Raw genomic sequence first — 55,940 nt, forward strand, 5'->3', positions numbered from 1 at the left:
AGGCCAGGCCGCCGCGCCCCGCGGGCCTCACGGCATGCGCCGCGACGGGACCGGTGAGCAGCACCACATCCCATACTGCGCCGCAGGGCAGGCGGCTAGGCTCGCCAAACATGGACATAGCAGTCGACGACCTGGCCGGCCCCGCCATCGCCGCCTTCCTGGAGGCCCACGTCTCCCAGCTTCGCGCCCTCTCCCCGCCCGAGAGCACCCACGCGCTCGACCTCGACGGGCTGCGCGCACCAGAAGTGACCTTCTGGACCGCGCGCGAGAGCGGCGAGATCGTCGGCTGCTGCGCCGTCAAGCGGATCGCCCCGGGACACGGCGAACTCAAGTCCATGCGCACCGACTCCACGCGCACCCGCTCCGGCATCGCCTCCGCACTGCTGGGCCACGCCCTCGACGAGTCGCGCCGCGCCGGGATGAGCCGCGTCAGCCTGGAGACCGGAGCGGACGACTTCTTCCTCCCGGCCCGCACGCTCTACGCCAAATTCGGCTTCCGCCCCTGCCCGCCCTTCGGCACCTACCGCGAGGACCCACTCAGCGTCTTCCTCACCCGCACGCTCTGAGCGGCACGCTCTGAGCCGCAGGCCGCGGCTCTGCCCGTCGCGCGCCGTCCGTCCCGCGCCGCACCTGGCCCGTCCCGCGCCGCACCTGGCCCGTCCCGCGCCGCCCGTCGTGCGCGCCGCTCGTCCCGCCACTCGTGTCGTCCCGCCACCCGTGGCGCTGCAGGCTAACCGCTCTCCCCGCGACTCGCCGGGGAATCTCCCGAAGCCGCGCCGAAATGGTGAATCGGCCGGTGGCGCCGTGGCGGCACGCCCGGGCGGGGTGATGAACTCCTGCACAGCCTCGCCTCTGCGAGGAGCCTCCCGCTCCTGGGAGCCCCGCCGTCCGGCCGCCCCGCCACTCCGGGCGCCTGGACGGCGGGCAGGTGGGCAGCCACCAAGAGCGCGGCGGCGCGCGCCGCGCGGGGGCGGAGCAGTACGAGTGACGACGAACGGGAGCGTGGACGAATGACCGAGCAGGGCACGCGGGAACTGACCGGTATGTACGAGGCCCAGGACCACTTGGAGCGCCTCCGCGCCGCCCTCATCGCCGCCGGCATCAAGCTGCCGTCGCTCCGCCTCGACCTCCCCTCCTGCTCCGGAGAGGCGCAGACCCCTCTCCTCGACCTCGGTCGCGTCAATCTCGACACCGCACGTGCCCTCACCGCCCTCGCCGAACACGCCGCCCGCCCCGCGCCCGCCGACACGGACAGCCCCTGACGGGCGGTCCCCGACGCCTGTGCCCTACAGGGCAGCGTCCGCCGGTGCGAACGTCCACCGTTACCGAAGTCGTCAGGGGGCAGCCCGGCGCCCCGGCCCGCGGCCCGATCGCCCCGTAGCAGTGGCGCTCGCTCGGGCCGCGGGCCCCGTACCCGTGGACCTTCCTCCCCTCGGACCTCACCGACACCCGTGGCCCTCCTCCCCTTCGCCTCCTCGGACGTCGTAGCGTCAGTGCGTACGGCACGCAGCCGTCACCACGTCAGCAGCCCCGGCGCGGGCACGATCCGCGGCGGGGGAAGGAGTGTCCATGCCCGCGTCCGAACCGTCCCCTTCCGGTACCCCGGCCCCGCGCTCGGCCGGTGAGCCGCAGCAGAACGTCAGCTTCCCGAGCGCGGGTGGCACCGCCCACGGCTACCTCGCCCTGCCCCCGGCCGGGCGCGGCCCCGGGGTGCTCGTCATCCAGGAGTGGTGGGGGCTCACCGAGCACATCGCCGACGTGACGCGCCGCCTTGCCGCCGAGGGCTTCGTCGCCCTCGCCCCGGACCTTTACGGCGGCGCCGTCGCCCACGACGCCGCCGAAGCCGGCCGGATGATGGGTGCCCTGCCGGTGGACCGCGGCGTGGAACTGCTGTCCGGGGCAGTGGACTATCTGCTCGGCCTTCCCGAGGTCACCTCCTCGTCCGTGGGAGCGGTCGGCTTCTGCATGGGCGGCGGTTTCGTCCTGCAACTGTCCGCGACCGACCCCCGGATCAGCGCCGCCGTCCCCTTCTACGGCGTGATCCAGGGCGAACTCCCGGACTTCTCGGGGACGCGCGCCGAGGTCCTCGGGCACTACGGCGAACAGGACGGCTCCGTCCCGCCCGATTCCCTCGACGCGCTGCGCGCCGCACTGGAGAAGCAGGCCGGAATCACCCCCGACCTACGGCTCTACCCGGCCGGCCACGCCTTCTTCAACGACGGCCGCGAGACGTACCACCCCGAGGCCGCCGCCCAGGCCTGGGAGTCCACCCTCGGCTTCCTGCACAGCCGCCTTGAGGAGACGCCCGGGCAGTGAGCCACCGGCAGGCGCGGGGCCTCCGGCGGCCGTCCTCGCGAGGGGGCGTCAGTAGGCGCGCCGCGTGGCGTTGGCGAGGGCCTGTGGGCTGTACCCGGCGAAGAGATCCGTCTCGGCCTCCCGTACCTCCATGATCGCCTCGAAGAGTGGATCGCCGAGCGCCGCGCGCAGCACCTCCGACTGCCGGAACCGGGCCACTGCCTCGGGCAGCGAGCTTGGCAGTCGGGCCGGCCTCTCGTCCTCCGCCAGGTCCACCGGGTCCCCCGCCGTGGCCGCCGGAAGCCGCTCGCCGCGCTCCAGGCCGCCGAGCCCCGCGGCGAGCACCGCACCCGCGACGAGGTACGGGCTCGCCGCCGCGTCGAGGCACTTGACCTCGGCGTTCGCCGTCTCGGCCCGGCCGGGCGCACCTGGGATCAGGCGCAGCGCCGCTTCCCTGTTCTCCGGCCCCCAGCACTGGAAGGCGCCCGTCCAGCGCGAGGGGGCCAGGCGCAGATAGCTCGCCGGGCTGGGTGCGCCGATCGCGAGCAGGGCCGGAAGCTCGCCCAGGATGCCGGCGAGGAACGACTCGGCTTCCGGGCGCAGCCCGCTCGGGCCGTCGCCCCCACCGCACAGATTGACCCCGTCGCGCCACAGGCTCAGGTGCAGGTGCCGGCCGTTGCCCACGTGCCCGGCCAGGACGCTGGGCCCGAAGTTGGTCTCCCAGCCGTACCGGACGGTGACGGCGCGGATGGTCTCCTGGACGAGGACCACGAGGTCGGCCGCGCGGACGGGCGCGGCTGGAGCGACGGACAGCTCGAACTGCCCGGGCGAGTACTCCGGGTGGATCTGGAGGACTTCGACGCCCTGCCGTTCCAGTGCGACGAGGATGTCCCGAAGGTAGTCGCCGTGTGGTGCCAGGCGCGTCATCCCGTACGCGCCACCGGGCGCGGGTGGACGCGGTTCCGCCTCCGGGTGGGCGGAGCCGCCGGGACCGGCGCCGTCGGCGGGGAGGGTGACGATCCACTCGGTCTCGAAACCCATGAGCGGTGAGAGCCCTGCCGCCTCCGCGCGGGCGGTGACCCGTCGCAGGAAGGTGCGGTGGCAGGCCGCCGAGGGGGTGCCGGACTGCTCGTACCTGTCGCCGGGCGCCCACGCCCAGCCTGGTTGCCCGGCGAGGACCGTGAGCGCGCTCAGATCGGGGACGACGCGCAGGTCGCCCTCTGGGCCGCCGATGTACGTACTGCTCGTGAAGGAGTCGTCGACGAGGGCCACGTCGAAAACCGGCGAGAGCCCGACGCCGTCCTGCCCCGCCCGGGCCAGGCGAGCCGCGGGCACTGCTTTGACCCGGGTGATCCCGGCCGTGTCCACCGAGGTGATCGCGACCCCGGCCACTTCCGGTGGCAGCGTCGGCACCTGCCCGGTCCCCTGTGCCGCGGGGAAGGCATGGGTGGGGGCGCCGGGTGCGGGCGGTGCCGCGGGCGCGATCCGGGGATGGGGGGACTGGGTGTGCATGACGAGGCTTCTCCTCCTGTCACGGGGCGGTGCCGTCGTACCGGAACCACCGCCGTGACAGGAAGGTACCCCTCAACTACTCTGTGTGAAAACTTTCGCGGGAAAGTGTGACCATCTCACTGTGTAAAGGTGATGATCGGACCGGGCGTGACTGAGGGGTGTTCTCGGCTCCTCAGGCCCGAATCGGCCAGGTCGGGATCACCTCGCGCCGCCACGTGCTGTTCGCGACGTGGGCGAAGGACCCGTACCAGGCCACGACCGCCGTCACGAGCCCGAGCCAGCCGCCGACGTGGTCGACGCCGCTGGAGCCGGCGAAGGCGCCTGCCGAGAGGAAGGCGAACGTCAGCGTGAGGAAGACGAAGACGCCGATGACGACGCCGTTGGTGCGCAGCGCCGCGACCGTCATGTACGCGGTGAAGATCGCCCAGGCGAGGAGGAAGAGGCCCGTCGCCTTGTCCGCGTAGGCGGGGTCGAGGCCGGGCGCGATCTTGCCCACGTACAGCGCGAAGGCGAGCCAGAAGCCGCCGTAGGAGACGAACGCCGTCGCCGAGAAGGTGTTGTTCCTGCGGAACTCCCACAGCCCCGCGAGCAACTGGGCGAGGCCTCCGTAGAAGAGCGCGAGCGGCAGGACGACCTTCTCGACGGAGTCGTTGAGCAGGCCCGCGTTGAAGACGCTGAGGACGAAGGTCGTCAGGGCGAAGGCGCCGAGGCCGAGACCTCCGGGATCGGCCACCTGCGCGGGGGCGGCGGAGTTTTCGGGGGTGGCCGCGGGGCGGACGGTGGCCGCCGCGGGCGTGGGCTTGCTGGGGGACACGAGCTGCTCTCCTCTCCTTCGGGGACCGCACGGGGAGGGACGGGCGCGGGCCGCGCGAGACGGCCCCGGGGCACGTCCCGCAGGTGCGGAGAGTCGGAGCGCGGGCCGGCGAGCGAGGACGTGCGCGATCGCGTACGGGCAGCACGCGAGCACCCCCCTGCGCGGACTCATCCGCCCCTCAGCTGTGGCCCGTTGCTTCGGCGAAGCCATCCTCGGCCCGTGGCATGGCAGCGTCAAGATCCTCGGCCGATAATTCATGTACGCGGCAACTAGCCTTGTCGTGCCGGGGAATCGAACACACGGGCGGGGTTCGTGAGGTGACCGTGGGGGATTCGACGTATGTCTGTGCGGCGGCTGTGATCTTTCCGATGGGAAACGCTGCGAGGATACGAACCTGAGTCGGAGGCCTCCGGGCCCTCCCGGCTCAAGGCCCTGTCGCCACAGCGGTGCGGGCGCGCCCTCACGGGGCGGGCGTGCCGCACAGCGTGCAGGCGGCCACAACGGTTCAGGCTTCGTCGGTCGGGTGCGCCGACGTGTCAGAACCCGGTGGCTCAGGGCTCCGAGGGCTGGGCGGGGCTCGGCTCTGCGACTCCCGCGGCGGCAGGTGCGGCTGCCGGCGCGGAGGTGGACACGGGGAGGGCGTCCGCGTTCAGCTCGCTCAAGGTCGCGGAGTCGAAGCCGAAGAGGTACGTGGCGGCGAAGCCCACGCCGTATCCGGCCAGCAGGCCGAGACCGTAGACCGCGGCGGTGGCGCCGAGGCCGCGGTTCCCCGCGAGCAGCGGGAACAGGGCCCATCCGGAAGGCCCGATGGCGGTCGCCCCCACCTTCGTGCCGAGCATGGAGAAGAGCCCCACGAGTCCACCCCCCGCCGCACCCCCCACGCACGCCGTGATGAACGGCCGGCCCAACGGCAGCGAGACACCGTAGATCAGTGGCTCGCCGACACCCAGCACCCCGGCGGGCAACGCCGATCTGACGGTCTTACGAATGGAGGTGTTCCGCTTCAGGCGCAGCGCGACCGCGAGCGCGCAGCCCACCTGCCCCGCCCCAGCCATCGCCAGCACCGGAAGGAGAACGGTGTAACCCTGGGACTCGATGAGCGTCGTATGAATCGGGATGAGCGCCTGGTGCAGGCCCAGCATCACCAGAGGAAGGAAGAGACCCCCGAGCACGAAGCCCGCGAAGGCGCCCGTGTGCGTGAGGAGCCAGTCCGCCGCCGTACCGATCCCCTCGGCGACCTCGCCCGCCACGTACATCAGGCCGTAGAGCGTCACCAGACCCGAGACGAGCACCGTGAGGGTGGGAGTGACGAGCACGTCGACGGCCTCGGGCACCCGGCGCCGGCACCAGCGTTCCACGTACGCGGCGAGAGCGGCGGCGCCGAGCGCGCCGAGCACCCCGCCCTGACCGGGCACGAGCGGGGTGCCGAACACCTCCACCTTGGCCACACCGGGAAAGACGATGATCGCCGCGACCGCACCGCCGAGCACCGGCGTGCCACCGAACTCCTTGGCTGTGTTGTAGCCGACGAACACCGCGATGAGCGCCATGAAACCGGAGGAGACCGCGGTCAGCGCGGCCGTGAGTCCTCCCGCCCAGCCGAGGTTGACGAGCAGTCCGCCCAGACCGGCGATGATCCCGCAGCCGATCAGTGCGGGGATGAGGGGCACGAAGATGTCCGCGATGCGGCGGAGGAAGAGCTTGAGGGGGGTGCGGTTGCGCGAACGGCGCTCGGCGCGGATCTCGGCACCGCGTGTGGCGAGGGTGTCGGCGGTGGAGGAGGCGACGTCGGAGAGGGCGGCGCCGTCGGCGGGCACGGGGGTGGCGTCCGCGCTTTCGTGGACCAGCCGGGCGAATTCCGGGGTGACGCGGGCGACCTTCCCCGGGCCCAGCACGATCTGGTACGAGTCGCCGTCCTCGACCACGCCCAGAACGGCGGGCAGTGCGCGCAACGAGGCGTCGTCGACCCGCGAGCGGTCCGTGAGCCCCAGCCGCAGCCGGGTCATGCAGTGGGTGACTGAGGTGACGTTAGCGGGCCCACCCACCAGCGGCAGGATCGCCGCCGCCGTCGCACGGTGCTCGTTCCCGGCCATCGCCCAGCCGCCTTCCGCTGCCGCCACCGACACCCCTGGCGCGAGGCGCGCCGGGGCCGTGGTCCGAGGGTGCGGGAGCGGGTGGGGGAGGGGGCGGAGGCTCGCGGGGGCGGGGGAGTGAAAGGGGCGGGAGGGGGGAGGGGAGGGGGGAGAGGAGGGGGCCCCACCCCGGGTGTGGCCTTTTGCCGATCGACCTCCGGCCACCTCGGCCCCGGCCTGCCCAGCGCCTGCCCCCGGTCCTCGCGGGCGCCCGCCACTCGGGACACGTCCCCCTGCCCTGCCCTGCCCCGTCCTCCCCGCCCCTACCGTCCCTTCCGCTCAGCCCCTCACCGCCTCGCCCAGCGCCTCCCGCAGGTGGCCTGCGTGGGCCTGGAGGAGGCGGGCGGATTCTGGGCCGTCGACGTGTCCGAGGAGGACGAGGATCGCGTTCTTCACCTCGCCGCCGGTCGCCGCGAGCGCGGCTTCGATCTCGGTGTCGTCCGCGCCGGTGGCGAGAGCGACGATGTGCCGGGAGCGGGCGCGGAGCTTCTCGTTGGAGGCGCGGACGTCGACCATCAGGTTTCCGTAGGTCTTGCCGAGCCGGATCATGCTGATCGTGGAGAGCATGTTGAGGACGAGTTTCTGCGCCGTGCCGGCCTTGAGGCGGGTCGAGCCGGTGATCAGCTCCGGGCCGACGACGACCTCGATGCCGTGATCGGCCTCGGCGGCGAGGGGGCTGTCGGCGTTGCAGGATAGGCCGATGGTCAGCGCGCCGCGCACCGTGCGCGCGTGGTGTACGGCGCCGACGGCGTAGGGGGTGCGGCCCGAGGCGGAGATGCCGACGACGACGTCGTCGGGGCCGAGGCCGAGCGCGTCGAGGTCGGCGGCGGCCTGCTCGGTGTCGTCCTCGGCGCCCTCGACCGCGGTGATGATCGCGGAGGGGCCGCCGGCGATGAGGCCGATGACCTCGCCGGGCGCGGTGTTGAACGTCGGCGGGCACTCGCTCGCGTCGAGGATGCCGAGCCTCCCCGCGGTTCCGGCACCCACGTAGACGAGGCGGCCTCCTCGCGCCATGCGGGCGGCGGCGGCGTCGATCGCGGCGGCGATACGCGGGAGTGCGCGGGCGACGGCGGCGGGGACGGTCGCGTCCTCGCCGTTCATCGTCCGTGCGATCTCCTCGGTCGTCAGCCGGTCGATCTCGGCCAGTTCCGGACGGAACTGCTCAGTGGTGAGGTGGGCGAGTTCCGCCCGGAGCTCTTCGTACGGGGCGGCTCCCGGGGCGGGGGTGCGGCCCCCGGGAGGGATCGGGTTCCGGCCGTGCGGGGCGTCGGGGTGCGCGGCCCGGTCGGTGGGCCCGGTGGTCGTCATGTGCGGCTCTCCGCTGTGCTGAGGGACAGGTGGTGCGGGTGGTGGCGATGGTGCCGGCCGGCCCGGATGGCCGGAGGCGAGGAGGTCTGCGGGTGCGGCCGTACGGTCCGTACGGCGTACGGGGATCACGGGCGTAGGGGGCGGCGGGGCGGCCGTCGCGCGTAGGCCGGGGCAGCGGCGTGACAGCGTTGTCGCCGGGTGGGCGGGCGGTGGTGCGGGAGGGGACGGCGGACGAGGTCGGGTTGCGGCTCAGGTGTGGTCGCCGAGGCCCTGCCGGGGGCGATGGCGGTGCGCCAGGGCCTCGTAGGAGGCGGCGAGAGCGGGGGCGGCGTGCTCGTAGGTGCGCTGGGCGACGCCGACGAAGAGACAGTCCACCACGAGGTGCTGGCTGGCCCGCGACGACATGGCCGCCGGGCGCAGTTCGCTCTCGCGGGCCGCGACCGTGGTGAGGACGTGGTCGGCGTACTGCGCGGCCGAGCCGTCCGGGCGGCCGATGATGGCGATGGTCGTGGCGCCGCGTTCGAAGGCGGCGCGCAGCGGCTCGACGACGTCGCTCGTGGAACCCGAGTGCGTGATGGCGACGGCGACGTCCTTGCCGCGAAGCTGCACCGCGTTGGTGATGGCGAGGTGCGGGTCCGCGTGGGCCTGGGCGAAGAGCCCGATGCGCAGCAGCTTCTGCCCGAGATCCTGCGCGACGAGGTGTGAGGCGCCGACGCCGTAGATGTCGATGCGACGGGCCTGCGCGAGAGCGGTGACGGCGGCGCCGAGGGCGGCCGTGTCGAGGTTCGCCGCCGTGTCGGCGAGGGTCTGCCGCTCGTCGTGGGCGAGCTTCGTGACGACATCGGCTATCGGGTCGTCGAGCGCGATATCGGCGGTGACGGAGGGCGCGGCCCCTGATTCCTGGTGCGCCGCGAGTCCGGCGAGGGCGAGCCGCAGATCGCGGTAGCCCGGATAACCGAGGAGGCGCGCGGTGCGGACGACGGTGGCCTCGCTCGTACCGGTGCGCGTGGCGAGACCGGTCACGGTGAGTGCCGAGCAGCCCGCCGGGTCGGCGGCGACGGCCTCGGCGACGCGCTGCATGGACCGCGTCATGGAGGGCGCGAGGGTGCGCACCTTCGCGGCGAGCGCGGCGGGAGCGGGGGGCGCGGGCGAGGAGGTGCCGGGGTGCGGGCGGGCGGGGACGGGGGCGGCACGCCCCGGGGCGCGGTGCGAGGCGGCGGGGGCGGGGGTGGAGGCGGCGGCCGGGCGCGCGGCGCGGCCGGGCCCGGCGGCGGGGCGGCTCAGCGCGGAGGCGCCGTTGGCAAAATCCTTCACATCCTTGGTCACGGGTGAAATTTACTTTCAGCAGGGTGTGGGGGTCAAGAACGAGGGCCCGGTGTGATAGCCGCTCCAGGGGTCCGGGGCCCGCCGAGCGCCCCCGACCGGTCCGGACAGGGGTGCCGGCCGGGCCGGCAGAGGCGGCTCAGGGCTTTCTCAGGGGTCTGTTCGAGGGTGTCTACGGGTCGTCTCAGGGTTCGTCTACGGGGCGCCTACGGGTCATTTCCGGTCCCGGCGCGCCTGCCGCACAATGGCCTCATGGCCACTCCCGACTCCTCCGGCACATCCGGGGCCGCCCCCGAGCCCGGCTCCCTGGAGCAGACGCTGCACGCCGCGCGCGCCCGGGTGCTCGCGGACCTCGCCGCGAGCGAGGTGAGCGACGCGCGCGTGGTCTCCCTCGTCGAGGAGGCGGTGACGCAGCGCCGCTGGTGGGTGGAGCAGTGGCCGGACGGCGCCGAGTTCGTCGCGGGGCTCGTCGCGCAGGACGTGCAGGACGGCCTCCTGGAGCAGCACGGGCGCTGGCCGCTGTGCCCCGTGTGCACCGAGGAGGAGCCACACTCCCTCGCGGTCGAACCGGAACTCGGCCCCGACCCGCACTGGGTCTGTGCCGAGGCGGGCGTCCTCGTCGCGCCCGTCGGAGCCCTCGACTCCGTCCCGGGCATCCGGTGACCGTCTACATCGACCCGCCGAACTGGCCGGGCCACGGCCGCATGTGGTCGCACCTCGTCAGCGACGACTCGTACGAGGAACTGCACCGTTTCGCGCGGGCGCTCGGCCTGCCCCGCCGCGCCTTCGACCGCGATCACTACGACCTCCCGGCGCAGCGGTACGCGGATGCCCTCGCTGCGGGAGCCACCGGCATCGGCAGCAAGGAACTCGTGGCGCGCCTCACGGCGGCGGGGCTGCGCCGCCGCAAGGCGCGAGGCGAACGCGGGGAGGCGCGAGGCGGACGCGGGGAGGCGCGAGGCGGACGCGGGGAGGCGGGGCGGAACCCGTAGACCGCGCGGAAGCTCTGCCGGGAGCGCGAGCCGCGACTCGCACCCGCCGGACGACCGGGGCGGGCACCCGTCGCGCGTCCCGGCTCGCACCCGCCGGGCGTCCCGCTCCTACCCGCCCAGCAGCGCCAGCTCCGTCGCCAGGTTCTCGCGCGCCCGCTGCTCCCAATGGCGGCTGCCGTACGGGGTGCGGAAGAGGCGGGGGAGGGCGAGGAGGTGGCGCAGCACCTCGGCACGGCCGTGGCGGAACTGCTCCTCGGGGAGGAATCCGTACTCCTCGCTGACGGCGGCGGCGTAGGCCGCGTACTCCTCCGGCGCCCCCGCGAGCACCGCGAGGTCGGCGTCGCACAGCAGCTCGCCGTCCCCGTCGCCCTGCGCCGTCTCGTGGTCGGTGGTGAGCCGTACGAGGCGGGCCACCTCGGCGACGGGTCCGGGCGCGAGTCCCGCCTCGCGCAGGGCGCGTTCGGCGAGCGTCGCGCTGCGCTCCTCGTTCTCGGAGCGGTCGGGCCGGTAGACCGCGTCGTGGAACCAGGCCGCGAGCCGCACCGTGTCGGGGTCCCGCACCGTCCCGGCCCACGCGCGTTCGGCCGCCGTGCCGTGCGCGGCGGCGCGCGCGGTCTCGGCGGTGAGCGTGTCGAGGTGGCGCAGGACGGCCCGCAGGTGGTCGACCGTGTGGTACTTGCGCGGGGGCTCCGCCCAGCGGGAGAGGAGTTCATCGGCGTACGGCTCCGGGGCGGGCCCGGGTGCCCCACCCCGTACGCGCAGCAGCGTCACGGCGAAGGCGGCGCGCAGCTCCTCGTACGCCGCCGAGCGCCCGGATTCCGCGAGGTCCCGCTCACCGTCCATGCGCCCATTCTCACCCGCGCCGCCGCGTCCGCCGTTCTCGCGGTACGGGGGCGGCCCCGCCGGGAGGCCGGGCGCGCCCGTACGCGCGGCGCCCGCGCCCCGTTCCGCCGCCCGTACGCCCCGGGACGGTGCTGCCCCGGGCCCGGGGTGCCGCGTAGGCTGCCCTCCAGCGCGATTGGACTAGACCGCTTCTCCTCCCGGCGGGACGCCCGGGGGCCTCCGCGACGGGGCGAGGTTCCGGAGGAGTGGCCGTGCCTGCCCTGACGCGCGCGACGGCGGGTCCGCGACGCGGCGGGCCCCGGCAGACGGGGCCCCTGAAGGGTGCCCGGACACGGGACGGACGGGAAGAGGGGCCATGACCATGCCCGAAGGCACAGCCGCACTCCTGGAGGTGATCGCCCTCGACGCGGCGGACGCCAGAGCCGCGCGGGACGGCGGGGCCGACCGCCTGGAACTCGTCAGCGACATGGCAGCCGACGGGCTCACGCCCACCGTCGAGACCTTCCGTGAGATCCGCGCCGCCGTCCCCCTCCCGCTGCGCGTAATGCTGCGCCTGAGCGACGGCTTCGCGGCGGGCGGCGCAAGCGGCGTGGCCGCGCTCGTGGACCGCGCGACGCGGTTGCGCGCGGCGGGGGCGCGGGAGTTCGTGCTCGGTTTCCTCGACCCGGAGGGCGACCCCGACCTCGACACGCTGAAACGTCTCGCCGACGTCCTCGACGGCTGCGCCTGGACCTTCCACCGCGCCGTGGACCGCAGCCACGACCGCGAGGCACTGCGCGCCCAGCTCGACGGGCTCCCTGGCCTCGACACCTACCTGACGGCCGGTGCGGCGGGCGGCGTCGACGAAGGACTGCCCGTGCTGTGCGAGGAGGCCGCGCGCGAGGGAAGCCCGGGTTACACGCAGCGCCTCCTCGTGGGCGGCGGCCTGCGCCTCGACCACCTCCCCGCCTTGCGCGCCGCCGGCATCTCCGCCTTCCACATCGGCGGCGCTGCCCGCCCCGGCGGCTGGGACGGACCGGTCGACGCGGCGGCCGTGGAGCGCTGGCGCGAGGCGCTGGGCTGAGGGGGGACGCGACCTACGGGAGAGGGCGGCCCGGCCCCGCACGGGACCGGCCGCCCGTCACCTGTACCGGACCGGCCGCGGTCACCCCCCCCGTACCGGACTGTCCGCTACGCCGTGGCCAGGGCTTCCGGCAGTTCTTCCGCGTGGAGCACGGTGAGCCCTGAGACCGCGCGGGTGAGTGCCACGTACAGGCGGCGCAGTCCGGTCGGTTCGTCGGCCTCGCCCGCGACGACGGCGGCCGGTTCGTCGAGCACGACGTAGTCGTACTCCAGGCCCTTGGCGAGCGAGGCGGGGACGAGGGTGAGGCGGGATTCGCGCGTGGTCTCGGTGCCGGGTTCCAGGTGCGCGAGCCCGGCGTCGGCCAGGGCCGCCGCGAGCGCGGGAACGCGCGAGTCGGCGGCGATGAGCCCGATCGAGCCCTCGTGGCCGAGCGCCTCGCGGCAGGCGGCGAGGACGGCGGCGTCGCGCGCGTCCTCGCCGACGCGCCGGACGAGGAGCGAACCGGGCGACTCGCGCACCGAGCGCACCTCGGCGAGATCGGGCGCGATCGCCGGCAGCAGCTTCGACGCGTACGCGATGACCTCGCGCGGCACACGGAAACCGGCCGTCAGCTCCTCGATGTGCGCCTCCTCCTTGCCGAGATGGCGCAGCGCCTGAGCCCACGTCCGCGTCGCCCAGGGCGTCGTGCCCTGCGCGAGGTCGCCGAGGACCGTCGCCGAGCCCGTGCTGCACCTGCGGCCCACCGCCCGGTACTGCATGGGGGAGAGGTCCTGCGCCTCGTCGAGCACGACATGCCCGAGCGAGTGGGTGCGTTCGACGAGGTCGCGGGCCTCGTCGACGAGGACGACGTCGGCCGCCGACCACTTCGCGCTCTTGACGGAGCGAGCCGGTTTCGGCCACAGGATCGCCGCCTGCTCCTCGGCGTCGAGCAGCCCCTCGGCGTGCTCCGCGAGGAACCCCGGGTCGCTCAGGAGCCGCAGGACGAGCTTCGCGGGCTCGACTTTCGGCCACACGGCGTTGACCGTCGCCTTCACGGCGGCATTGCGCGCGACGGTGGCCTGCACCCGGTCGTCGGGCGCCTCCCCGGCCCGCTCCATCTGGACGAGGACGGCGTGTGCGAGCCGCTGCGGCAGCGCCTCGCGGGCCGCCCCGTACCGCATGTCGCGGTCGAGCAGCTCGCGCACCAGCTCCTCCACCTCGTACACCGCGAGGCGCCAGCGCCGCGAGCCGCGCACCACGACCACGCCTTCGGTGGGCATCGACACGTGCGCGCGCAGCGCCCGCCGCAGCACTTCGGCCATCCGCGCGTCGCCCTTGACGGTCGCGGCCCACGCGTCGTCCTCGCCGCGCACCTCGACGCCGGGCGCGGCGACGAGATCGGCGACGGTCGCCTGACGCACCTCCATCTCCCCGAGCGCCGGGAGCACCTGCTCGATGTAGCTCAGGAACGACCGGTTCGGACCGATCACGAGCGTTCCGGTGCGGGCGAGCCGGTCGCGGTGGGCGTAGAGGAGGTACGCGACACGGTGCAGGCCGACCGCGGTCTTCCCGGTCCCCGGGCCGCCCTGCACACAGACGGTGCCGCTGAGGTCGCCGCGGACGATGCCGTCCTGCTCGGGCTGGATCGTCGCGACGATGTCGCGCATCGGACCGACGCGCGGGCGCTCGATCTCGCGTTGCAGGAGCTTGCTCGTCCCCGGATCGCCCTGCTCGGAACCGGGACCGGAGAGCACCTCGTCCTCGTACGCGGTCAGCTCACCTCCGGTGTAACCGAAGCGCCGCCGTCGCCCGACGTCCATCGGCCGCTGCCGGGACGCCTGGTAGTACGCGGTCGACACGGGCGCGCGCCAGTCGATGACGAGCGGATCGCCGTCCGCGTCGTGCACGTGCCGACGCCCGATGTAGAAGCGCTCGCCCTCCGCGCCCTCGGCGTCCTTGAGCCCCGGTGGGCGGGTGAAGTCGAGCCGCCCGAAGAAGAGCGGCGTGTCGGCGAGGTCCGCGAGCGCTTTGACGCGCTCCTCGATCTGCGCCTGGAGCACGGCGGCGTTGACCCAGTTCGCGGTCACGTCGCGGATGTCGAGGTTCTCCGTCTCCTCGCGCATCACGCGCAGCGCGGAACGCGAGACGGAGAGGTGCGCGCGCTCGCGGGCGAGGGGATCGGTGCCGGTGGCGGGCGGGGGATCGGCGGGCGTGGCGCCGGGTGGTGGGTCGGCGGGTGTGGCGCCGGGTGGAGGCCCAGCGGGCGTGGCGCCGGGTGGGTCGGCGGGCGCGGTGGACGGTGACGACGCGGACGGGTGACTCACGGTACGGCCTCCTGCCGAAAGGGCGCGCGCGGCCGAGCACCGCCCCCGCGGCCCGGCGTGCGCGGGCACGACGCGTGCGGTACGACATGCGCGCAGGGCGGAGGGCGGTGGCGCCGCGCGAACGGCGAACGAATGAGACGAACGGCCCGGCCGCCGGGAACCGGCCAGAGGCCGGGGCGGTCGCGGTCGCCGAGATTGCCGCCGGTTTCCGTCCGGCAGGCGGCACTCCACGGGAGGGAGGCGGACAGACGCGCGATTGTAGGGGAGAGGGAGGTGGGAGCCCAAATGGGGGCGGGGAGGACTGTGACCCCTCTGTGTGAATCTTTCTCGCAGAGTGAGACGGGGGCATGCAAGGTGTAGTTGGATCAGTTTAATCGTCGTGTCTCGACGAAATATGGGACTGAGAAGCGCACTGCTATCGCTTGAGGAGCGTGACACCATGCTGCTTCGCTTCCGGGTGAGCAACCACGCATCGATCCGTGATGAACAGGAACTGTCGCTGGTCGCCGAGGACGACCGTCCGCGTCGCGCTCAGCGCTTGATCGCGGGTACAGACCTCAAGGTGGTGCCCGTTGCGGCCATATATGGGGCGAACGCCTCGGGCAAGTCGAATTTCGTGGATGCGATGAAGTGGATGCGGCACGCCGTGCTCTCCTCTTTCGCTGCATGGGATCCGCAGGGCGGTGTGCCGCGCCGCCCGTTCGCCTTCTCCTCCGACCCGGCGGGGGAGGCGAGCACGTACGGGGTCGACCTCGTTGTCGACGGGGTGCGGTACGAGTACGGCTTCACCGTGGATGATCGCGAGGTCCGGGCCGAATGGCTGGCGTCCTACCCGGAGGGCAGGCGGCGCAAGCTGTTCGAACGAACGGGGCCGGGCAAAGACACACTCTCCTTTGGCCGATTCCTCCTCGGCCGCCGCAAGGCCATCGCTGACCTCACTCGTGCCAACAGCCTCTACCTGTCCGTAGGAGCGGCGCACGACCATCCCCTGCTCCGGAGCATTCACGCCTGGTTCCAACACGGACTGCGTACGGCCAGTGACCACGACTACAACTCCCGACTGACGTACACGATCGACGTCATGCGCAGCGCGGAGAAGGCGGAAGAGCGTGGCAAGCAGGGGGCGGCGAACGGCCTCACACGGTTGCTCCGCTTCGCTGACCTGGGAGTCGACCGGCTCACTTTTGGTGACCCCGATCCGCGGATCGAGGAAGAACACCAGCGTTTGGTGGACGCCGTGGCGAAGGCGATGGGAGAGCAGGTGCGGGTGGAAGGGCCGCCACCCTATGAGGTACGTGTCCAGCACAGGACGGGGGACGGGATCTTCCCCCTTGCCCTTGAGCGTGAATCGAGTGGCACGAAGACCTGGATCGGGATGCTGGGACCTGTCCTCACTACCCTTGTTGACGGTGGGGTGCTGGTGGTGGACGAGCTGGACGCTCGGCTGCACCCGCAGTTGTCGGACGCGCTGGTCGGCATGTTTCAGCGCCCCGAGATCAATACGCGCGGAGCGCAGCTCGTCTTCACCACCCACGAGGCGTCACTCCTGGGAAACAATGTCCGGACGGAACTCGTCCGCGATCAGGTCTGGTTCACGGAGAAGGACCGAGTCACGCTCGCCACGCGGGTCTATCCGGTCACCGATTTCTACGTGCGGGATGGTGAAGGGCCGCGCGACAACTTGGAGAAGCGCTATCTGACCGGGAGGTATGGATCCCTGCCTCTTCTCGACGATAGCTTGCTGGAGGGATTCGCCGAGATGGCCGCGGGTGGGGGGACAAGTGGGCCGGGGGAAACCGCTGGGGCGCAGGAAGCCGAAGAGGCCGGAGCAGCGCAGAGTTCTCATCTACTGCGAAGGTAGGAACACTGAGGCGGACTATCTCAAGGGTCTCCGCGCTGAGCTGAGCGGGACTATTCGCATCGCGGTGGGGTCCGCGCACGGTACACCGCTGAAGCTCGTACGCGATGCGCTGAAGCACCGGGACCGGGCACCGAACGAACGGGACGACCAGTTCACGGCCTATGAAGATGTGTGGTGCGTCATGGACGTCGAGGCGCCGAAGCCGCACGGTGACCTGTCACAGGCGCTGAAGCTGGCCGACGCGGAAGGCATCAAGGTCGTCCTGAGCAACCCCTGTTTCGAGCTCTGGATTCTGTTGCACTTCAGTTTCCACGCCGGCTGGATGACGTCGGACCAGGCTCAGCGCACACTGGAGAAGCACGGGGGAACGGGCTACGACGGGCAGCGCAAGAAGGTCGACTACCTCGCGCTGCGTTCGGGAATCGAGCAGGCGATGAAGAACGCGGCACGCCTGCGGGCGCACCACGGCGGCAGTGCCAAGCCTCATCAAACGAACCCGTGGACCGACGTGGACCGGTTGGTGCACGACTTGCGTAGGCAGCGAGACGAGGCCCGTTCATGAGCAGGTGGCAAGCGGCGGGTCGGTCGGCCTCGCTCTTGAGGCAGAGACCCTAGGGAATCCGTTCGACCCGCCTCAGGGTTAGCTCCGGGTCCCTCTCAGGGGTTGCTTCCGGGGTGCGCTCCCCCTGCGGGTGGAGGCGGCGAACGGAATATTTCAACCCGTGGGTTGATCCGCTCGGGGCGGTGGCGCGGGCACGCTGGGGGACATGAGCAGCGTGAGCTACACCACACCGTCCCTGTCCGCTTCGTCCCTCACCTCTTCCCTCTCGCCCTCGCGCCTCGCCGCGCCCGCCGTGGCCGCCGGGCGGCGTGGTCTCGGCGGTTCGCTGCGTGCGCTGCGCGCCTTCGCCACGGCCGCCTGCGAGGTCGCGCTGCTCGGTATGTACGACGAGCGGGCCGGCGTCGCGCCACGCCTGCGGCACCTCGCGGAGAGCGCGCCCGAGGACCACCGCACATGAGGGGGACGGTACGGGCGCTGCTCCGCCGCCTGGCCGGCGGCGGGAGCGAGACGCCTGCGGATGCCCCGTCGTCGGAGCGTCGCGGCCGGGCGGTCGCCTGGGCGCCGCCCGGCCCCTCGCGCGCGGGCTCAGCTCTCCTTGGACAGCTCGTCCGCGTCCACGATGCGGTACGCGTAGCCCTGTTCGGCGAGGAAGCGCTGCCGGTGCGCCGCGAAGTCCTGGTCGATCGTGTCGCGGGCGACGACCGAGTAGAAGCGCGCCTCGTGCCCGTCGGCCTTCGGGCGCAGCACCCGGCCGAGCCGCTGCGCCTCCTCCTGCCGGGAGCCGAAGGTGCCGGAGACCTGGATGGCCACCGTCGCCTCGGGCAGGTCGATGGAGAAGTTGGCGACCTTGGAGACGACGAGTACGGAGATCTCGCCCTCGCGGAAGGCGTTGAACAGCTTCTCGCGCTGCGCGTTGCTCGTCTCGCCCTTGATCACGGGCGCGTCCAGCTCGGCGCCCAGCTCGTCCAGCTGGTCGATGTACTGGCCGATCACCAGGGTCTGTTCCCCCTGGTGCTGCTTCACCAGCTCCCGCGTCACGCGCTGCTTGCTCGGCGTCGTGGCACAGAAGCGGTACTTCTCCTCGGCCTCGGCCGTCGCGTAGGCGAGCCGTTCCGACTCGGTGAGATTGACCCGTACCTCGACGCAGTCCGCCGGGGCGATGTAGCCCTGCGCCTCGATCTCCTTCCACGGCGCGTCGAACCGCTTGGGCCCGATGAGCGAGAAGACGTCGGACTCGCGGCCGTCCTCACGCACCAGCGTGGCCGTGAGCCCGAGCCTCCGCCGTGCCTGGAGGTCGGCGGTGAACTTGAAGACCGGCGCGGGCAGCAGGTGCACCTCGTCGTAGACGATGAGGCCCCAGTCGCGCGAGTCGAACAGCTCCAGGTGCGGGTAGACCCCCTTCCGCTTCGTCGTCAGTACTTGGTACGTGGCGATGGTGACGGGCCGGATTTCCTTCTTCGTCCCGCTGTACTCGCCGATCTCGTCCTCGGTGAGCGAGGTGCGCTTGACCAGCTCGTGCTTCCACTGCCGGGCGGAGACGGTGTTCGTGACGAGGATCAGCGTCGTGGCCTTCGCCTCGGCCATCGCGCCCGCCCCGACGAGCGTCTTTCCGGCCCCGCAGGGCAGGACGACGACGCCGGAGCCGCCGTGCCAGAAGTTGTCCACGGCCTGCTTCTGGTACGGGCGCAGGGACCAGCCGTCCTGCGCGAGGTCGATGGCGTGCGCCTCCCCGTCGACGTAGCCGGCGAGGTCCTCGGCCGGCCAGCCGAGCTTCAGCAGGGTCTGCTTGATCTGCCCGCGCTCGGAGGGGTGCACGGCGACGGTGTCCGCGTCGATGCGCTGCCCCACCAGCGGCTGGACGCGCTTGGAGCGCAGGATCTCTTCGAGCACCGGACGGTCGGTGGTGCTCAGCACCAGGCCGTGGGTGGGGTGCTTGTGGAGACTCAGCCGCCCGTAGCGGGCCATCGTCTCGGCGATGTCCACGAGGAGCGCGTGGGGGACGGGGTAGCGGGAGTACTCGACGAGCGCGTCCACGACCTGCTCGGCGTCGTGACCGGCGGCGCGGGCGTTCCACAGGCCGAGGGGGGTGATCCGGTAGGTGTGGATGTGTTCCGGGGCGCGTTCGAGTTCGGCGAAGGGGGCGATGGCCCGGCGGCACGCGTCCGCGCGCTCATGGTCGACTTCGAGCAGCAGAGTCTTGTCGCTCTGCACGATCAGGCAGGACACGCATACCTCCGTGGGCGGGATCGTCCCTCCGTGGGCGGGGATCGTCCGATGACTCGGCCGGGCGTCCGGCGCGCGACGAGTGCCGCACCGCGCACGGCGCCGCCGCGGGCCGGTCGCGGGACCCTCTCGGGGCCCTGTCCCAGCCGTGGCCGCGTCTGCGCGCGAAACAAGGAAGTCTACCTCCGTGCGCTTCCCGCCTGCCGGGCCTCGGGGCACGGAGGTGGGCGGGATCACGCGGCGTGCTCACTGGGCGGTGCCGGCGAGGAGCCAGCGCAGCGTGCGCACCTCCAGGAGGACGCGCGCGCCCGCGCGGGGGCGCAGCTCCGTGACATCCCAGTCGTACTTCTCGTGGAAAGCCGCGACGACCTCCGGCGGGAATGGTGTCGCCAGCACGCGTGCCGTGCCCTCGGCGACAAGCGGGTGGTCGCCGTCCTCCAGGGCGAGGGAAACCCTGTGCGCTCTCCGTACATTGCGCACCTTGACCGCTCGCTCGTCGCTTCCGATCCACCAGCGGTGGTGGAGGTGCACGAACCACACGGGGGTCACGTGCGCGGTGCCGTCCGGGCGCACGGTGCACAGCCACACATTGCGTTCACGGGCGAGCCTGGTCGCGGCCTCCGCGTCCGGTACCGGGCAGATGGGCGGTACCGCCGAACGGCCCGCTCCCGCCGAAGCGTGCGGGTCGGCGCCGGGTGGTGGTGCGCCGGGTTCCAGTGCGGCAGGCCCCGGTCCGGCCGGCTCCGGTGCGGTCGGCTCCAGCGCGGCTGGCTCCGGTGCCTCCGGCTGGGAGGGGCAGGCCTTCGGGCCCGCCTTCGTGCCCTGCTGCGGGAGGGCGTCGGCGGTCTCGACCGCGGGGGGCGTTCCGGGCGTGTCCTGGTGTCCGTTCACCGTCTCATCCCAGCATCCCCGTCCCTTCTCGCACATCGGTCACAGGGCGGAGCGCCGCCTCGGTCCGGGGACGGAGTAGGGACCCGGCGCACGGCGGCAACCACCGTGTGTGGGGGAGGCGTTGGGGTAAGCGGCCGGTATGACGAGGGCTGGGCGGGACGAGCGGGCGAGGCCGGACGCGGGGTCCGGGGCGGCGGCACGGCACGGGTGGTGGCGGGAGGCGTGGGCGTGGCCGGGGCGGTCGCGTCCGGCCCCCGTATCGCCCCCGGCGAAGCCGGCCGCCGCGGCTGTGGACGGTGCCGCGGGGGACGGCACAGTGGTGGTGCGCAGGTCGTGGGGCAGGGCGTTGTTGCTGGGGCTGACGATGGTGGTGGCGTTCCTGCTGCTCGTGGCGTTCTCGGCGGTGCTCGCGAAGCTGACGCTCACCCCCTCGCCCGCCTCGGACGGCCTCGCGGGCTCGAACCTGCGCCCGGGGCACTCGCTGCGGCAGTACGCGGAGGAGTACACGTTCCTCGCGGCGTGCAAGCAGGTCGGCGGGAACCTGCTGCTCGGAGCCCCCTTCGGGGTCCTGCTGCCGCTCCTCGTACCCCGCAGGATGCGCCTGCTGCGGGTGTTCGTCGTGACCGTCCTGGTCATGTCGCTGGTCGAGCTCGCGCAGGGAGCGGTGGTCGAGGGCCGGGCCTTCGACGTGGACGACGTCATCCTGAACACGGCGGGGGCGCTGCTCGGGTACGCCTTCCTCGGCCGTCGCCTGTCCCGCTCGCTGCGACGCCGCACGGACCCCCGCCCGTCCCGCGTCCGCCGCTTCCGGAAGCCGGCCGCCCCCCGACCGGAGACCGATCCGCGGCAGGAGACCGGCCCGCGACCGGTGACCGCGACGGGGCCACAGCCCCTGACGAAGCCCGCGACGGCCCCCGCCGCCTCCGGTCGGCTCGCCCGCCTGCGCGCGTCGACGGCCCGCGTCCTCCCCGGCCGCCGCGGCACCGAGCCGACCTCGGAGCCGAAGACGGGCCTCTCCGGCCCGACGGCCTGAGCGGACCACGAGGGACGAGGGACCCCCGCAAGGCGAGCGAGCCGCGACCGGGAGATCCGCGCGGACAGCGCACACCGGACCGGACGGCTGCCGCGGCGCGGCCCGAGCGGTCCGGGGGCGGATGTCCCCGCCCGCCGTCAGCTCCCGCCCTGCCCCGAGGCAGGGGTCGGTTCGCCCTCCGCGGGCGTGGGGATCTCGGCGACGCCGGTGACGCGGTGCAGGGGGTAGGTGCGCAGTTCCTCGGCGGTGTGGTCGTAGGCGGTGACGAAGCCGCCCTCGACGCGGACCGGGGCGATGAGCCGGCGATCGGCCGCCCCCTCCGCGTCGATGTAGCCGATCCAGACGGACTCGCCCGTGAGGACCGCGTTCTGGAGGGTGACGAGGGTTTCGGAGGCGGCGCTGCGGGGCGGCTCGGACGGGGTGACGAGCCCGGCCGGGGGCGTGGGTGGCGGGGTGGTCACCGCCGTGTCACCGGCCCGGATGGCCCGTACCGCCGCCGCGAGCAGCGTCTGCCGGGGGCGGGCACCGCCCTCGCCGACCGGTTCCGGTGCGCGGCGCGGCGGGGTGCGGTGCTGCGCGCTGGGGCGTACGAGGACGTCGCCGCCCGGGCCTTCGGCGGCCGGGGCGAAGCCGAGGCCGCGCAATCCGTCGAGGAGCACGGCCGGTTCCGAGGGCGAGGCGGCGACGGTCGGCGCGAGCCGTCGCAGCCGCAGGGTCTCCGAGCGCCGGTCGGCGAGGATCTCGTCGAGCACGGTGGCCTCTTCGCACCGTACGTACGAGGAGGCGGCGCCGACCCGGAGATGCCCGTGGCGGCGGGCGACGTCGTCGACGAGGTAGGCCAGCGGCTGCGGGACGGGGGTGAGGGAGTGGGTGGCGAGGAACTCGTGGATCGCCTCGGCGGAGTAGCCGGCGTCGAGGGAACGGCGGACGGAGCCCGGCGTGAAGCGGTAGACGGTCGCACCGCCTTTGGACTCGATGTCGGCGAGGAGCGCGAGGCGTTCGGCGAGGGGCCGCTGGAGCGGGCCCGGGGCGACGGCCGTCAGGTCGGCCTGGAGCAGTACGTGGTCCAGCGGCGGGGGCAGCAGTTCGGCGAGCATGTCGACGAGCGCCGTGTCCTGCCCGGCGAGGAGCGCGCGCCCCTGCCGGGTGAGCGCGCCGCGCCCGGTGACGCCGAGGAGTTCGGCCTCGGTGAGTGTCCAGCCCGCGATACGGGTCCGCAGGTCGTTCTCGTGCGCGGCGCCGCGCAGCGGGCGTTCCCAGCGCAGCCGGGCGAGCAGCGAGTCCGGCTCGGGCACGCCGCCGGGGCCGAGTTCCGCGAGCAGCGCGAGGACCCGGTGGCGCACCTCGGGCGCGGCGGTGCGGTCGAGGTGCGGGCCGAGCGCGGAGAGCGTGCGATCCTTGCTGTCGCTGCCGCCGACGAGCCCCGACGTGCGGGTCGCGTCGAGCCACGCGGTGGCGAGGACGGCCCAGCGGCGGGCGGGCGGCAGATCGAGCCACTCGTCGAAGTACGGGGTGGGCGCGTAGTGCTCGTCGGCCTCGCCGTCGGCGGCGACGAGCCCGGCCGCGTAGGCGAGTTCGAGCCAGAAGGCGGCGATGTCCTCGGAGGCCTCCAGGTACCCGGCGGTGCGCTTGAGGTCGCGCTGGCTCAGACCGCCCGCGCGGAGCACGGCCGGGCCGAGGTCCTTCGTCCGCGACCACGACTGGCGCGGCGAGCCCCACTCCTTGAGCAGGTCCTCAAGGGTCTGGAGCGCGGTGTACGCCTGCCCGGCGGCCGCCGCGTCGGCTTCGCGTTCCTCGCGCGTGGCACGGACGGCGATGGCCGGCGGCTCGGGCTCGACGGCGCGGTGGGCGCGCCCGCCGCGCAGGTGCAGGGCGACCTCGCGCGGCAGGACGACGGTCCCCGGCGCGGTCGGCACGAGCAGTCCGCGGTCCAGGAGCCAGCGCAGGTGCGTCGGCGGGTGCGCGGTGACCTGCCCGTACGGCGGCCCCCACACGAGCCGGCCGAGTACCTCGACGGCGTCGGCGGGAGCCTCGTCGAGGAGCGCGCCGAGCCGCGCGGGGTCGGTGAAGAGCGCGGTGAGGGCCTGGACGGCGGTCACCGAGTCGTGCGTCGAGCCCAGTCCGGCCTCGGTCAGGATGACCTGGAGCCGCCCCGGGGACATGCCGGCGGTGGCCTCGGCGAGGCTCGGGCCGAGGCCCGTGGGCGAGGGGTGGGCCGCGCTCGGCGCGAGGAGTTCCCGCGCGGTGCGGACGAGGCGCAGCCGCTCGTCCGGACCCCAGACGAGGGCGCGCTCGCGCAGCAGGCCCAGGGTCCGCGGCAGGGCCTCCGTGGTGGCGGAATCGCCCTCGTCACCCGTCAGGAGCCCTTCGAGCAGATCGTAGGGGGCGGGGTCTGGGGCGACGGCGAGGGCCTCGGCGGTCTGGAGGGCGAAACGGTCGAGCCGTTCCAGCGCGCGCAGTACGGAGGCACGGGTCGCCGCACGGGTGGCGAGCTGTGTCAGGTCGACCGGGACCGGGTTGAGCAGATCGGGCCGCGCGCGCAGCAGCGCGACGAGCGAGGCGTCGTCACGTACCCGCAGGGCTTCGGCGAGCGAACGCGGTCCCGGCCGCGTGGCCGGTCCGTCCTCGGTTGGTGCAGGGCTGCTCATCCCGCCCACGGTAGCGGGTGCGAGGGGCGGCGGGCGGGTGCGAGACGGCTCGGGTGTCGCGGGCCCACCTCGCGACGGGGGCCGGAACGGCTCCGGTACGGGGCATTTCCGCGCCCAGCCCGAGGGGGCGTTCCACGCGCCTCGCGCCCGTGGGGGCAGACCCAAACCGTACGGAGAACCCTCCCCGGCCGACGCGGCACGCGCTCCCGGCCACGCGGCACGCGCCCCCGCCGACGCGTCGCGCACCCCCGCCGACGCGTCACGCTTCACGCGTCCGTCACCCGTCGCCGGAGGCGTCCCCGTATCCCCGTGCGAGGGGGTGATCCGGGCCTGATGTCCCCATCGGCCGGGCGGAGTTCGGTACCGTCGTCGCAGCAGGGTGCGCGAGGGCTGTCGGACGTCGTGGAGGGGCAGCGGTGGGGATCGAGACTGATCAGCTCGTCTTCGACTACCTGAGCCGGGTCGGGGACCTGGCGCAGCGACAGCAGCTGTCGGCCGGGGAGCGGATGCGGCTCGTGGCGGGACTGCGCGGGGAGATCGACCGCAGCAGGGCCAAGCCCACGACCCCGGACTCGCCCGCCGCCGTGCGCCGTATCCTCTCGCGGCTCGGCAGCCCGGAGGACGTCGTGGCGGGCGCGGGTCCGGGCGCGACAGGGGCCGGGGCCGCGCCGGGCTTCGACGGGTCCGCCGACGACCCGGACCGGACGGCCCGACCGGCCCGTTTCCGGGGCTTCTCCAAGGACACCCCGTCCTTGAGGAGCGCCGACTCGGCCCCCGGCCCGGACCCGGCGGCGCCCGGCGTGCCGCGTCCCCGTACGGCGCGGACCGGCGGCCTGGAGGACTACGACGACGGCGGGTCGGCCGGGAGTCGTGCGGCGGGAGGCGCCGGGAGCGGCGCCGAGTGGTGGCGCACCGGGGCGGGCGGCCCGGAGCCGCACGGCTTCTTCGGCGGCGGCGACCAGGTCGCCGGGTTCGTCGGCGGGATCGAGTCACCCGAGATGCTCGGGCTGCGGCCCCGGGTCCCCACCCAGCGCCCGAGGGACGCGGAGGAGAAGGCGGCGGCGCCCGAGACGGTGGTCGTGGAGGAGCCCGCCGGGAAGGGCCGGCGACGCCTGCGGGTGCCGAGGCCCGGCACGTTCAGCAACCCGCTGCTGCTCCTCGCGGCAGCCGCGCTCGTCGTCGGTGCGGTGCTCGGCTCCTGGCTGCCGCTCGCGGCCGGCTGGCTCCTGGCCTGGGCCTCGCGCCGGCTCAGCACGAACGAGTCGAAGGTCGCCGTGATCGGCATCCCCGCGCTCTCGCTGGCCGCGGGGGCGGTCTGGCTGTGGGGGCGCGGCGAGGGCCGCTGGGGGGAGCCGCTGGCGCGGGGCGAGTGGAACGCGGCGATCGCCGACACCTGGCCGGCGGTGGTGCGTATCGCCGCGATCTCCTCGGCACTCTTCCTCGTCTGGCGCTCGCAACGCACGGCGAAGGACTGAGGACCCTCGTGCCGGCCGCGGACGTGCGGCCGCTCCATGGCGGCAGCCGCGCCGTCGTACCGCCGTCACCGTCACTCCCGCCGCAGGTCCACCCACGGAACCGTGCTGCCCGGCAGTACGTACCGCTCGATCTCGGTGAAGCCGTGGGCCCGCGCGAACCGCAGCCCGTCCTCGTTCGACGCGAGGACGCACGTCTCGATCGTCGTGGCGCCGAGCGCGTCGGCCCGGCGCAGCGCGTGCGCGTACAACTCCTCGCCGTAGCCGCGTCGGCGGTGGGCCGGCAGGACCCGCGCGATGACCGTGGCGACCCCGTCCTTCGGCGGGCGCACGGTTGTGGAGCCGACGAGAACGCCTCCGGCGTGGGCGAGGTCGAGGTGATTGCGCCCGGCCCGCTCCCGTACCTCCGCGAGGCTCAGGGGCTGGACAGGGATGACCGCGTTGTGGACGTACCGCCAGTCACCGAGGGCGTCGTCACCGTGCGGGCGGACGATACGAAGACCGAGAGGGCTGCTCATCGGAACATCAGATCATGCCGCCGTCGTCAGTCCCCTCCTCACGCCCCCTCCTCAAAACCTGTCGGCCGCAGCACACTTGCCGGAGTCCGTCAGCGCGTCCGGTCCTTCGCCGCGGTCGTACGGGTCAGTGCGGGTCCTTCTCGGGACCGCTTGCCTCGGCGTCGCTGCCTGCGGCTCGGGCGGAGTCGGAGGTGGGGGCCGGGGCAGGCGCTGGACAGGCGGCCTCCCCGGACCGCCTGAGAGACTGGGACCATGCCCCACGACATAGCTCCCAGTGACCCCGCGACCGGCCAGGACTTCGCCGCCGACGTCTCCGCCGTACCGCTCTCCGAGACCACCGACGGCGGTCCCGTCGTCGGGTTCGACCTCGACATGACGCTCGTCGATTCGCGGCGGGGGATCGGGGCGGTCTACCGGGCGCTCGCGGCGGAGACGGGCGCGGACATCGACGTGGACCTCGTGACGAGCCGGCTCGGGCCGCCGCTGGAGCACGAGATGGCGAACTGGTTCCCGCCGGAGCGGGTCGTCGCCATGAGCGACCGCTACCGCGCGCTCTACCCCGAGCACGCGATCGCCGACACGACGGCGATGCCGGGCGCGCGGGAGGCGTTCGCGGCGGTACGGGCGGCGGGCGGGCGCGTACTCGTCGTGACCGCGAAGAACCGCGCGCACGCCGCGCTGCACCTCAGCCACCTCGGCCTTGAGCCGGACCTGCTGATCGGCGGGCTGTGGGCGGAGGCGAAGGGGACGGCGCTGCGCGCGCAGGGCGCTTCGGTGTACGTGGGCGACCACATCGGGGACGTGCGCGGGGCCCGTACGGCGGACGCGGTGGCGGTCGCGGTGGCGACGGGGCCGTGCGACGAGGAGGAACTGCGGGGCGCGGGGGCGGATGTGGTCCTCGGGACGCTCGACGCGTTCGCGGGGTGGCTGGGGGAGTACGTGAGCGGGACGGGCGCGGGCGGTACGCGAAGTGCGGGTGGCGCGGGGTGAGCTGCGGTGTGATGGTCGCCCTGGCGTCTGTGGATAACTCGCGTTTCGCGTGAACGTGACTCACTCGGGGGAGTGAGGCGTTGTGCGGGTTTCAGCGAGTTGTCCACAGATGTGGCGGGAGGGGGCGGGGGGTGGGGGTGGCTTTGGAAGAATGGTATTGGGGCCGCCCCCTGGGAGGGCGGGGGCTGTCCGCTGTCCGCTGTCCGCTGGCGGGTGCGGGTGCCGATGCCGGTGCGAGTGCGCACCCCCGCCCTGTCCCCCCCCTGTCCCCCACCCCCCTACACCCCCGCCGCCCTCCTCCCCGCCAGAATCCCCCGCACCACTCCCGCCCCCGCGAGCAGCAGCCCCACCCCCATCAACATGCACACCGCGTACGCGATCGTCGGGAAGGGGTCGGTGTTCAGGAAGAGGGGCGCGAGGGTGACGAGGGTCGCGACGGCGCCGATGGCGAAGACGATTCCGCCGGCGACGACCAGGCGGTCGCCGGGGCCGGGCTCCTGGGCAGGGGTTTTGTCAGGCACCGCACCAGGGTAGTTCCAAGGCCCGTGGAAGAACCCGGGACGTCTCGCCAGGCGCCCTCGCCCTGAGGGGGCGTCCGGCGGCTTCGCGGGGGCGGGGGCACTGCCGTGCGCGGTACCTCCGCGAGGGCGGGGCCTGCCGTGCGCAGTGCCTCGCGGACCGCACGGAATCGGCGGACACCGCCTAGCCTGGAGGGCGGCGGGTCCCGATGACCCGCTGCTGTGCTCTCCAGGGCCCGCAAGGCCGCTGACGGGTCCTCGGGACGTGTCGGCGGGGCGTTCGTGGTGCCCGGGGCCCGCCCCGCGCGCCACCCGAGGCTCCCGCCGGTTCCGGTCCGGGGGGCGCGGGTCCGCCGGCGGCGGGCAGAGGCGGAGACAGGGGCGGCTCCCGCTGTGGTGGGCCGTCGTGGACGAGCGAGGACGAGGACGAGCAGGTGCCTACCGGCAAGGTCAAGTGGTTCAACAGCGAGAAGGGCTTCGGCTTCCTCTCCCGCGACGACGGCGGTGACGTCTTCGTCCATTCCTCGGCGTTGCCACAGGACGTGGAGACGCTCAAGCCGGGCCAGCGCGTCGAGTTCGGGGTCGTGGCGGGCCAGCGGGGCGACCAAGCCCTCACGGTAACGGTCCTCGACCCGACGCCCTCGGTCGCCGCGGCCCAGCGCCGCAAACCCGACGAGCTGGCCTCGATCGTCCAGGACCTGACGACCCTCCTGGAAGGCGTCGCGCAGCAGCTCGAACGGGGCCGCTACCCCGACCGCGCGAGCGGCGCCAAGACGGCCAACCTCCTCCGCGCGGTCGCCGACCAGCTCGACGTCTGAGCCGATCCCCGCAGAGGCGGTACGGAACCGGGGCGGCGCACCGCCCCGCACGCGTACCGCCTCAGCGGGCCCCCACAGCCCCGCGCCCCGCCCCGCCAGCGCGCCCCCGCCCGCAGCCCGCCCCCGCCCGCAGCCGCACCCCCGGCCCCCTGCAACGTCAGCGGGCCCCGCCCCTACCACCCCAGCGGCCCCGCCTCACCGCCTCCCCTCACCCGAAGTCCAGCGCCCCCGCCCCCACCTCCGGCACCAGCCCCTGCTCCGCCGCCCGCCCGAGCAGCCCGCGCACCGCCCCGTACCCGTCCTCGCCCAGGTCCTCGGTGAACTCGTTGACGTAGAGCCCGATGTGCTGTTCCGCCACCGCCGGGTCCATCTCCTGCGCGTGCGCGGCCACGTACGGCCTGCTCGCCTCCGGGTCGGCCCAGGCCATGCGGACCGAGGTGCGGATCGTGTCGGCCAGCGCGCGCAGCCGCTCGGTGCCGAGGGAGCGCTTCGCGACGATCGCGCCGAGCGGGATCGGCAGGCCCGTCGTGGACTCCCAGTGCTCGCCCATGTCGGCGGCCTTGTGCAGCCCGTAGTTCTGGTACGTGAAGCGCGCCTCGTGGATCACGAGCCCGGCGTCGACGCGGCCGTCCCGCACCGCCGGCATGATCTGGTCGAACGGCATGACGACGATCTCGCCGACCCCGCCGGGGACCGTGTCGGCCGCCCAGAGCCGGAAGAGCAGGTAGGCCGTCGAGCGTTCGCTCGGCACCGCGACCTTCGCGCCGCCCAGGTCCTGCCCCGCCTCGCGCGTCAGCACGAGCGGCCCGCAGCCGCGCCCGAGGGCACCGCCGCACGGCAGCAGCGTGTACTCGTCGAGAATCCACGGCAGCACCGCGTACGAGACCTTCAGGACCTCGGGCGAGGCGTCCCCGCCGCGCTCCGCGATGCCGTTCGTGATGTCGATGTCCGCGAACGTCACCTCGGGCGCCGCCGCGCCGGGCACCCGGCCGTGCGCCCAGGCGTCGAAGACGAAGGTGTCGTTGGGGCACGGCGAGAACGCGATGCGCAGCGTCTCCGGCAGCCCGCCGCCCGGCGCTGTCCCGTCCGTGCCCGTGCCCGTCTCCGTCACCGTCATCCCGCCGCCTCCTGATCATCCGCCCCCGTCGCGTACCCCTTCATGGTGCACCCACCGGGCGGCGCGCGAGGCGGCGGGCGTCCCTCACACGTACCGCCGTGCCTCCTGGAGCACCGGCGCCAGCGCCGTGAAGGCCGAGGTCAGGACCGCGAGTGCGGCCGGGATGCGCCACGCCTCGCGGTCGCGCGGGCCGACCGGGTTCGAGATCGCGCGCAGTTCGAGCGCCGGGATCCCGTAGCCGTACGCCGCCTCGGCGACCGCGAAGCCCTCCATGCCCTCGCTCGCCGCGCGCGGGCGCAGCCCCCGCAGTTCGGCGGCGCGCTCCGCGGTGCCGGTCACGGTCGAGACCGTCAGCGCCTCGCCCACCACGACGGGCGGCAGCTCGGGCGCGTCCTCCGCGTCCGCCGTCTCGTCCGGGCTCAGCGCGCGCGTCACGTCGCGGAGCAGCGCCGCGGGCGGTACGTGCACGGCGCGCCCGAAGCCGAGGTCCGTGACGGGGACGAAGCCCTCCGCCGTCTGCGCGCCGAGGTCGGCGGCGACCATCGCCTCGGCCACCACGAGCGTCCCGAGCGGTGCCAGTGGCGCGAAACCGCCGCCGATGCCCGCCGAGAGCACGAGGTCGTAGGGGTGGTCGTCGAGCGCCGCCACCGCGAGCGCCGCCGCCGTGCCCGCCGCGGCGGCCGCGGGACCCGCGCCCGTCGCGAGGAGGTGCACGGCCTGCGCCGCGCCCGGTGCCTCGGCGCCGCGCTCGGGGAGCGGTGGCGCGACGGGCAGCGGGCCCGCGAGCAGCGGGTCGAAGAAGAGGTGATCGTGCGGCAGCGGATCGGGCACGGCGAGCAGTTCGAGGCCGCCCGGCAGGGCGTGGGGCACCGGCCGGCCCGGGAACGCGCGCGCCACCGCGTCCCGTTCGGCGGGGACCGCGGTGGCGATGAGTACGCGCATGAGGTGGCTCAGTCGTCCTTCGTCGTCACGCGGCTCAGTCGTCCTTCTTCTTCACCTTGAACGTCCACAGGCCGTACGCCTTCTTGCCGTCGCCCTCGACGACCGTGACGGTGCCGGTCGAGGACTGGCCGCCGTACTGCTCGTTGAAGAACACGTTGCCCGGGATGGTCGTGTAGGTCTTCTTGCTGGTCTCGGTGATCTGCTGACCGTTCAGCAGGAACGTCCAGCCCTTGTCGGCCACGGACGGGTCGACGCCGAAGCGGACCGTCGCGTCCGGGTCCACCTTCACCGTCTTGGCGTCGCTCGTGTCCTTGAGGCACTTCTGGAGCGCCGCCGTGTCGAGGGCGTGCCCGTCGTCGTAGCAGGTGGCCTCCGAGTTCACCGAGGTCGTACCGATCGTCACGGTGGCCAGCGGAGTCGGCTTGTCGCAGGCCGACAGGGCGAGGAGACCGGCGGACACGGCGCCGATGGCGGCCACGGCGCGACGGCGGTTGGCCGGGAAACGCGGGGAGGTCATGGGGGGCAGGCTATATGGCTCCCGCCGTGCGCACCTGCGCGGGGGTGCGGCGTGCCGTACGCGCCGACGCGCCGTCAGAGGACCGCGAAAGGCCTGGCGGTACGGGGTGGGGCGGGCCCTTCGCACGAGCGCCGCCGTACGCCTCGTACCGAACCCGTACAGATCACCCGCCTGCCGGGCGGCGCGCCCACGGCCCGCCCACAAGCGCCGCACAGGCTCGGGGTTCACACGACCCGCACGCCCCCGTGCCTGCTCCTGCCCGAGCGCAGCAGGCCGCGCAGCGTGCCCAGCCAGCCCGTGGCGACGATCGCCGCGGCGACCGCGAGGCCCAGTACGCCGTTCAGCGGCAGCGCGATGCCGATCGCGCCGCCGAGCACCCACGCCATTTGCAGCATCGTCTCCGAGCGCGCGAACGCGGAGGTACGGACCTGCTCGGGCACCTCGCGCTGGATGAGCGCGTCCAGCGAGAGCTTCGCGAGCGCCTGCGCGAAGCCCGCGCACGCCGTGAGCAGCGCCACCGAGAACTGGCCGAACAGGCACGCCGCCGTGATCGCGACCCCGAGCACCCCGCCCACGACCGTCACGATGATCAGCTCGGGCGTACGGGTGCGCAGCCACGCCCCCACCGCCGTGCCCAGCGCGTTCCCCGCCCCGGCGGCGACCCCGACCATCCCCAGCGAGACCGCCGCGCTCCGTCCGCCGAGCGGCTGATCGCGCAGGAGGAAGGCGAGGAAGAAGATCAGGAAGCCCGAGAGTCCGCGCAGCGCGGCGTTCGCACCGAGCGCGAGGAGCACCGTCGAACCGACGGCCCGCAGCCCCTTCACCCGCCCGGCCCCGCTCCCCGCGGCACCCCGCGCGGCCTCGTACCGCGCCTCCCCGGGGCCCTCGCCCTTCTCCAGCCGGATGGGCTCGCCAGGCGTCGGCCCCAGCGGCTCCTCCGGCACCAGCCGCGCCCTGCGCTCCCCCTTCGCCGAGTCCACCTTCGGCGGCAGCCGGAACGAGAGGAACGCGCCGAGCACGAACAGCGCGCACGCCCCGTACAGCGGCCACCGCGGCCCGAGCAGTTGCAGCCCGGCGCCCACGGGGGCCGCCGCGCCCGTCGCGAGCAGCCCGCCGAGCGTGACGCGCGAATTCGCCTTGACCAGCGAGAACCGTGGTGGCAGCAGACGGGGCACGACCGCGCTGCGCACCACCCCGTACGCCTTCGACGCGACCAGGACCCCGAGCGCCGCCGGGTACAGCTCCAGGCTTCCGCTCACCACCGCGTGCGACAGGACGAGCGCGAGGACGGCGCGCGCGAGCATCGAGGTGGCCATCGCGGCGCGCCGCCCGTGCGGCAGCCGGTCCAGGAGTGGGCCGATCACCGGGGCGAGCACCGTGAAGGGGGCCATCGTGATCGCCAGGTAGAGCGCGACGCGCCCGCGCGCCTCGTCCGTCGGCACCGCGAAGAACACCGTCGAGGCGAGCGAGACCGTGATCATCACGTCGCCCGCGCCGTTGACACCGTGCAGTTCGATGAGCTTGCCGAGCCCCGACTCGCCCGCGCCGTGCGCGTGCGTCACGCGCCGCACCAGGCGGCCCGTCGAGGCGAAGGGCGCCGCGGCGACCCGTCCGGCGGCACGCGTCCGCCGGAGCCGGGGCCCCCCGCGCTCCGTACGCTGCTCGCCCGAGGACGTGGATGCGCTCACGTCGTCATCCTGCCCCGAAGTGCGCCGCCTAGTGCGCCTGCTGTGCGGGAATGGGGACGTACGAGCGAACGCGGAGCGGTCCGCGGGACCCGTCCGGCGGCGGCCCGGCGGGGTCGTGGTCCGGGGTGGTGCGGGGGGCGCGAACGGGGGAGTGGGGGACGTCCGTGTGGGCCCCGGGGCGTGGAGAGGGTAGCGTGCACAGCGCGCCCACGGCGGTTACTCCTGGCCGCGCGCCCTTTCGCGATCCTTCAGAATGGATGGTGGAGGCGCACCCGGGACCCGAACCGACCGGGTACGGACGTCGACGCGGTCCCCTGGTCCGCTCCGTCCGCACCCCCGACCGTGTCCGGGCCCCGCCGGAGCGGGCGCACTCGTGAGACGGCGTAGGAGAGAAGCGATACCTGTGAGCGCAGCGACAACGCGAAGCCGCATCCCTGACCGCCTGTGTGTCGAGGCGGTCGACCTGGCGCGCGCCGCGGCGGCGGAGACCGCCGCGCCGGGTGTCGTCGGCGCGTACGTCGGCGCCGTCGCCGAGGGCGAGCGGGTCGTCACCCACTACTTCGCCTGCGAGGACATCGGCTACCGGGGCTGGCGCTGGGCCGTCACGGTGGCCCGTGCCTCGCGCGCCAAGGTCGTCACGCTCGATGAGACGGTGCTCCTGCCGGGGCCCGAGTCGGTCCTCGCGCCCGAGTGGCTGCCGTGGAGCGAGCGCCTGCGTCCGGGGGACATGGGCCCGGGCGACCTCCTGCCCACCGAGGCCGAGGACCCGCGCCTGGAGCCGGGCCTGTACGACGGCGACGACGACACCCCGCCGCCGGACTCCGCGCTCAGCCCCGAGCTGGCCGAGCGCGCCGACGCCGAGGACGCCCAGGTCACCGACGGCCCGCCCGCCGACCTGCCCGTGGCGCCCTCGCGCGGCGAGATCGCCGAGGTGGGCCGCGAGCTGGGCCTCGGCCGCCCCCGGGTCCTCTCCCGCTACGGCCTGGAGACGGCCGCCGAGCGCTGGGAGGAGCAGTACGGGCCGGGCACCCAGATGGCCCAGGCGGCCCCCGCCCCCTGCCACACGTGCGCCTTCCTGGTCCCGCTCGCCGGCTCCCTGCGCCAGTCCTTCGGCCTGTGCGCCAACGAGTTCGGCCCGGCCGACGGCCACGTCGTCTCCCTCTCCTACGGCTGCGGAGGCCACTCGGAGGCGGCGATCATGCCGAAGACCCCGGACGCGCCCCCGCTGCGCCTGGACGAGGTGGCGGAACCGCTGGAGTGACACCCGGCCCGGGGCGCCTCCCGGCCCGTCCGGCGTGAGAGGACAAAAGCCCCGCCGGGGCGCAGGTCGATCACGCGGTCCGGGACCACCCTGATTCCCGGCTACTTTCATGGGCACACGCATCGCCAAGGAGTGAGCCCTGTGACCCGAGAAGCCGAGGAATCCCCCCGCCCCCACACCACCGCGGACGACGTCTTCGGCACTGCCCGCCTCCGCGACGCCGTCCTCGCCACCTGGTCCGCGTCCCCCGCGCGCCTGCGCGAGGACGCCAACGCCGAGGAGGACCTGGCGCTCGGCGGCTACCGCGACCGCGTCGTCGTCGAGCTGGCGCAGAACGCCGCCGACGCCGCCGCCCGCGCCGGAGTGCCGGGCCGGCTCCGGATCGCGCTGCGCGACCGCAGCGGGGACAATCCACCCGTCCTCGCCGTCGCGAACTCCGGCGCCCCCCTCGACGCGAGCGGCGTCGCCTCGCTCGCGACCCTGCGCGCCTCCGCGAAGCGCGAGGACGGCACGGGCACGGTCGGCCGCTTCGGCGTCGGCTTCGCCGCGGTCCTCGCGGTGAGCGACGAGCCCGCCGTGCTCGGCCGCACCGGCGGGGTGCGCTGGTCGCTCACCGAGGCCCGCGAGGCCGTCGCCGCGCTCGGCGTGCCCGCGCTCGACGAGGAGGTACGGCGCCGCGAGGGCCACGTACCGCTGCTGCGCCTCCCCTTCGCCGCCGAGGGCTCCGCGCCCGAGGGCTACGACACCGTCGTCGTCCTCCCGCTGCGCGACACCGTCGCCGAGGACCTCGTCGAGCGCCTCCTCGCGGGCATCGACGACGCGCTCCTGCTCTCCCTGCCCGGGCTCGCCGAGATCGTCGTCGAGACCCCCGAGGGCACCCGCGTCCTGCGCCGCCGCGTCGAGGACCCGTACACCGTCATCGAGGACGACGGCGTCGTACGCCGCTGGCGCACCGTCAGCCACGGCGGCGCCCTCGACACCGCGCTCCTCGCGGGCCGCCCCGTCGAGGAACGCCTGCGCCCCTGGTGGGCCGTGACCTGGGCGGTCCCCGTCGACGCCGAGGGCGCGCCCGAGGCGCCCCGCACCGTGCCCGTCGTGCACGCCCCGACGCCCAGCGAGGAACCGCTCGGGGTGCCCGCGCTGCTCATCGCGACGCTCCCGCTCGACACGAGCCGCCGCCACGTCGCGCCGGGGCCGCTCACCGACTTCCTCGTCGCGCGCGCCGCCGAGGCGTACGCGGAACTCCTCGCCCACTGGCGGCCCGTCACCCCGGCCCTTCTCGACCTCGTGCCGGGGCCGCTCGGGCGCGGTGAGCTGGACGGGGCCGTGCGTGCGGCGATCCTCGCGCTGCTGCCCCGTACCGCCTTCCTCGCGCCCGCCGTGCCGCACGAGGGCGAGGAGCCCGGCAGCTTCACCGCGCTGCGGCCCGTCGAGGCCGAGGTCGTCCAGGGCGCGGGTCGCGAGACCGTCGACGTACTCGCCGAGGTCCTGCCGAGCCTGCTCCCGGCCGGTCTGGAGAGCCACCCCGCGCTGCGCACGCTGGACATCGCGCGGGTCCCCCTCACCGAGGCCGTCGACCGCCTCGCGGGCCTGGAGCGCGCCCCCGGCTGGTGGTACCGCCTGTACGAGTCGCTCGCGGGCGTCGACCCCGACCGCCTCACCGGCCTCCCCGTGCCGCTCGCCTCGGGCCGTACCGCGCTCGGCCCCCGCCACATCCTCCTGCCGCTCCCGGACGGCGGCCCCGCGGCCGAGGCCCTCGCCCGGCTCGGCCTCAAGGTCGCCCACCCCGAGGCCGCCCACCCGCTCCTCGAAAAGCTCGGCGCGCTCCCCGCGACCCCGCGCGCCGTCCTCACGACGCCGCAGGTCCGCGCCGCCGTCGCCGCCTCGCTCGACGAGGAGCCCTGGGACGGCGGCCTGGAGACCGAGGGGCTGCCGGACCCCGAGGAACTGGCCGAACTCGTCCTCGGACTCGTCCGCGACGCACGCATCGAAGCCGGTGACGAGCCCTGGCTCGGCGCGCTCGCGCTCCCCGACGAGGACGGCGAACTCGCCCCCGCCTGCGAACTCGTCCTCCCCGGCGGCGCCTTCGCCTCCGTGATGCGCGAGGACGCCCTCGCCGCCGTCGACGCGGGTCTCGCCGCGCGCTGGGGCGAGAAGCCCCTCGCCGCCTGCGGGGTGCTCGGCTCCTTCGCGCTCGTCCGCGCCCACGACACCGTCCTCGACCCCGATGAGCTGGAACCCCGCGAGGGCGACTGGCCCGAGCCGGACGACGCGGGGCTGCTCGACGCCGTCGACGTGTGGTGCGAGGACGTCCTCGACCGCTTCCCCGACACGCCCGTGCCGCCCGTCGCGACCGAACTCCTCGCAGTCCGCGACCTCGACCTCGTCGCCGAGGACCGCTGGCCCGAGGCCCTCGCCCTCCTCGCCCGGCCGCCCTTCCGCGAGGCCCTCACCGCCCCCGTCCGCGTCCTGCTCCCCGACGGCACGACCGAATCCGTCCGCTCCTACACCGCCTGGTGGCTGCGCGGCCACCCCGTTCTCGGCGGGCGCCGCCCCGCCGGGCTCCTCGCCGCGGGCGGCGACCCGCTCCTCGCCGGGCTCTACGAGGAGGCCGACGCGAGCGGCTTCGAGGACGCCGAGGTCCTGCGCGCCCTCGGCGTCCGGACGAGCACCAGGGCGCTCCTCGACGAGCCGGGCGGCGCCGCCGAACTCCTGGACCGCCTCGCCGACCCCGCCCGCGAGGTCACCGCGGCCCAGCTCCACGGCCTCTACTCGGCGCTCGCGACGCTCGACCCCGAGGAGGTCACGCTCCCCGAGGACCTGCGCGCCGTCCCCGCCGGGCCCGGCGGGGCCCCGTACGTCGTGGACGCCACCGAGGCGTTCGTGGCCGACGCCCCCGACCTGCTGCCGCTCGCCGGGGACCGCCCGCTGCTGCCCGTGCGGCCGCGGCTCGCGGCGGCGCTCGCCGAACTCCTCCAGGTCGGCAGGCTCAGCGAGGCCGTCCCCGCGGGCGTCGAGGGCGAGGGCACGGTGCACGACGTGCCCGCCGCCGTCCGCACCCTCCTCGGCCCGCGCACACCCGCCACGTACACCGAGTACGAGGAGCTGACCGCCGGGGGCATCGAGGTCGACTGGCGGCACACGCCGGACGGCACCGTGCACGCCGCGACCGTCGAGGGCGTCGCCGCGGGGCTCGCGTGGGCGGCGGGCCAGTGGCCGCGGCGCTTCGAGGTCGCGGCCCTCCTAGAGGACGACTCGCGGACGGCGGAGCTGGCGCGGGACCGCTGGTTCGACTGAGCACGCGGCGGGCGCGCACCCTGTTGCCGGAACGGCAACGCCGTTTGGCGCGCGCCCGCCCGCGCCCGCACCCTGGCAGCTCACCCCCGTGGTCGAACGGGTCTGTGCGAGAGAGGCAGGTACGGGCATGAGCGGGCACCCCCAGCACCCGGTCGGCGAGGACTTCGGCGACGGGCGCGCCTTCTGGGAGGGGCGGTACGCGGAGAGCGACCGCATCTGGAGCGGCGAGCCCAACGCGGCGCTCGTCCGCGAGGTCTCCGAGCTGACCCCGGGCCGCGCCCTCGACCTCGGCTGCGGCGAGGGCGCCGATGCCGTGTGGCTCGCGCGGCGCGGCTGGACCGTCACGGGCACCGACATCGCCGAGACCGCCCTCGTCCGCGCCCGCGCGCACGCCGCCGAAGCGGGCGTCGCCGCGCGCACGCGCTTCGAGCAGCACGTCCTCGGCGCGAGCTTCCCCGAGGGCACGTACGACCTCGTCACCGCGTCGTTCCTGCACTCGCCCGACGCCTCCTTCCCGCGCGAGGCGATCCTGCGCCGCGCCGCCGAGGCCGTCGCCCCCGGCGGCACCCTCCTCGTGGTCGGGCACGCGGGGCTCGCGCCCTGGGAGTCGTACGAGGAGGGCGACCCGCACCTCGCCCTCCACCTGCCCTCGCCGCAGGAGGTCCTGGAGAGCCTGCGGCTCCCCGAGGGCGAGTGGGACGTCCAGACCGCCGCCGAGCACGACCGCGTGCAGCACGCCCCGGACGGCGAGGCCCACCACCGCAGGGACAACGCGCTGAAGGTCCGCCGGCACGCGAGCTGAACGGCGGGTGACCACAAGGTCATGTGACCTTCCTGTGGAGACAATGTGATCGGAAAGTCCGCCGAGCGGTGCAACTTCCGCACGGGTGGCGCGGTCTCCTCGTACGAGCCATGAGGCTCCTCGATCACATGTGCCCCGCGCCCCCGTGCGTCCGGCGCGCCGCGTCCCGTACGCGAGCGGCCCGGACCCGGCGCGGCGCGGGCACCTTCTCCCCTTGGGGAACACATGCGTATTCGTGCCACCGCGGCTGTCGCCGCGCTCGCGGGCTCCCTCGCTCTCGGCGCCCTCGCGGCACCCGCCGCCCAGGCCGCGACGAAGCCCCCGGCGCTCGACCTCAGCTTCGGCAAGGCGACCGTGAACGGCGGCAAGCCCGTCGTCGTGTCCACGGGCAAGGCCAAGACCACCGTGAAGGTCACCTTCACCGCCAAGCACGGCAAGAAGGTCGACGTCTTCGACGGCAGCGTCGACATGGTCGTCGGTCTCTACCGGGGCACCGACGTCGACCACGCCGCCAGGAGCTTCTTCAGCGGCGGCATCAGCTGCGCCGAGCCCACCACGACCTCGCTCTCCTGCACGACGAAGATCACCGTCCCCGCCTCGAAGCTCTCCAACGCGGACGCGGGCACCTCCTGGAAGGTCTTCCTCGGCGGCATCGCCTGGAACGGCCAGAACCCCGACAAGGCCGACGACGCGAAGATCAGCACCGTCGAGCAGCAGAAGGCCGCGACCGCCACGCTCCAGCGCGCCTCCAAGCTCACCGTCAACGCCTCCCCCGAGCCGGTGAAGAAGGGCAAGACCGTCACCGTCACGGGCGCCCTGACCCGCGCCAACTGGGACACCGACAAGTACGCGGGCTACACCAAGCAGTCCGTGAAGCTCCAGTTCAAGAAGAAGGGGTCGAGCACCTACACGACCCTCAAGACCGTCAAGACGGACAGCAAGGGCAACCTGAGGACGACCACGAAGGCCACGGCGGACGGCTACTTCCGCTACTCTTTCGCGGGAACGTCCACGACCCCCGCCGTCTCCTCGACGGCGGACTACGTCGACGTGAAGTAACCGACGTGAGGTGAGTGCCGCACCGCGTTCAGAGGGCCCCGTACCGGCGTACGGGGCCCTCCCCCGTATCGGCCCTCCCCGCCCGTACCGGCTACTTCTCGTCGGCCCGCGTCGCCCCGCCCCTCCGCGCCAGCCTCCGCGCCCGCGCCGGGGTCTGCGCGGCCGGCTCGCTCGGGAAGCGGCGCCCCGCCCAGCGCCACACGAACTCCAGGACCACCGAGGCGATCACCGCGATCAGCACGCCCGTCCACGGCATCGTCGTCCCGACGAGCTTGAGCGCGAAGAAGTCCTGCAACCACGGCACCGTGAGGACGAGCAGGAAGCCGAAGCCCATCACCGCGACGAGCAGCACCCGCCACCACGTGTACGGACGGGCGACGATCGCGAGGACCCACAGCGAGATGAGGAAGAGCGTCAGCGTCGCCACGCTCGTCTCCGCGTCGAGCGCCCCGTGCCCCGAGTAGTGCGCGCGGGCGATGAGGTACGCGACGAACGTCGCCGCGCCCGCGACGACGCCGCAGGGGATCGCGTACCGCATGACGCGCCGCACGAAGTGCGGGCGGGCGCGCTCCTTGTTCGGCGCGAGGGCCAGGAAGAAGGCCGGGACACCGATCGTGAGCGTCGAGAGCAGCGTCAGGTGCCGGGGCAGGAACGGGTACTCGACTTGCGAGCAGACCACGAGGACCGCGAGCAGCACCGAGTAGACCGTCTTGATGAGGAAGAGCGTCGCGACCCGCGTGATGTTGCCGATGACACGGCGGCCCTCGGCGACGACGGAGGGGAGCGTCGCGAAGCTGTTGTCGAGCAGCACGATCTGCGCGACCGCGCGCGTCGCCTCCGAACCCGAGCCCATCGAGACGCCGATCTCCGCGTCCTTGAGCGCGAGGACGTCGTTGACGCCGTCGCCCGTCATCGCGACCGTGTGGCCGCGCGACTGGAGCGCGGCGACCATCTCGCGTTTCTGCTGCGGCGTCACCCGCCCGAAGACGGTGTGCTCCTCGATCGCCGAGGCCAGCTCCGCCGGGTCCTTCGGCAGCTCGCGCGCGTCCACCGCGCTGTCCGCCCCCGGCAGCCCGAGCTTCGCCGCGACCGCGCCGACCGCGACCGCGTTGTCCCCCGAGATGACCTTCGCCGCGACGTGCTGCTCCTCGAAGTACCTCAGTGTCCGCGCAGCGTCCGGGCGCAGCCGCTGTTCGAGGACGACGAGCGCGGCGGGATCGGCGCCCCCGGCCGCGTCGGGCGCGTCGAGCGCCGCGCCCTCGCGCGCCTTCGCGAGGAGCAGCACCCGCAGGCCCTGCCGGTTCAGCTCCTCCGTCTCCGCGAGCGCCGCGTGCCCGGCGGGCAGCAGCACGTCGGGGGCGCCGAGGAGCCAGCCGCCCTGCCCGGCGAAGGCGGCGCCCGAGTACTTGCGCGCCGAGGAGAACGGCTGCGCCCGCTCGACCCGCCAGCCGCTCGTGTCGGGGTAGGCGTCGATGACGGCCTTCAGGCTCGCGTTGGGCCGCGGGTCGCTGGCGCCGAGGGCGCCGAGCACGGTCGCGGCCCGCTCCTCGTCGTACGGGCCGAGCGGCGTGAGCCGGGAGACGTCCATGCCGCCCTCGGTGAGCGTCCCCGTCTTGTCGAGGCACACCGTGTCGACGCGCGCGAGTCCCTCGATCGCCGGCAGCTCCTGCACCAGGCACTGCCGCCGCCCGAGGCGGATCACCCCGATCGCGAAGGCGACGGAGGTGAGGAGCACGAGGCCCTCGGGGACCATCGGCACGATGCCGCCGACCGTACGGGCCACGGCGTCCTTGAAGTTGTTCTCCTTGACGACGAGCTGACTGATGACGAGGCCGAGCGCGGTCGGCACCATCATCCAGGTGATGTACTTCAGGATCGTCGAGATCCCGGTACGCAGCTCGGAGCTGACGAGCGTGAACCGCGAAGCCTCCTCCGCGAGCCGCGCCGCGTACGCCTCGCGCCCCACCTTCGTCGCGGTGAAGGCGCCCCCGCCCGCGACGACGAAGCTGCCCGACATGACCGGGTCGCCCGGCCGCTTGACGACCGGGTCCGCCTCCCCCGTGAGCAGCGACTCGTCGATCTCCAGGCTCTCGGCCTCCGCGACCTCGCCGTCCACCGGGATCTTGTCCCCGGGACCGATCTCGATGAGATCGCCGAGCACCAGCTCGCTCGACGAGACCTCCGCCGCCCGCCCGTCCCTGCGCACGGTCGGCTTCGCCTCGCTGATCACGGCGAGCGAGTCCAGCGTCCGCTTGGCACGCCACTCCTGGAGGACGCCGATCGCGGTGTTGGCGACGATCACGTACCCGAAGAGGCTGTCCTGAAAGGGCGCCACGGCGAGCATGACCAGCCACAGCACCCCGATGATCGCGTTGAAGCGCGTGAAGACGTTCGCCCGCACGATCTCCGTGAGCGACCGCGAACTGCGCACGGGGACGTCATTGACCTCCCCCCGCTCCACCCGCTCCGCGACCTCCGCGGCACTCAGCCCGGCGGCGGCCCCGTCACCAGCCCCTGCCCCGTCCCCAGGCGCTTCGTCGGCCTTCACCCCATCCGTCATGGAACCGACCGTATGCGCTGATCAAGCCCGCCACCTGTCGAGGCGGGTAAAAAACTGCGTACCGCGCAAGAATTCGACCTGTGGGGGGAGGCGGCAGGGGCGAAGGTCATTCTTTCGCAGTAGGACTTGAGGGGGCACGGGGGGTGGGATCGTCCCGGCAACGCGGGCACGTACGGGCGTACGGCGGTGGGCGCACCGGGCGGCCTCAGCCGAGTGGTGGCCGGGAGCGTGCCTTCGCGGCGGCTCGTGCGCGGAGCGCGGTGAGGCGCGGGAGAAAGGGGTGCGATGCGTTGCCCGCGAGGTTGAGCGGGAGATCGAGCCGCTCGATCAGGGCCCCTTCCGCCGTCCACGGGCTCTCGTGCTCCCACCAGCACACCCGCGCGTGCTCCGCCATCCACCGGTTCAGCTCCGCTTCGCCCTCCGGCCCGAAGACGAGGCGGCCGCTCGCGGTGCACCGCAGCTCGATCCCGAGCAGGACGCCGAGCGACCGGCGCAGGGTGGAGGAGGAGGCGTTGCCCCGGACGTGCGTACGCAGCCGCTTGCGGAGGTTCTGCGGCGTCCGCCCCGCGACGGGCGCGGCACGTGGGGCGATCCCCACATACAGGAGCCGTCCGGCGGGAAGATCCGGGTGCGGGGCCCGGCTGAAGTGCCAGCCGTAGAGACCGGGGGCCGCCGGCACCACGCTCGGCCGGGCCAGGATGCCCGCGGTGGTCCACAAGCGGTCGGGGTGGGTGAGGGCGCGGGGCATGACGTGTCCGTTCACTGTTCGGTGGCGAGGGCGGAGGACCCCGGCCCGTCCAGCGCGCGCACGGCGGCGCTTCGGAGTATCGCGACGCGGGTCCCCGGGCTGATGCCGATGCCGAAGTGGGTACCGGCCTGGTCGAACTGGGCGCGCATGATGTCCTTGACGCGCCGCGTGGCTTCGTCCTCGCCGTACCGCTCGAACAGCGAGGCCAGCGTCTCCTTGAACTCCGGGACCTCCTCGGCAGCGGCGAACCACGCCATGAAAGTCTCCATCTCCCTGCTCGGCCGCTCCTCGCGCCGCGCGATCCAGCGGGCCATCTCCTCACGGTCCGGCCAGTCGGGCGAGTCCTCGTGGCACCGTTTGCAGAGCAGCAGCAGGTTGTCGGCGGTGGCCGGGCCGCCGAGGCTGTCGGGCACGATGTGTGCCCGGTCCAGTCGCGCCGCGCCCCAGCGCCCTTTCGCAGTGGCGGCCTTCTCCCACTTCTCGCCGAACCACCCGCAGGCGAAGCAGCACGGGCTGTCCGGAACCAGCCACGGCGCGAACCTCTCCCGCTCCGGGCTCCCGGCCCAGTACCGCGCGATCGTCCATTTGTCCGGCATGTCGGTGTGCCGTCCGCTCTGCCTGCTCATGCGCTTCGCCCCCCTGGCGTGTGTGCGCACGAGCATGGCAGAGGCCACTGACAACGAGGATTCAGCCCTGCCGCTCCGTCAGGCCCGCCGCCTCCACGCTCCCCACCGGCGCATCCGTCACCGGTGTGCCGCACACCGTCCCCCGCACCGTCGTCACCACTCCCGGCCCGCCCCGGTGCAGCACCGGGGCCGTGGCCAGGTCGTCGAGGAGGTCGCACAGGTGGTGGAGGGGGAGGAGGGCGCGTGGGGCCCGCGCGCCCTCGGTGCGGGCCGCCTCCCGTGCCGCCGTGAGGGAGGCGCGGGCCGCGGCGAGCGAGGTGCGGACCTCGTCCGTCGCGACGACGGCGCGGTCCGGGTGGCTCGTGAGGTCGCGGGTCGCCGCGGCCAGGGCGCGGGTCGCCGTGGCGAGGTGGGCGCGCAGCGGCGTCGGGGTCTGCGTGCGCGTCGCGGCGCTCGCGAGCGGCACGAGGACACGGGCCCGGCGCGCCGCCGCCGCGTAGACGCGCAGCCGCTCGCGCAGGTACGAGGGGCTGTTGCGCCAGACCAGGGGCCGCGTCAGCGGGCGGGCGACGAGCGCGAGGGCACGCAGCCGGTGGTCCACCTCGCGGGCGAGCGCGTCCGGGTCGGCGTCCTCCACCGCCGCGCCCTCGAAGCGCAGCGCCACCCCTTCGAGCAGCTCGGTGAGCGCCCCGAACAGCTCCGCCCGCGCCGAGTTCACGGTGTCGCGCGTGCTGGTCGGCAGGAACAGGAGACTGACGAGGATGCCGACGAGCGCCCCCGCCGCCGTCTCCTCCAGGCGCAGCAGCAGCAGCTCCGCCGAGAACTCGTGGAGCAGCGTGTACATCTGCGCCACCATGATCGTCACGAAGAAGATCATGTACGCGTACGAGACCTTCACCAGGTAGAAGCCGGTGCTCATGCTCACGACGATGAGCGTCAGCGCGAGCAGGCTGTGCCCGGTGGTCAGGTGCGCGAGCCCGATGCCCGCGATGATGCCGAGCAGCGTGCCGAGGACGCGGTGACCGGCCTTGATGACGGTCTCGGAGCGCGTCGCCGTGCCGGTGAAGGCGACGAAGGCGGCGATGACGGCCCAGTAGTACCGCTGCTCGGAGATCGCCTTGCCCACGACGATGGCGAGCCCCCCGGCGAACGCGGCCTGGAAGGCCTGCCGTGTCGAGAGCGGCACGCGGCGCAGCGGATTCCAGCCACGTCCGCGCGCGTGGACGTCCTTGGCGACGGACGGCGAGCCCGGCAGGTTGCCGAGGCTCAGCGCCACGGCGGGCTCGAAGTCGGTGTCGGCGGACGCCGCCGCGCCCGGCGCGGGCACGCGGCCCACGAGCCCGGTGTACGTCGCGGCGGCGGCGGCGAGCTGCCGCGCGGCGGGCAGCGCGCCCCGTACGGAGTCCGGCGCGTCGGAGCGGCGCGACTCCAGGAGCGTGCGGGCGAGTTGGCCCGCCTGCGCGTAGCGGTGGCGGCCGAGGGCCTGCGCGATGGCGTGCGCGGCCGCGCGTGGCCCCTCGGGCTCGTACGGCTGCCGCGCGAGCGTGTCGGCGGCGTGCGCGACCGCCTCGACGGCGAGCTGCGCCTCCAGGAGGCGGCGCCGCAGCGCGCGCGCCGACCAGTCCTCGGGCAGCGCGCCCGGCTCCGTGGACCAGCCCTCGATGAGCAGCGCGGTCTCGGCGAGGCCGAGCTGACGGGCGTGGAGTTCGCGGCGCAGGCGCTCGCGGCGGCGCGGCGACTCGGCGGCGAGCAGCGCGGCGGCGGTACGGGAGACGGCGCGGGCCCGGGCGCCGAAGGCGGCGCGCGCGTGGCGCAGCGCGTTGCCCGCGCGGTTGCGCAGCAGGGCGAGGCACAGGCCCGTGACCCAGACGGTGGCGAGGAGTATGGCGACGAGCAGCCCGGGCAGCTGGGAGACCTGGGGGTGGAGGAAGGCCGCGAAGAAGTAGCCCATCCAGCCCATGAAGCCGTAGAAGAAGTAGGCGAGACCGAAGCGGCGCACGTACACGGCGGCGAACATCACGACGACGAAACCGGCCAGCATCGCCACTTCGTGCCCGGCCACCGCGATGCCCGGCAGCAGCCCGGCGAAGAGCGCGACGGGGAAGAACACGGCGATCCGCAGATTCGCCACGACCGAGGGACCGGCGAGGGCGTTCGAGCCCAGCATCGCGATCACCGTGCCGATGATCATGTGGACGATCATGTCCTGCGGAGCGGCGCCCGCGAGCCGTGCGTAGAGGTACTCGATGCCGAGCGCGCCGGCCATCGCGAGGCCCGCGGCGAGAGCCGACCTGAGCCGCCCGAGACCGGGGTCCGAGCCGAGGTGGAAGTCACGGATGCCGTGGGCGGCGGTGCGGAGCGCGGAGGTGCGCGGTGCGCAGGCGTGCGGTGCGCGGGCGCGGCCCGCGGGGGCGCCGGGTGCCGAGGGGCGCGGCGCGCCGGGAGGGGGCGCGGCGGGGGAGGTCGTGGAGTGCGGGGCCGCGGGCGCGGCGTGCGGTGCTTCGGAACGTATGCCCTCTGCCATCTGGTCCTTGTCGCTCGGGGGTCGATCGGGGGTCACCCGAGGGTGCTCGGAGACGCCCGGACGCGCTCGGGGAGGAGGGCCCCGGCGGGTCGCGGTGGCGAGGCGTCCGGAGCCTGTACGTTACATATAATAACAAGTATCGTACCGATATTCCTCACGGGGAGTGCCAGCAGGATGACCGTCGAGCGTCAGCCGGACGGGGCCGAGCCGCCCCGCGCCGACCTCATCGACCGGATCGAGCGGCAGACCGCCTTCCTCAACCGCAACTTCGAACTGCTCCACCGCAGGTCGCGGACGCACAGCGAGATGGACCGCTCCGAGTACCTCATGCTCCGCACCCTCGGGGCGGCACCCGAACCCCCCGACATCAACGCCCTCGCCGCGATGCTCGGCCTCAATCCGTCGACGGCGGGCCGCCAGGTCGCCGCCCTGCGCCGCAAGGGCTTCGCGACCACGACGCCCGACCCCGCCGACCGCCGCCGCAGCCTCATCACCCCCACCGAGGAGGGCCGCCGCCTGGCCGCGGAGGAGCGCCTGCGCCGCCAGGAGGGCTTCGCCGACCTCCTCGCGGACTGGGACGAGGCGGACCTGCGCCTGCTCGGCGAGATGTTCCGCAAGTACAACGTGGCCGTCGCGCGGAAACACTTCACGCGCGAACCGTGAGGGGTGTGGCTGGTGGGTGTCGGTACGGGGGCGGGGCGCCCCCGACGCGTACGCGGGAGGCCGGCGTACCCACGCGCCGCGTGACCCGGCCCCGCGCGCTCAGGCCCCCGGCTGCCCCGCCGCCTCCGCCGCGTGCCGCTTGATCGCCTCGTCGCGGCGGCGCACGTACCACGTGCCGAAGAGGCCGAGGCCCGCCCCGGCGGCGCAGGTCCACAGCCACCACAGGTGGCCGTGGTCGTCGAACCAGCCGTAGAACGGGAGCTGGACGAGGAAGAGCAGGAACCAGATCCCCGTACCGGTCGCGATCGTGGCCACGACGGGGCCTTCGAGCGGTTCCGGTGCCTCGTGCCGCGGCGTCCACTTCTCCATGCGGGCCAGCTTACGCGGCGGACGCACGCGGTTCCCGGGCGACTCCGCCGCGTCCCTATCCCAAGGTCACGCCATGATCCACGCGACACGCCGTCTCAGTCCGACTTGCGTTCTACGCGCGGAGATAGCTATTTCGCGTTCATGTCTTCATACTGAACCCGCTCGGGTGTGGCTGAGTTCTTTCGTCAGAATCGACAAAGCGACCGAATTGCTCGACGGAGAGCGACCGGAAGCTCACGCGTCCCACCCGTCATCCCCGTAGCTTTCGCTCTCCTGACCAGAGGTTTCCCCCATGCCCACCTCGGCAATCGCCCAGGACTCCGTGCCCGGAGGACCTTCCGGGGCCCCGCCCCGGAACGCCGTGGACCGTTTCTTCAAGATCTCCGAGCGCGGCTCGAACTTCGGTCGTGAGATCCGGGGTGGCTTCGCCACCTTCTTCGCGATGGCGTACATCGTCGTGCTGAACCCGATCATTCTTGGCAGCGCCAAGGACATGAACGGCCACCACCTGGACAACGGGCAGCTCGTCACGGCGACGGCCGTCACCGCCGCCTTCACGACGCTCCTCATGGGCGTGATCGGCAACGTCCCGATCGCGCTCGCGGCGGGCCTCGGCGTCAACACGGTCGTCGCGCTCCAGCTCGCGCCCCGTATGACATGGCCGGACGCGATGGGCATGGTGGTCCTCGCCGGTCTCGTCGTGATGCTGCTCGTCGCGACCGGCTTGCGCGAACGCGTCATGAGCGCGGTTCCCAACGGGCTGCGCAAGGGCATCTCGATCGGTATCGGTCTCTTCGTGCTCCTGGTCGGCCTCGTCGACTCGGGCTTCGTCTCCCGTATCCCGGACGTCGCCCAGACCACGGTCCCGCTCCAGCTCGGCGGCGACGGCCACCTCAACGGCTGGCCCGTGCTCGTCTTCGTCCTCGGCGCGCTGCTCACCGTCGCGCTGCTCGTCCGCAAGGTCTCGGGCGCGATCCTCATCAGCATCGTCGCCATGACCGTCGTGGCCGTGATCATCAACGCGGTCGCCGACATCAAGCCGGGTGCCTGGGGCCTGACCGAGCCGAAGTGGCCGGGCAACCCCGTCTCGACGCCGGACTTCGGGCTGATCGGCAACGTGAGCCTCTTCGGCGGCTTCCACCACGTCGGCATCCTCACCGGCATCCTGTTCGTCTTCACCGTGCTGCTCTCGTGCTTCTTCGACGCGATGGGCACGATCATGGGCGTCGGCGACGAGGCGCACCTCACGCGCGAGGACGGCTCCATGCCGGGCATGAACAAGATCCTCTTCGTCGACGGCATCGCCGTCGCCGCCGGTGGCGCCTCGTCCTCCTCGGCGACCACCTGCTTCGTCGAGTCGACGGCGGGCGTCGGCGAGGGCGCCCGCACCGGCTTCTCGAACATCATCACCGGCGCGCTCTTCGCCGTCGCGCTCTTCCTGACCCCGGTCGCCACGATGGTGCCCTCGCAGGCGGCGACACCGGCGCTCGTCGCGGTCGGCTTCCTGATCCTCTCGGGATCGATCACGAAGATCGACTGGACCGATTTCACGATCGCCATCCCGGCGTTCCTCACCATGGTGATGATGCCGTTCACCTACTCGATCACGAACGGCATCGGGATCGGCTTCGTCACCTTCACCGTGCTGCGGATCGTCGTCGGCCGCTGGCGCGAGGTGCCGATCGCGATGTACATCGTGTCGGCCGTGTTCGCCTTCTACTACCTGATGCCGGCGCTCCAGCTCACCTGAGGGGCCGGACGGTCGGTGACCCCCGGGCGCGCGGAGCGCGTGCCCGGGGGTCCGTCTTTTCCGGGGAGCCGCCCCTCGCCCCGTTTCTCCGGGATGCCGCCCCTCGCCCGTACTCGCCCCTGCCCGCCCGTGCTCACCCGTAGAACTTCTCCGTCTTCTCCACCGCGGCCTTGAAGCGCTCGTCGAAGTCCTCCCGCACGAGTGTCCTGATCACGTAGTCCTGCACGGTCATGCCGCGTCGCGCGGCATGCGTGCGCATCCGGTCGAGCAGTTCGCCGTCGATCCGCAGGCTGAGCACATCGGTCCCCATACGCCCAGAATCACGGCACCGGGGGCGGGATCGATATTTTCCGGCCGCGACTCACTCGTACGGGTGAGTGCGGTCTTGCGTGCGAGTGTCCTGAAGGTGGCGGGCGGGTGTGGGGCAGGTCATGCCGGGGCAGGCTCCGCGCAGTCTCTTTAGTAAGAGTAATGAGTTACGCTAACTACCATGCTTGACCTCAGTCAGGGTGAGGACGCCGCCGCCATCAGCGCGCTCCGTTCCTCCGTGATGCGGCTCTCCCGCCGTATCAAGCACCAGCGCGTCGACGAGTCGCTGAGCCCCACGGAGATGTCGGTGCTCGGCACCCTCGCCCGGTGCGGTTCCGCGACCCCCGGTGAGCTGGCGCGCAAGGAGCACGTGCAGCCGCCGTCGATGACGCGGATCGTGGCACTCCTGGAGGCGAAGGGCCTCGTCCGGCTCGAACCGCACCCGGAGGACCGCCGGCAGAAGGTCGTCAGCTCCACCGAGCGGGCCGAGACGATGCTCGCCGAGAGCCGCCGCAAGCGGAACGTGTGGCTGGCCCAGCTCGCCGCCGAACTCGACGAGGACGAGTGGGAGAAGCTCCGGGCAGCCGCCCCGGTGCTGGAGAAGCTCGCACACCTGTGAGCGAGAGGCTCGCGCACCTGTGAGCGAAAGGAAGGCGAAACCCTTTGAGTACGGGACCCGGAGCAGACTCCGCCCCCGCACCTGACCGCCACGACACCACCGCCCGCCCCGCTCCCGGCTCCGCCGAGGACCCCGCCCGCCGTACGGCGGAGCGCCAGGCCCTCGAAGCGGACGCCGCCCAGGAGGACCCGGACGAGATCCCGGTCCCCACCGAGGACCCGGACCCCGCCGCCGGGCACCCCGACGCCCGTCCGGCATCCGTTGCCGACGCCTCGCCCGGCGCCCGTCCGGCATCCGGTGCCGCACCTGATGCCCGTACCGCGTCCGATGCCGGTACCGCGCCTGATGCCGGTACGGCCTCCGACGCCCGCACCGCGCCCGACGCGCGCACCGCCACGAATCCCACGCTCGGAAAGCCTCCCACGAACGCGCACGCGCACGCCGCCACGTCCCCCGCCGATCCCGAGCCCCCGCGCCGCACCTCGATGTTCAGCTCGCTGCGCATCCGCAACTACCGGCTCTTCTTCACCGGCCAGGTCGTCTCCAACATCGGCACCTGGATGCAGCGCATCGCCCAGGACTGGCTGGTGCTCAGCCTCACCGGGTCCTCGGCCGCCGTGGGCATCACGACCGCGCTCCAGTTCCTGCCGATGCTCCTCTTCGGCCTGTACGGCGGCGTGCTCGTCGACCGGCTGCCGAAGCGGCAGACGCTGCTCGTCACGCAGGCCGTCATGGGCCTCACCGGGCTCGCGCTCGCCGTGCTGACCCTGAGCGACAACGTCCAGGTCTGGCACGTCTACCTCACCGCCTTCGTCCTCGGCCTCGTCACGGTCGTCGACAACCCGGCCCGGCAGACCTTCGTCTCCGAGATGGTCGGCCCGGGGATGATGCGGAACGCGGTCTCGCTCAACGCCGCGAACTTCCAGTCCGCCCGCCTCGTGGGCCCCGCCGTCGGCGGCGCGCTCATCACGGCGGTCGGCAGCGGCTACGCCTTCCTCCTCAACGGGCTCTCCTTCATCGCGCCGATCATCGGCCTGCTCCTCATGCGCTCGGGCGAGCTGCACGAGAGCCACCGCACCCCGCGCGGCAAGGGCCAGCTCCGCGAGGGCCTGCACTACGTCGCGAAGCGGCCCGAGCTGATCTGGCCGATCGTCCTCGTCTTCTTCGTCGGCACCTTCGGCTTCAACTTCCCCGTCTGGCTCTCGGCCTTCGCGGACGACGTCTTCGACGCGGGCGCGGGCACCTACGCGGTCTTCAACATCCTCATGGCGGTCGGCTCCCTCGCCGGGGCGCTGCTCGCCGCGCGCCGCGCGCGCACCAGGCTGCGGCTCCTCGTCGGCGCGGCGATCGCCTTCGGCGTCCTGGAGATCGTCGCTTCGCTCGTGCCCTCGTACTGGCTCTTCGCCGCGCTGCTCGTGCCGATCGGCATGTGCGGCCTGACGTCCAACACGACCGCCAACCAGACCGTCCAGATGGCCGCCGAACCGGAGATGCGCGGCCGGGTGATGAGCCTGTACATGATGGTCTTCACCGGCGGTACGCCCGTCGGCGGTCCGCTCTTCGGCTGGCTCACCGACACCTACGGCGCCCGGATCGGCTTCGCGGCCGGTGGCGCGATCACAGCGCTCGCCGCCGTCGCGGTCGGTCTCGTCCTGGCCCGTATCGGCGGCCTGCGCATGGAGTTCGGCTGGAACCGGGGCCACCCCCGCCTGCGCTTCGTACCGCGCGAGGGGGAACGGGCGAAGGAACTGGCGGCGGTGGCGTGATCCGTGCGGTCGTCCGTCCGGGGCCGCACGGTCCCGTCCGGACCACCGCGTAGACACAGATGAACGCCCGTATGGATCTGTACATACGTCTGTACAGATCCATACGGGCGTTTTAAACAGCCGTACAACCCTGCGTGTCGCTCTCTCAGCCGGCCAGCAGCCCCAGCGTGTCCACGACGCGGTTCGAGAAGCCCCACTCGTTGTCGTACCAGGCCACGACCTTGACGTGCCTGCCGTCGACGCGGGTGAGGGCGGCGTCGAAGATCGAGGAGGCCGGGTCGCCGACGATGTCGGCGGAGACGAGCGGGTCCTCGGCGTATTCGAGGACGCCCGCGAGCCGTCCGGCGGCCGCCTCGCGGTACGCGGCGAGCACCTCCTCGCGGCTCACCTCGCGCGCCACGGTCGTGTTCAGCTCGACGATCGAGCCGACCGGGACGGGCACGCGGATCGAGTCGCCCGAGAGCCTGCCGTCCAGCTCCGGGAGCACGAGGCCGATGGCCTTCGCGGCGCCCGTCGTGGTCGGCACGATGTTGACGGCGGCGGCGCGGGCGCGGCGGGCGTCGCGGTGCGGGCCGTCCTGGAGGTTCTGCTCCTGCGTGTAGGCGTGCACGGTCGTCATGAAGCCGTGCTCGATGCCCGCGAGTTCGTGGAGGACGGAGGCGAGCGGGGCGAGGGCGTTCGTCGTGCAGGAGGCGTTCGAGACGATGTGGTGCGTCTCGGGGTCGTACGCCTCCGTGTTGACGCCGTACGCGAGCGTCACGTCCGCTCCGGCGGACGGCGCGCCCACGAGCACCTTGCGCGCGCCCGCGTCGAGGTGGGCGCGCGCGGCGTCGGCGGAGGTGAAACGACCGGTCGCCTCCAGGACGAGGTCCACGCCCAGCTCCGCCCACGGCAGCCGGGCCGGCTCGCGCTCGGCGAGCACCCTGATCCGGCGCCCGTCCACGACGAGGGTGTCCCCGTCGACGCTCACGGGCCGCCCGAAGCGCCCCGCCGTCGTGTCGTACCGCAGCAGCCGCCCGAGCGTCTCGGGGTCGCCGAGGTCGTTGATCGCGACGACCTCCAGCTTGCTGTCGCGCTCGACGAGGGCGCGGAGGACGTTGCGGCCGATGCGGCCGAATCCGTTGATGGCGATACGGGTCATGGTGGAGGCCCTTCCTGGCGTTCTGCGCTGCGGCTCTTGCCTTCACCACCAGACTCGCGCCGCGCGCCGGGGGGTGGCCGAGGCGGAAGCGCCAGGGTCCGCAAGGATCACGCCAGCCGGTTCAGCCGCGCGGTGCGCGACGTTCGCGGCGGCCCTCGGGTGCTCCGGGGCGGCCGCGTTCCCCGCGTTCCTCCCGCGAGAAGGTGCGCCGGTACTCGCTCGGGCTCGTGCCCAGCACCCGCTGGAAGTGCAGCCGCAGATTGGCGCCGGTGCCGAGCCCGACCGCGACGGCGATCTGCTCGACGCCCCGCTCGGAGCGCTCCAGGAGGGCGCGCGCCGCGTCGATCCGCACGCGCGTCACCCACTCCATGGGCGTGTAACCGGTGTCGTCCGCGAAGCGGCGCGAGAAGGTGCGCGCGGAGACGGCGGCGTGCCGGGCGAGGACGTCGAGGCTCAGGGGCTCGCCGAGGTGGCGCAGGGCCCACTCGCGGGTCGCGGCGAAGCGTTCGCCGAGCGGTTCGGGGACGGCGCGCGGCACGTACTGCGCCTGGCCGCCGCTGCGGTACGGCGCGGCGACGAGGCGGCGCGCGGTGTGGTGCGAGGCGGCGACGCCAAGGTCCCGGCGCAGGATGTGCAGGCACAGGTCGATGCCGGACGCGGCGCCCGCCGAGGTGAGCACGGTGCCCTCGTCGACGAAGAGGACGTTCTCGTCGACGCGCACGCCGGGGTGCCGTTCGGCGAGGGCCCGCGTGTAGTGCCAGTGGGTCGTGGCGCGGCGCCCGTCGAGCAGCCCGGTCGCGGCGAGCGCGAAGGCGCCCGTGGAGATCGCGGCGAGCCGGGCGCCGCGCGCGTGCGCGGCGCGCAGCGCGTCGACGACCTCGGCGGGCGGGTCCTCGCGGTCGGGGTGACGGTAGCCGGGCAGGAAGACGGTCTCGGCCCACTCCAGCGCCTCCAGGCCGTGCGCGACGCCGTACGAGAGCCCGTCCCCGCCGGTCACGAGCCCGGGCGCGGCACCGCACACGCGTACCTCGTACGGCATGCTCGCGCGGGTCGAGAAGACCTGCGCGGGAATGCCGACGTCGAGCGGCTTGGCACCTTCGAGCACGAGGACGGCGACGCGGCGGAGGCGGCGGGGACGGCGGGGACGGCGGTCGGTCACGCGGGACAGGCTACGGAAGCGGGCTCCGGAAGGAAGGGACGGCTTGCGCGGCCCTACGGGCTCGGGGCGTCGTCGAGGCGGATCGCGAGGACCTGGCCCGGCCATCCGTTCTGGTCGAAGCGCTCCGTACGGCGGAATCCGCAGGACACGTAGTAGTCGACGAGCCGGCCGTCGTCGCCCGCGTAGCAGTCGACGCGGAGCAGTCCGACGCCCGCGCGCCGCGCCTCGGCGGCGGCGTGGGCGACGAGCGCGGCGCCGATGCCGTGGCCGGCGAGGGCCCGGTCGCTCACGAGGAAGTGCAGGTAGCGCTCGGGCTCGGGCGCGGGGTCGAGGTAGGGGCCCGGACCGTCCGTCAGCGTCATCGAGCCGACGACGCGCCCGTCCAGCTCCGCGACCCAGGGCTGGCCCTTCGCGAAGTAGCCCTGGACCTGTTCGACGACGCGGGGGCGGTCGGTGAAGTGCCGGGTGCCCCACTGCCCCGACCGGCCTCGCGCGCTCAGCCAGTCCACCGCCCCGTCCAGGAGCGCGAGGACGGCGGGGACGTCCCTTGCCTTGCCGGGTCTGAGCGTCAGCGCTCGGGAGGTGTCCATGTCCGCGAGGTTAGGGGAGCGGGGCGCCGGACGCGGGCCCCGCGCCAAGACTGTGAATCACGAGACTTTTCACGGGCGCCGACGCGCGGTTCCCCCGTTTCCCCGGTCCGCTTGTCGGACCATCGGTTTGCCTGCCCGGTTATCCACAGGCGTGCGGGACTTCCGCCGGGGCCTGTGGAATCGTTCCTCGCACGATGAGACTCTTCGCCGCGCTCCTGCCCCCGCCCGAGGCCCTCGACGAACTCGCCGCCGCCGTCCGCCCACTACGCCGCCTGCCGGGAGCGGACGACATGCGGTGGACCCGCCCCGAGGGCTGGCACGTGACCCTGGCGTTCTACGGGGACGCCGAACAGGAGCCGCTGGTACGGGATTTGACGGCCCTGGCCGTGTCCCACGCGCCGCTGCGCCTGTCGCTCGGCGGCGCGGGCGGCTTCCGGGGCGGGACGCTGTGGACGGGGGTACGGGGCGATGTCGCCGCTCTGCGCGCGCTCGCCGGGGCCGCGCGGAGCCTGGGCGGCGCGGCGGAGCACGCCTACCGGCCGCACCTGTCGCTGGCGCGGGGCTCCCGGAGGCTGTCGCCCCGCGCGTACGAAGAGCTGCTCACTTCGTACGAAGAGCTGCTCGGGCCGTTCTCCGGCCGGACCTGGACCGCCGACCGCGTACGCCTGCTGCGGAGCGTGCCGGGCGGGCACGGGATCGCGAACCAGTACGTGACGGAGGCGACGTACCCCTTGGCCGGGCCCGCCGGGCGGGACGGCTAGGCTCGAAGCGTGGACCCGAAGACCCGGAACCGGATCATGGCCGGTGTGCTCGTAATGATGTTCGTCGTCGTGGCGGTGGCGGCGGCCGTGGGCCAGTAGCCCCGTACCGCCGCCACCACACGCGCCTCCGGCCGGAGGCCCGCCGTCACCAGGCGAAGGCCTCCGGGGATGCCCCGGGACCGGGGAAGATCTCGTCGAGGCCGCTCAGGACCTCTTCCGAGAGCTCGACGTCCACGGCGCGCAGCGCCGAGTCGAGCTGTTCCCTCGTGCGCGGCCCGACGATCGGCCCCGTCACACCGGGACGGGTGAGGAGCCACGCGAGGGCGGTGTCGCCGGGCAGCAGCCCGTGCTTGTCGAGCAGTGCCTCGTACCGCTCGATCTGCTCCCGCACGGCCGAGTTCTTGAGCGCGTCGGCGCTGCGACCGCTGACGCTGCGGCCGTTCGCCGCGCCCTCGCGCTCGCGCTTGAGCGCGCCGCCGAGCAGCCCGCCGTTCAACGGCGACCAGGGGATGACCCCGAGCCCGTACTCGCGGGCGGCCGGGATGACCTCCATCTCGGCGCGGCGCTCGGCCAGGTTGTACAGGCACTGCTCGCTCACGAGTCCGACCATGCCGCGCCGCGAGGCGAGCTCGTTGGCCTGCGCGATCTTGTAGCCGGGGAAGTTCGACGAACCGGCGTAGAGGATCTTGCCCTGCTGGATCAGGACGTCGATCGCCTGCCAGATCTCCTCGAAGGGCGTGTTCCGGTCCACGTGGTGGAACTGGTACAGGTCGATGTGGTCGGTCTGGAGCCGCTTGAGGCTCGCGTCGACCGCGCGGCGGATGTTGGCGGCGGAGAGCTTGTGGTGGTTCGGCCACGGGTCACCGACCCCCATGTAGCCGTTGACCTTCGTGGCGAGCACGACCTTCTCGCGCCGGCCGCCGCCCTGCGCGAACCAGGTCCCGAGGATCTCCTCGGTCCGGCCCTTGTTCTCGCCCCAGCCGTAGACGTTGGCCGTGTCGAAGAAGTTGACTCCCGCGTCGAGCGCGGCGTCCATGATGGCGTGACTGTCGGCTTCGTCGGTCTGCGGCCCGAAGTTCATCGTCCCCAGGACGAGCCTGCTGACCTCAAGTCCCGTACGTCCGAGTTGCGTGTACCTCATGCCGACCAGCCAACGCCTTGGAGTGGACTCCAGGCAAGTGGGGGGAGGAACTGAGGTCGGCCCGCGCCCTGCTCACGGCTGCTCCGGGAAGTCCTTCGTCGTCAGAACGAGCGCGGCCGGTGTCTTGCTCAGGTCCAGGTCGAGCCCGAACTCCACGATCGTCTCGGCGCGGTACTCGCCGTCACGCGGCTCCGTGTAGACGTGGCAGCGCCGCTGGTACGGGTCGGCGACGAGGTAGACGGGCACCTCGGCGGTCGCGTACGCCGCCTTCTTGGGGCCGTAGTCGTTCTGCCCCGTGCCGCGTGAGATGACTTCGGCGACGAACTCGACGTCCTGGTGGTGCCAGCGGCCGTTGTCCGTCTCGGCGCCGTCCTTCATGGCGGCGATGTCGCAGGCGAAACCATTGAGATGA

Annotated in this window: 49 protein-coding genes (1 of these 49 cut by a window edge); 22 read left to right on the forward strand and 27 right to left on the reverse strand. The window is 73.6% G+C overall.

The window, feature by feature from the left end:
• Positions 1 to 110 precede the first annotated feature (110 nt).
• From ACIP4O_RS02805 to ACIP4O_RS02815, 3 genes are all read left to right on the forward strand, one after another.
• Positions 111 to 566, forward strand: coding sequence for a GNAT family N-acetyltransferase (locus ACIP4O_RS02805; RefSeq protein WP_401570701.1), 456 nt, complete (start codon positions 111 to 113; stop codon positions 564 to 566).
• 444 nt (positions 567 to 1,010) lie between these two features.
• Positions 1,011 to 1,262, forward strand: coding sequence for a hypothetical protein (locus ACIP4O_RS02810; RefSeq protein WP_361319688.1), 252 nt, complete (start codon positions 1,011 to 1,013; stop codon positions 1,260 to 1,262).
• Between the two features lie 307 nt (positions 1,263 to 1,569).
• Positions 1,570 to 2,316 (forward strand): dienelactone hydrolase family protein, encoded by a 747-nt coding sequence (locus ACIP4O_RS02815; protein WP_401570703.1) that lies wholly within the window; start codon positions 1,570 to 1,572, stop codon positions 2,314 to 2,316.
• 48 nt (positions 2,317 to 2,364) lie between these two features.
• Here the strand turns inward: ACIP4O_RS02815 and ACIP4O_RS02820 are convergent, their stop codons facing one another.
• From ACIP4O_RS02820 to ACIP4O_RS02840, 5 genes are all read right to left on the reverse strand, one after another.
• Positions 2,365 to 3,807: a glutamine synthetase gene (locus ACIP4O_RS02820; RefSeq protein ID WP_401570706.1), complete on the reverse strand. Its 1,443-nt coding sequence runs from the start codon at positions 3,805 to 3,807 to the stop codon at positions 2,365 to 2,367.
• 172 nt (positions 3,808 to 3,979) lie between these two features.
• Positions 3,980 to 4,621, reverse strand: a complete 642-nt coding sequence (locus ACIP4O_RS02825; protein WP_401570709.1) for an acetate uptake transporter — start codon at positions 4,619 to 4,621, stop codon at positions 3,980 to 3,982.
• Positions 4,622 to 5,172: 551 nt separating this feature from the next.
• Entirely contained in the window at positions 5,173 to 6,714 is a 1,542-nt protein-coding gene (locus ACIP4O_RS02830) for a PTS transporter subunit EIIC (protein WP_401573783.1), read from the reverse strand.
• 318 nt (positions 6,715 to 7,032) lie between these two features.
• Positions 7,033 to 8,061, reverse strand: a complete 1,029-nt coding sequence (gene murQ / locus ACIP4O_RS02835; protein ID WP_401570711.1) for an N-acetylmuramic acid 6-phosphate etherase — start codon at positions 8,059 to 8,061, stop codon at positions 7,033 to 7,035.
• Between the two features lie 249 nt (positions 8,062 to 8,310).
• Positions 8,311 to 9,174 (reverse strand): MurR/RpiR family transcriptional regulator, encoded by an 864-nt coding sequence (locus ACIP4O_RS02840; protein ID WP_361320890.1) that lies wholly within the window; start codon positions 9,172 to 9,174, stop codon positions 8,311 to 8,313.
• Between the two features lie 462 nt (positions 9,175 to 9,636).
• On the opposite strand from ACIP4O_RS02840, the gene ACIP4O_RS02845 reads away from it, so the two are divergent.
• Together ACIP4O_RS02845 and ACIP4O_RS02850 are read left to right on the forward strand one after the other, a co-directional pair.
• The gene (locus ACIP4O_RS02845) at positions 9,637 to 10,047 is read left to right on the forward strand and encodes a hypothetical protein (RefSeq protein WP_401570714.1); all 411 of its coding nucleotides are present in this window, start codon (positions 9,637 to 9,639) and stop codon (positions 10,045 to 10,047) included.
• Positions 10,044 to 10,376: a DUF4031 domain-containing protein gene (locus ACIP4O_RS02850; RefSeq protein WP_401570716.1), complete on the forward strand. Its 333-nt coding sequence runs from the start codon at positions 10,044 to 10,046 to the stop codon at positions 10,374 to 10,376. Before ACIP4O_RS02845 ends, ACIP4O_RS02850 begins: the two co-directional genes overlap by 4 nt.
• Positions 10,377 to 10,484: 108 nt before the next feature.
• Here the strand turns inward: ACIP4O_RS02850 and ACIP4O_RS02855 are convergent, their stop codons facing one another.
• Positions 10,485 to 11,219 carry a hypothetical protein gene (locus tag ACIP4O_RS02855; RefSeq protein ID WP_401570719.1) on the reverse strand — a complete coding sequence of 245 codons (735 nt, stop codon included), beginning with the start codon at positions 11,217 to 11,219 and terminating at the stop codon, positions 10,485 to 10,487.
• Positions 11,220 to 11,574: 355 nt separating this feature from the next.
• On the opposite strand from ACIP4O_RS02855, the gene ACIP4O_RS02860 reads away from it, so the two are divergent.
• Complete coding sequence (locus ACIP4O_RS02860; protein ID WP_401570721.1) at positions 11,575 to 12,282, forward strand: copper homeostasis protein CutC; 708 nt, start codon at positions 11,575 to 11,577, stop codon at positions 12,280 to 12,282.
• A gap of 107 nt (positions 12,283 to 12,389) precedes the next feature.
• Here ACIP4O_RS02860 and ACIP4O_RS02865 read toward each other — a convergent pair whose 3' ends face one another.
• Positions 12,390 to 14,585 (reverse strand): HelD family protein, encoded by a 2,196-nt coding sequence (locus ACIP4O_RS02865; RefSeq protein ID WP_401570723.1) that lies wholly within the window; start codon positions 14,583 to 14,585, stop codon positions 12,390 to 12,392.
• Positions 14,586 to 15,024: 439 nt separating this feature from the next.
• Between ACIP4O_RS02865 and ACIP4O_RS02870 the strand changes: the two genes are divergently transcribed.
• The 3 genes from ACIP4O_RS02870 to ACIP4O_RS02880 all read left to right on the forward strand — a co-directional run bounded on the left by ACIP4O_RS02870 (position 15,025) and on the right by ACIP4O_RS02880 (position 17,465).
• A complete protein-coding gene (locus tag ACIP4O_RS02870) occupies positions 15,025 to 16,446 on the forward strand; it encodes an ATP/GTP-binding protein (RefSeq protein ID WP_401570726.1) in 1,422 nt (473 codons plus the stop codon).
• On the forward strand, positions 16,367 to 17,008 hold the full coding sequence (locus ACIP4O_RS02875; protein ID WP_401570728.1) for an RloB family protein: 642 nt from the start codon (positions 16,367 to 16,369) through the stop codon (positions 17,006 to 17,008). Before ACIP4O_RS02870 ends, ACIP4O_RS02875 begins: the two co-directional genes overlap by 80 nt.
• A 205-nt stretch (positions 17,009 to 17,213) precedes the next feature.
• Entirely contained in the window at positions 17,214 to 17,465 is a 252-nt protein-coding gene (locus ACIP4O_RS02880; protein ID WP_401570730.1) for a hypothetical protein, read from the forward strand.
• A 128-nt stretch (positions 17,466 to 17,593) separates the two neighbouring features.
• On the opposite strand, the gene ACIP4O_RS02885 is transcribed toward ACIP4O_RS02880, so the two are convergent.
• Together ACIP4O_RS02885 and ACIP4O_RS02890 are read right to left on the reverse strand one after the other, a co-directional pair.
• Positions 17,594 to 19,234 carry a DNA repair helicase XPB gene (locus ACIP4O_RS02885; RefSeq protein WP_401570733.1) on the reverse strand — a complete coding sequence of 547 codons (1,641 nt, stop codon included), beginning with the start codon at positions 19,232 to 19,234 and terminating at the stop codon, positions 17,594 to 17,596.
• 243 nt (positions 19,235 to 19,477) lie between these two features.
• A complete protein-coding gene (locus ACIP4O_RS02890; RefSeq protein ID WP_401570736.1) occupies positions 19,478 to 20,122 on the reverse strand; it encodes a pyridoxamine 5'-phosphate oxidase family protein in 645 nt (214 codons plus the stop codon).
• 319 nt (positions 20,123 to 20,441) lie between these two features.
• On the opposite strand from ACIP4O_RS02890, the gene ACIP4O_RS02895 reads away from it, so the two are divergent.
• On the forward strand, positions 20,442 to 21,155 hold the full coding sequence (locus ACIP4O_RS02895) for a VanZ family protein (RefSeq protein WP_401570739.1): 714 nt from the start codon (positions 20,442 to 20,444) through the stop codon (positions 21,153 to 21,155).
• Positions 21,156 to 21,292: 137 nt separating this feature from the next.
• On the opposite strand, the gene ACIP4O_RS02900 is transcribed toward ACIP4O_RS02895, so the two are convergent.
• Positions 21,293 to 23,803 carry a helicase-associated domain-containing protein gene (locus ACIP4O_RS02900; RefSeq protein WP_401570742.1) on the reverse strand — a complete coding sequence of 837 codons (2,511 nt, stop codon included), beginning with the start codon at positions 23,801 to 23,803 and terminating at the stop codon, positions 21,293 to 21,295.
• Positions 23,804 to 24,219: 416 nt separating this feature from the next.
• On the opposite strand from ACIP4O_RS02900, the gene ACIP4O_RS02905 reads away from it, so the two are divergent.
• Positions 24,220 to 25,278, forward strand: a complete 1,059-nt coding sequence (locus tag ACIP4O_RS02905; protein ID WP_401570745.1) for an HAAS signaling domain-containing protein — start codon at positions 24,220 to 24,222, stop codon at positions 25,276 to 25,278.
• A 71-nt stretch (positions 25,279 to 25,349) separates the two neighbouring features.
• Here the strand turns inward: ACIP4O_RS02905 and ACIP4O_RS02910 are convergent, their stop codons facing one another.
• On the reverse strand, positions 25,350 to 25,793 hold the full coding sequence (locus tag ACIP4O_RS02910; protein ID WP_401570748.1) for a GNAT family N-acetyltransferase: 444 nt from the start codon (positions 25,791 to 25,793) through the stop codon (positions 25,350 to 25,352).
• 252 nt (positions 25,794 to 26,045) lie between these two features.
• On the opposite strand from ACIP4O_RS02910, the gene ACIP4O_RS02915 reads away from it, so the two are divergent.
• Positions 26,046 to 26,783, forward strand: coding sequence for an HAD family hydrolase (locus ACIP4O_RS02915; RefSeq protein ID WP_401570751.1), 738 nt, complete (start codon positions 26,046 to 26,048; stop codon positions 26,781 to 26,783).
• Positions 26,784 to 27,061: 278 nt separating this feature from the next.
• On the opposite strand, the gene ACIP4O_RS02920 is transcribed toward ACIP4O_RS02915, so the two are convergent.
• Entirely contained in the window at positions 27,062 to 27,304 is a 243-nt protein-coding gene (locus ACIP4O_RS02920; protein ID WP_401570754.1) for a hypothetical protein, read from the reverse strand.
• A 431-nt stretch (positions 27,305 to 27,735) separates the two neighbouring features.
• On the opposite strand from ACIP4O_RS02920, the gene ACIP4O_RS02925 reads away from it, so the two are divergent.
• Positions 27,736 to 28,119 carry a cold-shock protein gene (locus ACIP4O_RS02925; RefSeq protein ID WP_009066836.1) on the forward strand — a complete coding sequence of 128 codons (384 nt, stop codon included), beginning with the start codon at positions 27,736 to 27,738 and terminating at the stop codon, positions 28,117 to 28,119.
• A gap of 208 nt (positions 28,120 to 28,327) precedes the next feature.
• Here ACIP4O_RS02925 and ACIP4O_RS02930 read toward each other — a convergent pair whose 3' ends face one another.
• From ACIP4O_RS02930 to ACIP4O_RS02945, 4 genes are all read right to left on the reverse strand, one after another.
• Positions 28,328 to 29,236: a 1,4-dihydroxy-6-naphthoate synthase gene (locus ACIP4O_RS02930; RefSeq protein ID WP_401570756.1), complete on the reverse strand. Its 909-nt coding sequence runs from the start codon at positions 29,234 to 29,236 to the stop codon at positions 28,328 to 28,330.
• Positions 29,237 to 29,320: 84 nt separating this feature from the next.
• The gene (locus ACIP4O_RS02935; RefSeq protein ID WP_401570758.1) at positions 29,321 to 30,178 is read right to left on the reverse strand and encodes a futalosine hydrolase; all 858 of its coding nucleotides are present in this window, start codon (positions 30,176 to 30,178) and stop codon (positions 29,321 to 29,323) included.
• A gap of 34 nt (positions 30,179 to 30,212) precedes the next feature.
• On the reverse strand, positions 30,213 to 30,695 hold the full coding sequence (locus ACIP4O_RS02940) for a DUF2771 domain-containing protein (RefSeq protein WP_361319751.1): 483 nt from the start codon (positions 30,693 to 30,695) through the stop codon (positions 30,213 to 30,215).
• A 224-nt stretch (positions 30,696 to 30,919) separates the two neighbouring features.
• A complete protein-coding gene (locus ACIP4O_RS02945) occupies positions 30,920 to 32,383 on the reverse strand; it encodes an MFS transporter (RefSeq protein ID WP_401570762.1) in 1,464 nt (487 codons plus the stop codon).
• Positions 32,384 to 32,786: 403 nt separating this feature from the next.
• Here ACIP4O_RS02945 and ACIP4O_RS02950 point away from each other — a divergent pair, with 403 nt between their 5' ends.
• The 4 genes from ACIP4O_RS02950 (at position 32,787) to ACIP4O_RS02965 (ending at position 38,802) form a co-directional block, all read left to right on the forward strand.
• Positions 32,787 to 33,644, forward strand: coding sequence for a DUF3027 domain-containing protein (locus tag ACIP4O_RS02950; protein ID WP_401570765.1), 858 nt, complete (start codon positions 32,787 to 32,789; stop codon positions 33,642 to 33,644).
• Between the two features lie 141 nt (positions 33,645 to 33,785).
• On the forward strand, positions 33,786 to 36,941 hold the full coding sequence (locus ACIP4O_RS02955; protein ID WP_401570768.1) for a sacsin N-terminal ATP-binding-like domain-containing protein: 3,156 nt from the start codon (positions 33,786 to 33,788) through the stop codon (positions 36,939 to 36,941).
• A gap of 127 nt (positions 36,942 to 37,068) precedes the next feature.
• Positions 37,069 to 37,743, forward strand: a complete 675-nt coding sequence (locus ACIP4O_RS02960; RefSeq protein ID WP_361319763.1) for a class I SAM-dependent methyltransferase — start codon at positions 37,069 to 37,071, stop codon at positions 37,741 to 37,743.
• Positions 37,744 to 37,974: 231 nt separating this feature from the next.
• Positions 37,975 to 38,802 carry a hypothetical protein gene (locus ACIP4O_RS02965; protein WP_401573785.1) on the forward strand — a complete coding sequence of 276 codons (828 nt, stop codon included), beginning with the start codon at positions 37,975 to 37,977 and terminating at the stop codon, positions 38,800 to 38,802.
• A 91-nt stretch (positions 38,803 to 38,893) separates the two neighbouring features.
• Here ACIP4O_RS02965 and ACIP4O_RS02970 read toward each other — a convergent pair whose 3' ends face one another.
• The 4 genes from ACIP4O_RS02970 to ACIP4O_RS02985 form a co-directional block, all read right to left on the reverse strand.
• Complete coding sequence (locus tag ACIP4O_RS02970; protein WP_401570770.1) at positions 38,894 to 41,362, reverse strand: cation-translocating P-type ATPase; 2,469 nt, start codon at positions 41,360 to 41,362, stop codon at positions 38,894 to 38,896.
• Between the two features lie 205 nt (positions 41,363 to 41,567).
• Entirely contained in the window at positions 41,568 to 42,110 is a 543-nt protein-coding gene (locus ACIP4O_RS02975) for a GIY-YIG nuclease family protein (protein WP_401570773.1), read from the reverse strand.
• Positions 42,111 to 42,121: 11 nt separating this feature from the next.
• On the reverse strand, positions 42,122 to 42,736 hold the full coding sequence (locus ACIP4O_RS02980; protein WP_401570776.1) for an HNH endonuclease: 615 nt from the start codon (positions 42,734 to 42,736) through the stop codon (positions 42,122 to 42,124).
• A gap of 61 nt (positions 42,737 to 42,797) precedes the next feature.
• On the reverse strand, positions 42,798 to 45,260 hold the full coding sequence (locus ACIP4O_RS02985) for an FUSC family protein (RefSeq protein WP_401570778.1): 2,463 nt from the start codon (positions 45,258 to 45,260) through the stop codon (positions 42,798 to 42,800).
• Between the two features lie 174 nt (positions 45,261 to 45,434).
• Here ACIP4O_RS02985 and ACIP4O_RS02990 point away from each other — a divergent pair, with 174 nt between their 5' ends.
• A complete protein-coding gene (locus tag ACIP4O_RS02990) occupies positions 45,435 to 45,923 on the forward strand; it encodes a MarR family transcriptional regulator (RefSeq protein ID WP_361319778.1) in 489 nt (162 codons plus the stop codon).
• Between the two features lie 99 nt (positions 45,924 to 46,022).
• Here ACIP4O_RS02990 and ACIP4O_RS02995 read toward each other — a convergent pair whose 3' ends face one another.
• A complete protein-coding gene (locus ACIP4O_RS02995; RefSeq protein ID WP_401570784.1) occupies positions 46,023 to 46,292 on the reverse strand; it encodes a DUF2530 domain-containing protein in 270 nt (89 codons plus the stop codon).
• Positions 46,293 to 46,584: 292 nt separating this feature from the next.
• On the opposite strand from ACIP4O_RS02995, the gene ACIP4O_RS03000 reads away from it, so the two are divergent.
• Entirely contained in the window at positions 46,585 to 48,042 is a 1,458-nt protein-coding gene (locus tag ACIP4O_RS03000) for an NCS2 family permease (protein ID WP_361319784.1), read from the forward strand.
• A gap of 133 nt (positions 48,043 to 48,175) precedes the next feature.
• Here the strand turns inward: ACIP4O_RS03000 and ACIP4O_RS03005 are convergent, their stop codons facing one another.
• The gene (locus ACIP4O_RS03005) at positions 48,176 to 48,352 is read right to left on the reverse strand and encodes a ribbon-helix-helix protein, CopG family (protein WP_164285695.1); all 177 of its coding nucleotides are present in this window, start codon (positions 48,350 to 48,352) and stop codon (positions 48,176 to 48,178) included.
• A gap of 180 nt (positions 48,353 to 48,532) precedes the next feature.
• On the opposite strand from ACIP4O_RS03005, the gene ACIP4O_RS03010 reads away from it, so the two are divergent.
• A complete protein-coding gene (locus ACIP4O_RS03010; RefSeq protein ID WP_361319788.1) occupies positions 48,533 to 48,970 on the forward strand; it encodes a MarR family transcriptional regulator in 438 nt (145 codons plus the stop codon).
• A 44-nt stretch (positions 48,971 to 49,014) separates the two neighbouring features.
• On the forward strand, positions 49,015 to 50,736 hold the full coding sequence (locus ACIP4O_RS03015) for an MFS transporter (protein WP_401570789.1): 1,722 nt from the start codon (positions 49,015 to 49,017) through the stop codon (positions 50,734 to 50,736).
• A gap of 145 nt (positions 50,737 to 50,881) precedes the next feature.
• Here the strand turns inward: ACIP4O_RS03015 and gap are convergent, their stop codons facing one another.
• The 3 genes from gap to ACIP4O_RS03030 all read right to left on the reverse strand — a co-directional run bounded on the left by gap (position 50,882) and on the right by ACIP4O_RS03030 (position 53,626).
• A complete protein-coding gene (gap, locus tag ACIP4O_RS03020; RefSeq protein WP_401570792.1) occupies positions 50,882 to 51,877 on the reverse strand; it encodes a type I glyceraldehyde-3-phosphate dehydrogenase in 996 nt (331 codons plus the stop codon).
• A 121-nt stretch (positions 51,878 to 51,998) separates the two neighbouring features.
• Complete coding sequence (locus ACIP4O_RS03025; RefSeq protein ID WP_401570795.1) at positions 51,999 to 53,036, reverse strand: GlxA family transcriptional regulator; 1,038 nt, start codon at positions 53,034 to 53,036, stop codon at positions 51,999 to 52,001.
• Between the two features lie 53 nt (positions 53,037 to 53,089).
• Positions 53,090 to 53,626 carry a GNAT family N-acetyltransferase gene (locus tag ACIP4O_RS03030; protein WP_401570798.1) on the reverse strand — a complete coding sequence of 179 codons (537 nt, stop codon included), beginning with the start codon at positions 53,624 to 53,626 and terminating at the stop codon, positions 53,090 to 53,092.
• Positions 53,627 to 53,820: 194 nt separating this feature from the next.
• On the opposite strand from ACIP4O_RS03030, the gene thpR reads away from it, so the two are divergent.
• On the forward strand, positions 53,821 to 54,387 hold the full coding sequence (gene thpR, locus ACIP4O_RS03035) for an RNA 2',3'-cyclic phosphodiesterase (protein ID WP_401570801.1): 567 nt from the start codon (positions 53,821 to 53,823) through the stop codon (positions 54,385 to 54,387).
• 145 nt (positions 54,388 to 54,532) lie between these two features.
• On the opposite strand, the gene ACIP4O_RS03040 is transcribed toward thpR, so the two are convergent.
• Positions 54,533 to 55,528: an aldo/keto reductase gene (locus tag ACIP4O_RS03040; protein WP_401570804.1), complete on the reverse strand. Its 996-nt coding sequence runs from the start codon at positions 55,526 to 55,528 to the stop codon at positions 54,533 to 54,535.
• A gap of 72 nt (positions 55,529 to 55,600) precedes the next feature.
• Positions 55,601 to 55,940, reverse strand: partial view of a Uma2 family endonuclease gene (locus ACIP4O_RS03045; protein WP_401570807.1) — the 3' portion only. 269 nt of this gene lie beyond the right edge of the window; 340 of the gene's 609 nt are visible here — the last part of the coding sequence; its start codon lies beyond the right edge, outside the window; its stop codon occupies positions 55,601 to 55,603.

Origin of the sequence: Streptomyces sp. NPDC088923 (genome assembly GCF_044749745.1) — a bacterium.
Taxonomy (GTDB): Bacteria; Actinomycetota; Actinomycetes; order Streptomycetales; family Streptomycetaceae; genus Streptomyces.

Excerpts from the sequence above, each read along its gene's own strand:
- ACIP4O_RS02805 (WP_401570701.1), top strand. The coding sequence starts at position 111 with ATGGACATAGCAGTCGACGACCTGGCCGGCCCCGCCATCGCCGCCTTC.
- ACIP4O_RS02810 (WP_361319688.1), top strand. The coding sequence starts at position 1,011 with ATGACCGAGCAGGGCACGCGGGAACTGACCGGTATGTACGAGGCCCAG.
- ACIP4O_RS02815 (WP_401570703.1), top strand. The coding sequence starts at position 1,570 with ATGCCCGCGTCCGAACCGTCCCCTTCCGGTACCCCGGCCCCGCGCTCG.
- ACIP4O_RS02820 (WP_401570706.1), bottom strand. The coding sequence starts at position 3,807 with ATGCACACCCAGTCCCCCCATCCCCGGATCGCGCCCGCGGCACCGCCC.
- ACIP4O_RS02830 (WP_401573783.1), bottom strand. The coding sequence starts at position 6,714 with ATGGCCGGGAACGAGCACCGTGCGACGGCGGCGGCGATCCTGCCGCTG.
- murQ (WP_401570711.1), bottom strand. The coding sequence starts at position 8,061 with ATGACGACCACCGGGCCCACCGACCGGGCCGCGCACCCCGACGCCCCG.
- ACIP4O_RS02845 (WP_401570714.1), top strand. The coding sequence starts at position 9,637 with ATGGCCACTCCCGACTCCTCCGGCACATCCGGGGCCGCCCCCGAGCCC.
- ACIP4O_RS02855 (WP_401570719.1), bottom strand. The coding sequence starts at position 11,219 with ATGGACGGTGAGCGGGACCTCGCGGAATCCGGGCGCTCGGCGGCGTAC.
- ACIP4O_RS02860 (WP_401570721.1), top strand. The coding sequence starts at position 11,575 with ATGACCATGCCCGAAGGCACAGCCGCACTCCTGGAGGTGATCGCCCTC.
- ACIP4O_RS02870 (WP_401570726.1), top strand. The coding sequence starts at position 15,025 with ATGCTGCTTCGCTTCCGGGTGAGCAACCACGCATCGATCCGTGATGAA.
- ACIP4O_RS02880 (WP_401570730.1), top strand. The coding sequence starts at position 17,214 with ATGAGCAGCGTGAGCTACACCACACCGTCCCTGTCCGCTTCGTCCCTC.
- ACIP4O_RS02900 (WP_401570742.1), bottom strand. The coding sequence starts at position 23,803 with ATGAGCAGCCCTGCACCAACCGAGGACGGACCGGCCACGCGGCCGGGA.
- ACIP4O_RS02910 (WP_401570748.1), bottom strand. The coding sequence starts at position 25,793 with ATGAGCAGCCCTCTCGGTCTTCGTATCGTCCGCCCGCACGGTGACGAC.
- ACIP4O_RS02915 (WP_401570751.1), top strand. The coding sequence starts at position 26,046 with ATGCCCCACGACATAGCTCCCAGTGACCCCGCGACCGGCCAGGACTTC.
- ACIP4O_RS02930 (WP_401570756.1), bottom strand. The coding sequence starts at position 29,236 with ATGACGGTGACGGAGACGGGCACGGGCACGGACGGGACAGCGCCGGGC.
- ACIP4O_RS02935 (WP_401570758.1), bottom strand. The coding sequence starts at position 30,178 with ATGCGCGTACTCATCGCCACCGCGGTCCCCGCCGAACGGGACGCGGTG.
- ACIP4O_RS02940 (WP_361319751.1), bottom strand. The coding sequence starts at position 30,695 with ATGACCTCCCCGCGTTTCCCGGCCAACCGCCGTCGCGCCGTGGCCGCC.
- ACIP4O_RS02960 (WP_361319763.1), top strand. The coding sequence starts at position 37,069 with ATGAGCGGGCACCCCCAGCACCCGGTCGGCGAGGACTTCGGCGACGGG.
- ACIP4O_RS02970 (WP_401570770.1), bottom strand. The coding sequence starts at position 41,362 with ATGACGGATGGGGTGAAGGCCGACGAAGCGCCTGGGGACGGGGCAGGG.
- ACIP4O_RS02975 (WP_401570773.1), bottom strand. The coding sequence starts at position 42,110 with ATGCCCCGCGCCCTCACCCACCCCGACCGCTTGTGGACCACCGCGGGC.
- ACIP4O_RS02980 (WP_401570776.1), bottom strand. The coding sequence starts at position 42,736 with ATGAGCAGGCAGAGCGGACGGCACACCGACATGCCGGACAAATGGACG.
- ACIP4O_RS02985 (WP_401570778.1), bottom strand. The coding sequence starts at position 45,260 with ATGGCAGAGGGCATACGTTCCGAAGCACCGCACGCCGCGCCCGCGGCC.
- ACIP4O_RS02990 (WP_361319778.1), top strand. The coding sequence starts at position 45,435 with ATGACCGTCGAGCGTCAGCCGGACGGGGCCGAGCCGCCCCGCGCCGAC.
- ACIP4O_RS02995 (WP_401570784.1), bottom strand. The coding sequence starts at position 46,292 with ATGGAGAAGTGGACGCCGCGGCACGAGGCACCGGAACCGCTCGAAGGC.
- ACIP4O_RS03000 (WP_361319784.1), top strand. The coding sequence starts at position 46,585 with ATGCCCACCTCGGCAATCGCCCAGGACTCCGTGCCCGGAGGACCTTCC.
- ACIP4O_RS03005 (WP_164285695.1), bottom strand. The coding sequence starts at position 48,352 with ATGGGGACCGATGTGCTCAGCCTGCGGATCGACGGCGAACTGCTCGAC.
- ACIP4O_RS03010 (WP_361319788.1), top strand. The coding sequence starts at position 48,533 with ATGCTTGACCTCAGTCAGGGTGAGGACGCCGCCGCCATCAGCGCGCTC.
- gap (WP_401570792.1), bottom strand. The coding sequence starts at position 51,877 with ATGACCCGTATCGCCATCAACGGATTCGGCCGCATCGGCCGCAACGTC.
- ACIP4O_RS03030 (WP_401570798.1), bottom strand. The coding sequence starts at position 53,626 with ATGGACACCTCCCGAGCGCTGACGCTCAGACCCGGCAAGGCAAGGGAC.
- thpR (WP_401570801.1), top strand. The coding sequence starts at position 53,821 with ATGAGACTCTTCGCCGCGCTCCTGCCCCCGCCCGAGGCCCTCGACGAA.
- ACIP4O_RS03040 (WP_401570804.1), bottom strand. The coding sequence starts at position 55,528 with ATGAGGTACACGCAACTCGGACGTACGGGACTTGAGGTCAGCAGGCTC.